The organism is Nostoc sp. MS1 (assembly GCF_019976755.1).
GTDB lineage: Bacteria > Cyanobacteriota > Cyanobacteriia > Cyanobacteriales > Nostocaceae > Trichormus.
The window spans coordinates 6,471,218-6,528,888 of record NZ_AP023441.1; the positions used below are offsets into that span (position 1 = coordinate 6,471,218).

The window sequence follows — 57,671 nt, forward strand, 5'->3', positions numbered from 1 at the left end:
TGGAAACACTGGTTTAATCGCAAAAATTTGCGATCGCTCCAATCTGTTTGGGAGCAAGGACAATGGTTGCTGCGGTTGTAGTTGACAGTTGACAGTTGTCAATAGTCCATAGTCCACAGTCAATAGTTATTCTCCCACCCTGCGGGAAGCAAGCTACATCTCCCTCATCTCCCTCATCTCCCCCCACTCCCTACTCCCTACTCCCCACTCCCTGAGTTAGATGCTGCGGTCTAGTGTAGTGGCTCAGATGGGCAGGTACTTCGATATGTGGATGTAACTGTGAATCATTTATCGGTGTAGTTGCAGTTAATTTTAAGGGTATTTGTCCTGCCCACACTGGTATTTGATAATCAGCTTCATCATCGATAGGCCCGCCAGTACGAACCTTTGCAGAAGCTTCTGTTAGGGGTAGGGATAGTACTATGGTTCCAGCTAATTCGTTACGACTTGGCGATCGCACTTCTTCCCATCTCCCCAAAATAACGTGTTCTGTAAATGCTTTTAAGGCTGCTAGTTTTTGCTCTGTATCTTCTACCAGTGTGGCTTTACCAAACACTACCACTGAGCGATAGTTCATGGAGTGGTGGAACGCCGATCGCGCCAATACTAAGCCATCGATTAAAGTTAAGGTAACGCAGACATCTAGACCTTGTTGCAATGTCTTCAGCATTCGACTAGCTGGGGAGCCGTGAATGTATAGGGTATCATCCACTCGTCCGTAGGCTGTGGGAATGACGAAAGGTTGTCCGTCAACAACAAAGCCTATGTGACAGACTAATCCTTCATCGAGAATTTGATAAATGGTTTCAGTTTCATAATTGGCTCTTTGGGGTACACGTTTAACGGTAGTTCTTTGACTAGGGGCTTTTTGTTGAGACATGACTGGAAATTTCTACTCTATATCGTTAGAGTAATCAAGTAAGTGGTAAGAGACAAGAGCCACTTTTCGATAAAATGACCAGTCCACTTTTGTAATTGAGCATGGATTTTGCAATTAATATCAACCCAAACGCACCTTTACCTCTGCATCGTCAGGTTTATGAGGAATTACGCCAAGGGATTCTTTCGGGGAGATTAAGACCGGGGGAAAGGCTACCATCGACGCGATCGCTTGCTCAATTACTTGAGGTTTCCCGCGCTACTATCACCCAAAGTTATGACCTACTGTTGAGTGAGGGTTATTTAGAAACTATTGTAGGTTCGGGAACGTTTGTTTGTCGTCAACTTCCTGATGATTTACTTACTCCTGCGCCGATACCGTCAAAATTACCACCTACTAATTCATCTGTATCCTTATCAGCTTATGGTGCAAGTTTGAGTGATAAAGCATTTTTACGTCCATCAAAATCAGAAGTGGAAATTAGTTTCACCTATGGAAGACCAGCTTTTGATCAGTTCCCTATAGATTTATGGCGGAAGTTACTATCCCGTCATTGTCTTTCACACCCCAATGTGCTTGACTATACTTATGATTCTCAAGGATATCAACCATTACGGGAAGCGATCGCCTCTTATATTTCGCGTTCCAGAGCGGTGAAGTGTCATGCAGAGCAAATCATTATTGTGGGTGGTTCCCAGCAAGGAATTGACTTAATCACACGCCTGCTAATTAACCGTGGAGATTGGATTGCAGTAGAAGAACCAGGTTATCTAGGCGCTAGACGCGCTTTTTTAGCTCAGGGAGCTAGTTTATACCCTGTATCTGTAGATCAGTCTGGCTTAGTGGTCAGTGAGTTGACCAAAAATATTATTCCTCCCATCAAACTTGTCTATGTCACTCCATCCCATCAATTCCCCACAGGTGCGGTTTTATCCCTTCCTCGGAGGCTAGAGTTGTTAGCTTGGGCGCAGAAAACAGGGGTAATGATTATCGAGGATGACTATGATAGCGAGTATCGTTATGGTGAGCGTCCCATCCCAGCTTTACAGGGATTAGATCAAGGTGGCTCTGTTATTTATGTAGGGACATTTTCTAAAGTTCTCTTTCCAGCTTTGCGCCTTGGGTATTTGGTGTTACCAGAAAATTTAGTATATGTATTTGCACGGGCGAAATGGCTAGCAGATAGACAATGTAGTTTGCTGGAACAGTACGCCCTAAATGATTTTATTACAGAAGGTCATTTAGAACGACATATAAGAAGGATGCGATCGCTCTACGACCAACGTAGGCAAACCTTGGTACATTCTTTATTTTCTCATTTTGGCGACAGAGTGAAAATCTTGGGTGAAAATGCGGGAATGCACTTGATGGTGAAAATAGATACTCACCTTAGCGATGACGAAACAGTCCAGCGTGCTGCCTTTGCTGGTGTAGGTATCCAAGCCGCATACCCTCAATATTTAAAAGATAGTCCTGGTCATGAATTTATTTTAGGATATGCCGAACTCAACGAACAGCAAATCCAAGAAGGAGTAAAACGGCTCTCAAAAGCACTAATATAACAATAGAGTTCAGATAAGAATAATTAACCGCCGATAAATAGGATAAACGCCGATGAATTTTGAATTAATTAAGGGTCGGTCATTACACCACCAAGTTAATTAATTTTTCGTCAGAATGTAATGTAGTAGTGCAACACATTACTTTATTGTCAATCTAAATGTAGAGGCTAAATATGTTTCCTTATTGGGGTAATCCCTTTTGTGGTAGCGAACCTGTTTCTCGTAAGTCTCATTTAGAACGTAAATTAAAATTCTTGACTTGGATGCGAGATGATTTAGAGTCTAGATTGGCAGGTATTAATGCTGCTATTGATACTATTCGCCGACAATTAGACCGTGAAGATACAGCAGCTTAAAACTATAGTAGGGTGAATTTCTAACGAATACACCCTACTACTTTGACTAGTGGTAATCTGTGAGGTTGGTAACAGATAATCGGTAATAGGTAGTCGGAGAAAACAATTACCCATTACCCATTACCCATTACCAAACCCCACTATATGATAAGTGTTTAATCTGACAAAGATTAGTCGTATCCTCCACACATAAATAGAGAAATATCTTGGTCGGTGGAGTTCATCAATGCGTGAAGGTTTCCGCCTTTGAGCATGGCAAAATGTCCTGCATGGAGGGTACGAATTTCAAAACACCGTTCCCGTTGATCCATTTTGCACCAGTCGCCTATGACCATAAAGCCTTGACCGTCCATCATGAGAAACATCTCTTGGTTATCTCTGTGGCGGTGTAAACCAATACCACACCCTGGCTTGAGCAGATGTAAATCCATGTAATCAACTGCAAAGAATGGTTCGTACCCATTACCGTGGAATTTGGTACTAAAGGCGCTGAGATTCCAAGCATTTAACCCGCGTCCTAGCTCATTTTTCTGGGATTTGCCGCCGTAGTTAGACATGAGGTTGCGATATTCTAGAAAGCCTACGCCACCATGAGGGTTAGCGCTAATACCTGTTTCTAAGTAGTTTTCCCACCCCCGTACAATCATATTGAACTCATAGTGGTAATTAGCTCCGTTTTGCGAATCCCAAATCTTTTCGCTAAAGTCTGCCCAGGCTAATTCTATGTGTAAAGGCAATACAGGGTGCATGGTACTGTTAGAGTCAATGTCTTCTATACGCTTGCCATTGAGTCCTTCACGATTGAATGCTGATACATTGCCGCGAACTAAGTCTGTACGTACTTGTAGTTCTAAACGGTCGATGGCTTTGCGTCCCTTGGTGTCGAGTTGATTTTGCAAGTCACCGTTAGGATAACCCCATAGCTCCACTTCATAGCGATCGCTCACGGGATTATAAGGTACGCTAATTAAGGAAGGGGTCGCCACATTTCCCACTTTCACCCATAATTTGATTTTTTCACCAAGTTTATGGTTAGCGGCGACTGACAGCTTGGAGTCAGGCCCACCACGGTAGGAAATCCGCAAAAATGGCCCTATCCAGTCTCCCACTCTCACCAAACCACGAATCAAATAGGTGTCTGTACTGCGGAAGTCTTTAATATTTTGCTTTTGAAAGTCGAGTTTGTTATCCTGCCGTTCGGGTTCAAGAATGTCTGCATCGTTACCAGCCGGGCCGTATAAACTCAGCCACTCATAGGGAAATAAATATTGGGTTTGTCCCATCAAATAGTATTCCCTCTCAGCTGCGAGTTGCGCTTTCTCCATTAAATTGAGCAGCTTGAGTAATGGGTTGGACTGGTTATAGTTGGGGGTAGTGCCAGGATTGACCTTAACAACACTATCGGAGTGAACAATAAACATGATTTACCCTGCAATATATTATACGGTGTGATATAAGAAAGCCACAAACTTCAGAGGTTGGCTGTTTGGGTTACGAATCCCGTGCATCCCGCCACTTTTAGTAAAAATTACGCTCCCTGGTTTGACTGGTAATTCCTTGAATTGGCGTTTACCTAAACCCATGACTTCCCGTTCGACTGTGGGGTAATTATCTGTGGCTGGGTCATCACCAACGCGCATATATGCAATGCCTTCACCTTCAGTAATGAAGTAGAGTTCTTCGGAACCGATGTGTTGGTGAGTACCTTCTACTTTACCAGGGGGGATAGTAACTTCATGGAAGAACACCATCGAACCGCCTAGTTCTCTTTGGACTATCCAACGCATATCGATGACGTTATCATCACGCCTATCTGGGTTGTTATTGTCCATCATGGCGTTACGATAGCGCACTGGTTGGATATCTTGGGTTTGTAAGAACCAACCTCGTTGGAAATTAATTAGGTAGTTTTGATCCTCAATGGTGTTTTGACTAGAACTTGGTTCTGGGGTGCGGGGTTCTTGGTGCGATCGCAAATAAGCATTGTCCCAGCAGGCATTGTTATCGCTAATTTGGTATCCTGTCGGTAGATTGCGATCGCTTTCTCTAAAAGCTAATTCCAACCGCCGCAAGGATTTGATATCGCGCAAAGCTGGGTTAAATTGCCGTAGTCTGGTAATGGGTCGGTTATAGCCCATCTGGTCGAGAACTTGGAAATCATGGTAACTATTTTCTGGTGGTTCCAGGGTTTCCCAAATCTCCGCTTGAAAAGCATCAGTCCAAGGACAATAAGTTAACTTAACTCGCCCTTCTGCAATATTATTGGCATCGTCTGGTAACACCCGAATCCAAGCAATTAATTCATCCTTAATTAACCGCTTCCTTTCCCGCGTTTGTTCTACCAACCGACTACTTTTATACTCCACCCGTAAGAAGTTACTTAAAAACTGACCATCTAAGTAAACTTCGCCTTTGAGAACGATAAAATCCAGGTAAGAGCGGACTTCTTGGACATTGTAGCGGTAGCGGGGGCTACGAGTTGCATTTAAGTATTGAGAGTGATAAATTCTGTCGGGAAAGAAAACGACCTTGAAAATCTCGTTTTCTACACTCGTCGCAATTTCGTTAAATTTAGGGTCCATATAACTTACAGCCTCTTGAGTAATTCGTCAGCAACGCGGAAGGAATTGGCTTGGATGGTCAAGGTGGGGTTAGCACCGCCAGAGGTTGGCATAAAAGAACCATCTGTGATGTAGAGATTGTCAAAATCCCAAGCGCGGCAATTGGGGTCTAAAACTGAGTCGTTGCGGTCTGTACCAAAGCGTGCGCCGCCGAGAATATGGTTGGCAATTCGCGCAATTCCATTAGGAGCCTGATGTACTCCCCCTTGTCCCTCGATCGCAAAACTACCGTTTGCCGGGTCAACACCACGTCTCAAGACATCACCACAACATTGTGCCAATGTCGTCATTAAGTATTGGTCATGGGGATGCCATACCTTTCTAATAAAGGCTACAGGTAAACCCCATTTATCCTTGACTGTGGGATGCAGTTCAATCCGGTTACGCTTCAAAGGCAACTGATTAGCCATGAAACTTACCGATAAGCCTTTACCGAAGGTGTTGTCTAAAAATTGAGCTAAACTATCACCGACTAAATTCGTATCTTCAATAAACCCTTTCCATAGGGTGTCTAGGTCGGTACTACGATGATTACGTCCTATAGATATGGGTAAGGCACGGTCTGAGGTGTTGTTATAAATAGCACCACCAGCCCAAAGTCCTTTACTTTTGAGAAACTCCTCCGTAGCACAACAATCAATTGCCCAGTCGGCATCAAGAGCTATAGATTTATCACTACGGTTAGGCACAATTGCACTGGCTCCACCAAAGCAGTGAGTTAGGAAATATTTGCCCAGAAGGTCGTTTTGGTTGATGCGGCGACCAAATTCTGCATCAGCCAAACCAGATATTTTCAATAGGCGAATTGACTCAATAGCAGAACAAGCTACTACGACCAACTTGCCTTCCACAGAGCGTTCTTGGCCACTGGGGTCAAGATAAACTACTCGACTAACTCTAGCGCCTTGAGTTTCTAAGCGAGTAACAAAACAGTTAGTGCGAATCTCAAAATTGGGGCTGTTGGCGATAGGACTGAGCAATGACACCCAAGTATTAGATTTTAACCCCAAAGGACAGCCGTAGCGGTTGACATAGCTAGTTTTAATGGTTTCAGGGTCGCTAGGAACTTTCCGTCCGCTTGGTTCATGGTCACGGGTAATGACTGCTAATGGTGTGCGGTAGGGGAGTACAGGCTGACGATTATTAGTATTTTTCCCCAACCATTCCAGACCTGTTTTCGCATAGCCGCTAATTGGATTTGGTTCTAGAGGTGGCTGATATTTATCACCACTAAAAGGCTTGAGTTGGTTGGTAACGGTTCCGTTAATACCTACCAAAAATTCTGTTTTGGTATAGTAAGGCTCTAAATCTTCATAACTAATAGGCCAGTCTCTGGCTTCTGTCTGGACATCACCATTGGGGTCATTCTTAATATCTGTCCGTCCAGCATTGAAGCTCTGCAAACGGAAATCTAGAGGTGAAAATCGCAAAGACACAGCACCATAGAGTTGTGTCCCACCACCAACTACGTGAGCCGTATAGCCTTCGATAGTCGCCAGAGTTCTACCATCGGCTTCTTCGTATATGTGCGGTTCGTCGTTAATATCTGGCTCTACATGGCTAGAGTAAAAAGCTTCTCCTTTGTTACTCACACCAGGAACATTAATACGTTTTTCTGGCCCATCGGCGAAAAGTTCATCACGCTTGAAATCACTTAATTTATCAGGATTCTGATATTGGGGTTTTAACATCGGCCCCTTTTCCAGAATTAGCACTGACTTACCAGCTTTAACTAAAGTGTGAGCAATAGGCGCACCACCAGCACCACTACCTATAATCACTACATCAAATTTTGTTTCCATGCTCTTTCCTAGTAGATTTAACCGTGATAATCGCTATTGACACCCAAGGGTTTTTCTATGGCTTTGCGCCAGTTAAAGAGGGTTTTGCCTTGCTCGTTTGTTAATCTTTCTGCTAGATAAGCCCATCCAGCCGCGCCTATATTACCGCCATATTTAGGATGAGAAAATGCGCCTGTATAGGTGTGACGACGTAACAATTGCAGGAAGAACAAAGGACTACCATATTTGCTGTAGTCCCAGCCATTTACTTTGTCTAGAGTCATTTCATTGTACAAATCGACATACATTTCTCTTGACATTTCTCTTGGTTCTATAAAAGGATTACGCTGTCTGAGAATGCGGTCTATTTGTTCTAGACAAATTTTGTAGTCAATCAAATGGTGGTTTTCTTCTCGTGCCAAAATATTATCAATAAAATTGGCAGCGCCTACAGATTCATCTAAACGATAGGCGTAGGGGTATTGATTGTCTTTTGATTGTCGGTCTATGTTGCTGAAATAACGGTTAACAAAGTTTTGCCCTTCTTGGGTACGGAAGGGCAAAATATGGTCAACTAATCGTTGTAAAATGACGTACTCCCAATCATCGAAGTTGAGAGGCTGAGTGCAGTAATTAGTAAAAAAGCGTGACCAGATTTGAGCATTATCAAGGACGGCTCTTTGAGGATTAATGGGGTCAGGAATAAATTGACCATCAACAACAAATTTATAAGTGTGTACTTCAGCTTTAGGTACTAAAACTGTTAGTGCATAATAACTTGTAGCTTCACCCAAAAATTTGACATTTTTTAAAGGGATTGGTTCAAAAAGGTTAGAAAATGTACCAATCACAGAAATGTTTTTGGGGGCTGTTGTTCCTGAAATTTGGTAGACAAATGTTACACGATTCAAGTCATAATTTTTGACAGAATCGCTGCCATCGCTGTAGGTATCAATAATAGGAAAGCGCCAGGATTCAGCAACCTGAGAACGAATATCATTATCAGTAAATTGCCCAAAATTATTCCGAGGTTCTGGGTTTTTTCTTGCAAGATATTTAGTGCAGTAGTTGAGTACGTACTGGTCATTTAATTCCAGAATTTGTACAGCCATATCTTCCCTGAGACAGTTGTGGGTATTTTTCTGTTCCGATTGTAATTATCATTTTTAGTATTGGCAGCTAATTAACGAAAATATACTGATCCCCGTAATGAATAATTACAATTGATTCTGTAAAAGCCGCCCAGTAAATAGTTCGCCATACATAAAGTTTTGTAAATAGACTTTATGAATTTGTGCGAACCCTGTATTAACTGGTAAGTTCATGGTTGAAACGCGGCTAGTATCAACTGTGTAGAACTACAACTTGCCCTCTGTCATTTTCCAGATTTTCTTTATAAAGAAAAGATTAAGCTTCAACTTTCTTGTAAAACTCCAGGACTTACACACCAAGATTATCTGTGTAGACTATGTGTAAGGATTCAAAACAATTTATAGTTATTTTTTATACTTAAAACTAAATTGTGAAGCGGTTACAGAATTAATACTGAATTTATCAGTATTAAAATACACGGGTTTATTTTGGCGATCGTCCACGTAGAGTTTAGCCCATCACTAAACACAATTTTAGTTGGAAACAACTAAATTAATGTGTCTTCAGATAGAAGGAAAAAATACATTTAAACATTTAGGATGCCTATGGGTTTAAGATAAGACATTTTACCTACAAAGAAAGTCATTTTTCAGGAATATACAAGGAGTTTAAAATGAAAAACATTGTTTTATATTTGAAGCAAATATTGAGGACAACTTTTTCAATTATATTGTTTCTAACTTTTATTATGGCTGGTATATCTATAGGTATTCAGCAACCTAGTTATGCAACCACTCTAGAAGAATTAAAACTTATACCCCCAGAATATAAGCCTAATTCTGAAGAAAAAATTAATCGTGCTAATGAATTTGATCCAGGTGTTGGGCTTCTAGAAGAAGATAGACAGAAAGCTTACGAACAAGCAATTAATGATTCAGAAAATCTGAATACTTTAGAAAAGGCTTATGAAAGAAATTTGAAAGAGGAAAGAGGACAAAACCAAGAAAGTTTAGTAGATAAAGCATCAGAACTTATTGACAAGGTAACTGGTAAATAAAAATTCTCAAGTAAGAGATATCTGGTTGAGCTTGGTATCTCTTACCTTATCAAAAAAGGCGGTTAGAAAATACGTCTACTTACATGTTTATCTGAAGCTAAATATGTATTAATACTGTAGATGATGTATAAAAATATTGTTAACTTGGCATAGAAGCTTATAGGTGCTTTTATGCCAAGTCTGCCTTTTCAGTGCCACAGTTTAAAAGAACAAGTAGAATCTATATTACAACTTTTACAACAAGAACCATCTTTACGTTCCCAAGACGTAACACCTGTACAAACTTCTCTTGGTAAAGCCATTTCCCCCAGGTTTGAGATTATATTTGCAGGTGCGTTTAGTGCGGGTAAGTCGATGCTAATTAATGCACTGTTGGAACGGGAATTATTGTACAGTGCAGAAGGACACGCCACGGGTACAGAGTGCAAAATTGAGTATGCACAAGCAGATGAGGAACGGGTAGTTTTAACATTTTTAAGTAAGGTAGAAATTATTCAACAAGCAACCTCTCTGTGTCAACAATTGGGTTTTACCACAGCCGTTGATATTAATCAAGCTGAAGTTATTGGCTTATTACATCAAGGGTGTGAAGCAATTATTCAGCGAGAGGGTGGTGAGAGTAAGTCAGAACGCGCGAAACAAGCGAAAGCATTAATACTATTATTGCAAGGATATGAGACAAATGAGCAACATATTCACCCGGTAAATAATGCTACATATTCGATGGAACAGTTTAACTTTTCCAACCTGAAGGAAGCGGCTGGATATGCGCGTCGTGGTAGCAACAGTGCAGTATTAAAGCAGATTGAATATTATTGCAACCATCCCCTTTTAGAAGATGGGAATGTGATTATCGATACGCCAGGAATTGATGCGCCAGTAGAGAAGGATGCACAACTAACCTACGCCAAAATACAGCATCCTGATACTTCGGCGGTAGTGTGTGTGCTAAAACCTGCGTCTGCGGGTGATATGACGAAGGAGGAAACGGAACTTTTAGAGAAGATGCGACAAAATGCAGGAATACGCGATCGCGTCTTTTATGTGTTCAACCGCATTGATGAAACTTGGTATAATACCCAGTTAAGGCAAAGACTAGATGATTTAGTTAATGGACAGTTTCGAGATACCAGCCGGGTTTATAAGACAAGTGGGTTACTCGGTTTTTATGGAAGCCAAATTAAACAGACGAGTATCCGCGATAGATTTGGTTTAGATTCTGTATTTGTAGAAAGTAGCAAAGGTGTGGATGGGAAGGAAGAAACACCACAATTTGTTTACGCTTTTAATAATTATTGCGTTAGTTCAGGAAAGTTAGCTTCTAGTAATTTTCGGATTTCTCTTAATGGTTATGAAACACCAAACCAGAATTATGTGCGAATTTTAGCTGAACAGGGAACGCCGTTAATTCATCAGTCAATTCAAGATAGTGGAATAGAAGAATTTCGCACGGCTATTACTCGTTATTTAACAGAAGAAAAACGTCCGCAGCTTTTCAAGAATTTAGCTGATGACTTGGAAGATATTTGTATTAAGCTGAAAAAGAATTATCAGACTTTGCATCATGATTTAGATAGTCAGCCGCGTGAAATTGAGATGATGAAGGCGCAAGAATTACAACGTCTCAATCAGCAATTACAACAAGTAGGTAGAGATTTTAATCAACATATCACTGAAGAAGTCAACGATGTCATTAATAGCGCTTGTGATGCCTTTGAGGCGGATTTTCGGCTATTACAATCTCGGATGATCCGCCGTTTAGATGAGTTGTTGGATACATTTTCTGTGGCTGATGCTTATCGTCATGCAACTCTTAGTCATCCACGGAATGCTACTGCGCCATTATTAGCAATTTTAGTAGAAGCGTTTTATTATTTAGCAAATGAGTTAGAAGATATATTAATAGATTCCTCCCAAGAGATAGTGGCGAATCTTTTCCAAAGATTAATGGTAAAAATTCGCAAGTCAGAATATTATCGCCAGTTGTATCGCTTGCTGGGCAATGATGCTGGGATTGAACAAGAACTCAAATCTTTAGAAAAACAGGTGACTCAATCTTTAGTAGATGCGGCTAGTGTAGAGTGCGATCGCTTTGTCCGAGAAAGTCCTAAATTTTATGATGAAGACACTTTTTCTATCTATCAATTCCGGCAAACTTTGCTGCAAACTTCCCAAAGTTATGACAGTGAAAGTATGGTAGAAGCAGAGACAGCAATTAGGCAGTTATTGAAGTTAGATTTTGAGCCAAAGGTTTCTCATACTATTCGCAAAACATTCCGTCAAACTATTAACCAAATTCTCAAAACTCAATTGTTACCAATGGCTGAGAAGCAAGGTGATGAGATTTTACAACAATATCCACAAGCGCGGGTTTATTTAGAGAAAACGTTGCAACAAGAAGCAGAGGAGAAGATTGCTAACAATAACCGTCTACTTGGTGTTATTAAAAGTAAAGTTGAGGTTTATAATTCTGCGGTTACTAATATTAATGGGTGTTTACAAGCTATGCAATTATATGATCATCTTTTACCTATGATTAATATTGGTGAGTTGGATGATTTAGTGCAGGGTTAGGATATTATGCGCTGTGTGAGATAATTTTTATCGTCTCACGCAAAGGCGCATTCGCGCAGCGTCTGTCTACGACACGCTACGCGAACGTAGAGAAGGCGCAAAGAGGAAAGGAAGATTTTAAAGTAGAGGTTAATATGGAAGAGAAATTTAAGCCGATAAGCTGCAATGGTGATGATGTTTTAGAAGTTGGAGAGAATATTTACAAAATTTCTAAATTACTGCAAACATTAAATCAAGCCAGTAATTCCAGTTTAGCTTATAAATTACAGCAAGAACTAAGCAGTCAAGGAGTAAATATACAGCAGTCACATTCTGAAATTTGGTTTAGTGAAGGTTTAGATTGTAAAATCCTCAATCTTGGTTCGTCAAGCTGGAAGCAAGGAAAATTAAAATTTAATATTAGTGTAGAGTTCTATGTTGAGCAGGAATCAGTAACAACTAATAATATACACTTAGAAATTAGTCAACCTGAATCTCCTCTCGATGATCTTCGCCGTCTGATTAAAGAGGATAATTCATAAAAAAGTTTCTGTGTATTAATTGATATAATATAAAATCAGAAATTAGCCTACTCTAGCTAGAATACAATAATTATCTAAATATATTACTATCCTGTGATGGAAGAAAATTTTAAACTTAGTAATTGTAATGATGATGATGTTTTATCAGTCAAAGATAAAGTTTTTAAGTTCATTCAAGTAAAACAAGCGATTAAAAAGGCTTTTACTAATAAATTATCGGAAGAGTTATATAATCTATTAAATTCTTATGGAATATCTTTAGATCCAGGTGGTTATTTAGTGGGTGGTAAATTTTACCGACAGGCTAATAGATGGTTTGATGAAGGAATAGATTGTGAAGTACTCAAGCCTGGGACTAAAGGTTGGCAGAAAGGACAATTAAAACTCAAAGTAACATTAGAATTTATCCCAGATGAACCTAACGTTAATGAACCCGATTCACCCCTTGATGATTTACGCCGTATGATTAATGAGGAAGTATCGTGAAGAAAACTGCTCGTATTTCCATACCGCCGGAAGTGAGACAATATATATTCCAACGTGACAAATTTCAATGTCAAAGTTGCGGTAAAACTGGTTTAGAAACTGACTTAACTATTGACCATATCATTCCTCTGGCTCGTGGTGGGAAGAATGATATGAGCAATTTACATACTTTATGTTTTAGCTGCAATCGTAGAAAATCTGATAAACTTGATTCGCGCTTCCGGCGACATTTTGAAATTTAAGCTAACATGGAAGCTTGGATGAAGTGTCAGTTGTAGACTTATGCCTCAAAATCGTAACAACAACTCTCGTAAATTCCACAAGTTAAAAACTAATATTTTTTACAGTTTTGTTTTCATAGCTGCTTTCATTGCAGTTTTTCCTTGGTTATATGAAATTAAAACTAAAGCTGGCATAAATATATCTAAGAGTCGTCATGCTGGTACTTTCTTTGAGAAGCACACTGGCGGTCTATTTAAGTGTGAATGGCTGTATCCTTATCATTGCGAAGAACACGAAAAGCTTAATTAAGTCCTAATTCATAATTAAAAATTACAAACCACAAATTAGTCCGCAAGTATGTCATAAGTAAAAAAGGCTGTTAAATGCAAACTAACTTATGACCGTTGCTGTAAACAATGCTCCAGGCGTAGCTTCCCGCTTGGTGAATGGAATACTGGCAATTAAGCCATTAGCGAACCTCGCCAAGCACCAAGCTCGGCAAATGATGATTAAACGTGCTGAGAGAATTGGTGTACCTTGGCGAAATGAAGTTAAGACACTACAGGCGCGTGACTGGACACAAGACTTTGCTCAAGTAGAAAATCCCCAAATTATCTATCCTGATTACTACCTGACTTCATTCCACGGCTATGATGAGGGAGATTTAAGTTGGCAAGCTGCTTTTGAACTAGAAGTTGCTGCACGTACTGTCCATGCGGGAATTTGGCAGGATGCGGGAGCGCAAGGTGATGCAAAACTACGTCAAAGTTTCCACGATATCCTCAAAGTTAAACTTCCCCAACCACCAAAATCTATCCTTGATGTGGGTTGTAGTGTAGGTTTAAGCACTTTTGCTCTACAAGAAATCTATCCCCAAGCTAATGTTACAGGGTTAGACTTGTCTCCCTATTTCCTGGCTGTGGCGAAATATCGATCGCAACAAAGTCAGGCTAATATCAATTGGGTTCACGCCTCGGCTGAGGCTACAGGATTACCTGACGGGACTTTTGATTTAGTTTCTCTGTTCTTGATTTGTCACGAATTACCCCAGTCAGCAACTAGAGATATTTTTGCAGAGGTGCGGCGTTTATTGCGTCCTGGTGGACACATATCTATCATGGACATGAATCCCCAATCGGAAGCATACAGGAAAATGCCGCCTTACATTTTGACTTTGCTCAAAAGCACGGAACCCTATCTAGATCAATATTTCACTTTGGATATTGGACAAGCTTTGGTAGAAGCAGGTTTCCAAACTCCCACAATTACACCAAATAGTCCCCGTCATCGCACCATCATTGCTCAAGTGCGTGGATGATTTTGTACTTATTTTGTGGGCAACAATCCCACCACTGATATTTTTGGGGTACTACTATTATCGTGTACCCCTTGCCCCGCCTTTACATTTGGTCTTGTGGTTATTTCTGGCTGGGGCAATATCTGGTTTCCTGGCTTTAGGTTTAGAATATGTTTTTGATACAGTAGCCAACTGGGTTGTCAACTGGCAAAGAATACAGCGATCGCTTTTTGGTATCGCTCTACGTCAACTTGTAGCCATCGGCCCAATTGAGGAAGGTTGCAAGTTATTAGCAGTCATTACCGCCAACGCTTATTTTCAACGTCGTTACCGTCTACCTCCCAACAGCGTTTTTCTCTTCACCATCGCGGCTGCTTTAGGTTTCACCGCAGAGGAAAATTGGATTTATCTCTATCACGGTACAGCCACAATTCTTGATAGGAGTATCGGTACACCAGTACACGCCATGTTCTCCGCTCCTTGGGGATATGCGCTAGGCAGATATCTGTGTACCACTGAGCGATTAAATCACTACAAAAATTTGTTTATCCGTGCGGGAATCAATTCTATAATTTTCCATGCTCTTGTGAATATACTTTCTAGTGCTTGGCGCTACTCACCACCTCTACGTTTCCTCAGCTATGGTTTATTTCCCTTGTTTGTATGGATGTTTTGGCGCATGGAACAGTTGTTGCGTCAAGTTAAAGGCCAGCATCCTCTGAATTTAATCTCTGGTAATACTCGTCAACATCGTTACTGGCAAAGGGGTTTGGTATTCTTTGCACTTATGCTGGGCGGTAATGCTATTTTTGGACTGTTTCTTTTAGCCAGACTTATTAGTCCTTTGACTCCATTACAAGTCTTCTCACCTAATTTTTTCTGGTTAATTATGAGCAGAGTTTTAATTAACTTGGGTTATGGTAGTTTGGCTTGGTTCATATATTTATATTTAAGATTTAGAGTTGGCGATCGCTAAATAAAGTAGGGACAATCTGTACGTCCCTAACAATATTTTTTAATTGATATTATTTATTCCCTTGCCAAACGATTTCCTTGACGTTAATTTGTTTGGGAATCAGTTTGATTTGATAAAAAGTATCAGCAACTGCTTGTTGTTTGGCAATTATTTCATCAGTGATTGGTAGCACATCATAAGTGCGACGCTTTTCGGCTATTTCTAACACACCAACATCTATCCCCAATTCAGGGGAAAGAAACTTAGCAACTTCTGTAGGATTATTCTTTGCCCAGTCACTAACTTTTTTGACGTTATCCAAAACCACTTTCAAAGCATTGGGATTAGAATCAACAAAAGATTTAGCAGCTAAGTAATAACCAAGATTACCTGCTAGTCCGGTTGCATCTGTTAATTGACGTGCGCCTGTTGCTTGTTCGGCTGCGGCTAAGTATGGGTCCCAAATTGCCCAAGCATCAACGTTTTTACCTTCAAAAGCTGCACGCGCATCAGCAGGCGGGAGAGAAGTCGGTTTGATGTCGGTGTATTTTAATCCTGCTTTTTCTAATGCTTTGACTATTAAATAATTAGTGTTAGAACCTTTGGCGAAAGCAACTTTTTTACCCTTCAAATCTGCTACGGTTTTAATAGCTGAATCTTTGTGAACAAGAATAGCTTCCGCTTTGGTACTCCAAGGATCATAAGCTACATACTGCAAAGGAATACCTGCGGCTTGAGCAAAAATTGGTGGTGCTTCTCCGGTATAGCCAAAGTCGATGCTACCAGCGTTCAAAGCTTCTAACATTGGCGGCCCAGCAGGAAATTCCGCCCAAGTAACCGAAGTCCCAGCAGATGCAAAAGCTTTTTCTAATTCTCCTCTGGCTTTTAAGGCATTCAAAACAGTCGCAGCTTTTTGGTAGCCAATGCGAACGGTGGTAGCACTGGTAGTTGTAGCTATTGTTTGTGGTGTCTGTGCAGTCTGGGTGCTTCCATTGTCGGTGGTACTAGGAGAACAAGCAGACACAGCAATACTCAAACCCAATCCTACAGCAAATAGTAGGAATAAGGTAGGAATTTTTGGTTGTTTCAACTTGTGAAAGAAGGCGATCGCAATATTTAATAGTTTGTTGATGGCTTTGGTCGGCATATGTACTCAATCGTTGACAGTCAATCATCCAGACATATAATACAGTAAGTCAATCGACTTACTGTATTATACGATGATAGAAATATCACATACACCGGGTAAAAAAGCAAGGGCATCCGCTTAAGCAAAAACTACTTTTCATACTTGCGATCGCAGAGATTGGTATTTTCAAAAAGATTATTTTTTGTCTAAATAAGAAGACCACTGTAAATATATTGATTTTTTTGGAAATGAAACTAATGCAAATTACTTGAATACACTTTGTATCTTATTTGCCAAGCATCAATTATTTTTGCTCTGGTTGAATACCCCATGCCTGAATAAGAAATTTTAAGTTATCAAAAGCTACTGACAATTGCTTACTGACTACTGATAGAAAAAAGAGTTACCTTGTGGAAATAATTTTGTATCAATTGAATATTTTTCAACTACAATTAATCAGCTTTAATTATGAAGCGAACACAGTCAATATTATAGCTACCTCACATCCCAGTTGGAATGCAAATTATTAAGGTACTTACCAGAGTTTATTTGAATCCTACAGAATTAGATGATGCGATCGTATTTTATGAAAACCTTTTTACAGAAAATTGTTGGTTGTGGTTTCAATACTCGGAAACGGGGTTAGAACTGGCTGGTGTGGGTTCTATGCTTTTAATCGCTGGTTCAGCTGAAGCACTCACCCCATATAAAAATACTCAAGCTACTTTTTTAGTTGACTCGCTGCATGACTTTCGAGAATTACTCACCCAACAAGGTGCGGTAATTTTAGCAGAACCGAAGCCAGTACCCACAGGAGTCAATATGCGGGTATTACATCCCGATGGCACAATTTTTGAATATGTTGAGTTTATGTGATGAATGTGCAGTATACAAAGGTAGCAATCAGACTAGCTCAGGAAGATGATGCTTTATCGATGCTGGCAATTTATGCACCAATTGTCCGCGAAACTCCAATTTCTTTTGAAATAGAACCACCAACTGAAGCAGAATTTAAACAGCGTATGCACAACTACCAAAAACAGATGCCTTGGCTAGTGTGTGAAATCGACGGCGAACTTGTAGGTTATGCCTATGCTACACCCTATCGTACCCGCGCCGCTTACCAATGGTCTGTAGAATCCTCTGTATACGTGAGTGCGAAACATCGTCAAATAGGAGTGGCAACAGCTTTATATACTTCTCTGTTCCAACTATTAAAACTCCAAGGATTCTATAACGTTTTTGCGGCGATAACTATCCCAAATCCAAGTAGTATAGCTGCACATGAGTCGATGGGGTTTTCTCCTGTGGGTGTGTTTAAGCAAGTTGGATATAAGTTGGGTACATGGCATGATATCGGTTGGTGGCAATTATCCTTGCAAGAAAAACCAGATTTAATTGAACCACCCCAGTCTTTTGTAGAAGTACAAAAATATCCTATGTGGAATGTAGCGATCGCTAGTGGTCTATCCCTAGTCCGTGTTTAAATTTTGGCAATCTCATAAATAGCATTAATCGCAACATCTATATCAGCCAGCGAAACATCTAAATGTGTGACGGCTCGAATCGAATTACCCACGGCTCCCATTTTGACACCACGCTCTTGTAATAAAACCAGAAATTTACCTTTGTCAATTCCGAGTCCAGATACATCAAAGAAAACAATATTTGTCTCTGGTTGAGGATTTTGGACTGTAATTCCAGTAATTTCACTCAATTTCTTAGCCAAGTGAGTTGCATTGTCGTGGTCTTCTTGTAAACGTTCAATATGATGGTCTAGTGCATACAGACAACCTGCTGCTACAATCCCAGCTTGACGCATTGCACCGCCAAAAATATGTTTATATCGGCGTGCTTGGGCGATAAATTCTTTGGTTCCCGCCAACACTGCACCGATGGGTGCGCCTAGTCCTTTAGTAAAATCAATCCACACAGAATCAACACAAGCAGCAAAGTCTTTGGCTGGAGTTTGCGATGCAATCACAGCATTTAATAATCTTGCTCCATCCATGTGGGTAGCTAAACCCTTTTGTCGAGAAAAATCACACACTGCACGTAGTTCATCAAGTTGCCAAACTGAACCGCCGCCAAAATTGTGGGTTTGCTCAACACACAATAAGCGAGGATTTGCACAGTAAAGGTAAGGTGCAGTCGCTACTCTTGCCAATGCTTGTGCCACAGCATCGACTGTAAAAATTCCCCTCTCGCTGGTAATTGCTTCCATTAATACACCAGAAGTCATAGCTGCACCACCCGATTCGGCGCGGATAATATGTGCCATCTGTTCTACTAGCACTACATCCGCAGGGCGAGTGTGAGTTTTAATGGAGACAAAGTTGCAAATGGTTCCACAGGCAAAAAACAAAGCAGCTTCTTTGCCGAGTAAATCTGCAACTCGTTCTAGTAATAAATTAACAGTCGGATCTTCCCCTTTCTGCTCGTCTCCCACCTCAGCGTTAGCGATCGCCTTTCGCATCGCCTGTGTTGGCTTTGTTTCAGTATCGCTTGTTAATAAAATCATCAGCACTCCTAGAGCAGAAATATATTAGTTTAATTGTATAAATTTAAAACTGTTATCAATAAAAATAAGACTGCCTTGATATTAATTACATCAAAAGGCAGTCTGGCTTCAGTGGTTATTTTGTTCTAATTGCATCTATCACTTTAGCTGAGGTGTTTCCTACAAAAGTATTATTTAACATTGTATGGGAGTCATCCGTTGGGCCAACATCAGAATCTGGATGATAAATAATAATTCTTAAGGAATCATTAATTGCCGAGAAGCTATGTAACTTGTTTTCTGGCAAACAGAAGACTGTTCCTGGTTCCATTTTGAAAGTTCCTTCATCTACCTGACAAGTTCCATTACCTTCAGCTACAAGTCCAATTCGTAATGAAGGATGAGTATGGGGAGTTTGCGACACACCAGGGGGAACATATAAGAAATTCAAACAGGGTTCACCACGTCTTAAAGGATTAATTAACACCGTTGAAGAGCAACCATCAATATAATTTAATCTTCCTAATGGTTCAATTGGCCCGCCAATTGTAAAAAGTCCAGTGTAATTAAGTCTTGTTGCAACTAATACTTTTCCTGAACCATCTAAAGAAAAGTTTCCTGGCACTGCGGCAAAAGCGTTTTTCCGCAATAAAAACTCTCCATTACAGCTTTTGAGAGTAACTTCGCCTTCAGAAACAAATAAGTAGTGTGTATCTTGTTCACTTTCATTAACTTCAATAGAATTAATCACCCAATAAGCACGCGATGGATGATTTGCTATTGTATAGTCCAGTTTTCTCGCTTCTAGGAATTGCTGACAGTAAAACTTTTGCTCTTCCTGCATAGAAATGCTGAATATTTCTGACTCAAGCCCAAAATTTGAGACTTTTTCTTGTAGCGTTGTTATGGTTATTTGTTGCATAATCTATTGATGGTGTTTTTGCTTGGCTTAGAACAAAATTTCAGAACCCAGTATTGAAATAGATTCTTTGCTTGGTGTTAAAAATTTAATAGTGGCTTAAGTGAAATATGCTTTTTCACTAATAAAAAGCATTAAGAACTGACACAGAATTATTGAATGTAATTCTGTGATTTTGCCTTGAGCAGAAAACAGTAGTAAAACTACTGATGTACACAAAATCATCATAGTACATTTACTTAAGTCCTTTTCTGAAGATTACATAAAGAATCAGTAGAAATATTTTTAGTTATTCTGTGGATTTTATGTTATTCTTTTTAAAATCCCGTTGTATATAAAGTTTTAATAATCGTGAAAGCAAGTTGCAACAAGCAACAGAGGCTATTATTTGAATTGCATTTATTTCAGAGCATATTCAAATTCAAAAACCAGATGCTATCAGACTTGCGTAGCCTATGATACTACATTGGTAAATATTATACAAAAGTTATAAAGTTTAACTAAAAATGATCTTGTTAGCTAAAAGTGCTGTTGCTGCTTCGCTGCTGAGGGGTTTAGAGAATAGATATCCTTGACCGAATTTGCAGCCAAGGTGTTGCAGTAGTTCTAATTGTTGTTGAGTTTCTATCCCTTCTGCAATCACATCAAGCCCTAAATGGTTACTAAGCGCCACAATAATTTCTACAATCTGATGATTTTTTCTACCTGGTTGAATTTGATTGACAAAGGAACGGTCAACTTTCAGATTATCTACAGGTAAACGGTAGAGATAGTTTAACGATGAATATCCTGTGCCAAAATCATCAATGCTAATATGAATCCCGCGCTGTTTTATCTGTCCCAGTAAACTAATCGTAGACTCAATATCTTCAATCAACATACTCTCAGTAATTTCTAATGTCAAACAATGACCATCTAATTGTGTTTGCGCGAGGACTTGATCAATTTCTTCTAGCAAATCAGAGCGTCGTAAATCTTGTGCCGAAAGATTGACACTTACCCTCATGGCAGAAAGCTCAGGGAAATAAGTTTGCCATGCAGCCAGTTGCTCGCAAGCTGTAAGCATTGCCCAATAATCTAAAGATGAAATGATTCCTATTTCTTCCGCTACAGTGATCATTTCTTTAGGAAATTTCAATCCTTGGGTTGGGTGTTGCCAGCGAATCAAAGCTTCAAAGCCAACAATATTTCCTGTCTCTAAAAAAATAATAGGTTGATAGTGTAAGATAAACTCTTGAGACTTGATTGCTCGGCGTAAATCGTTTTCTAAATGCAGTCGATTCAAGGCTTGAGTGTGCATTTGGGTATCAAAGATTTCATACCTGGCTTTGCCATTGTTTTTGGCTCGATACATAGCAATATCGGCATCTCGCAACAAGTGAGAGGCTTGAACGTAATCTTTTGTACCTAGCACAATCCCAACACTAACATTGGTATATACTTCACGTCCTTCAATTATCACAGATGTTTGTAAGTCTGCACAAATCCTTTCTGCGATGCGAACCACTTCTTGAATATCTTTAACTTCTTCGAGAAGAATGACAAATTCATCACCACCCAAGCGAGCTGCAAGATCGATTGTCCGCAGAGATGCTTGGAGTTTTTGAGCAATGACAATGAGTAATTGATCTCCTACTAAATGCCCCAAGCTATCGTTGATCACTTTGAATCGGTCAAGATCAAGGAATAAGACAGCAAAATGATAATTGTCGTTGCGGTTGGCGCGTTGAATGGCTAATTCCAAGCGTTCCATCAAAAAATGGCGATTGGGCAACCCTGTTAGCCCATCATGGAGGGCATCATGTTGCAATTGGTTTTGTACTTGGATGCGTTCAGTGACATCACGGGAAGTGGTTTGCAATTGCACAATTTGACCTGTGGCATTGACAATGGGCTTAGTCAAAGTTTCAAACCAAATGTAGTTACCAACTTTTTGCAGCATCCGATAGGTAATGGGTGTACCTTTTTCGCCGCTTACTGCTAAATTTATCTCTTGATAGATGCGATCGCGATCGTCGGGATGAATTAAACTATAAAGGTCTTGCTTAAGCATTTCCTCATGGCCATAGCCCAGGAGAAATTCACAAGAGGGGCTAACGTAGAGATATCGACCATCCAAGTCATGAAGACAGACGAGATCGTTGGTATTTTCGGCTAACAAGCGATACCGGGCTTCACTTTCTCGCATTGCGTCTTCGGCTTGTTGGCGTTCATGCAGCGCGGCTTGTTTTTCGCTCACATCTAAAATCAGACCATCCCAGATAATATCGCCATTAGCTTGGCGCTGGGGTCGTGCCGAGGCTTGCAACCATTTTTGCTGACCTGATGGCGTGGTAATTCGCCATTGCCAATTCCACGGTTGTAGGGTTTCGGCTGAAACTACCACCGACTCTTGCATAGCGGGCAAATCTTCGGGATGCACCATCCGCCAGGTTGCTGCCACATCCCGTTCAATCTCCTGGGGTTCTAGTTCCCAAAGATTTCTACAACCAGGACTAACATAGAGCATCTCATCTTTGCCATCGGTATGTAGCACATACTGATAAATTACCCCTGGTGTATTGGTAGCTAGGGTTTGGAAGCGGTATTCAGCTTTTTTGCGATCAGTTACATCTAAAATTAATGTATGCCAAATAATGTCACCATTAGCTTCCCTGGTTGGTCTACCAGCCGCTTCTAACCATTTTTCCCGCCCCGATGGTGTGATAATTCGCCACGACCAAAACCAAGGCTGTAATGTATTTGCCGATTCCATCACCGAAGCGTGCATCCCTGGCAAGTCTTCTGGATGAACCATTTGCCAAAGGACTGTACCATCTGCAACAACATCCTGAGCAGCTACTTCCCAAAGAAGATAACAGCCAGGACTCATGTATTCCACACCATCAGTACCATCGGCGCGAAGTAAGTAACGAAAAATCGCGCCCGGTACATTTGCCGCCATATTGTGGAATCTAGCTTCGCTCTCTCTCAGAGCCGTTTCCACTCGGCGGCGTTCTGTTAATTCCAGTTGTACCTTTTGGTAAAGATTAGCCTGCTGAATCGCAATTTCTAATTGCTCGGCAACAGATTGAGCTAGTTCGATTTGGTCATCGTTCCAAGTAAATGGTTGTTGGGTTCCTATGATTGTGAAACTTCCCCACAGACTACCTTCAATCACTAGGGGAATCAGTAACCAGGCTCCGGGTATAATTTGGGCAAGTTCTTGGTTAATCTCATCGTTTAAATTTGCCGTGTTATCCACCCGCACAACTTGCAATTGCTTGAGTTGAGATGCAAAGGGATTACCTATATCGGGAATCTCTAGACCAATGGTTGGTACACTGTCTGGATGGTGGCGAAATTCGGCGATATGTTGCCAAACATTCTGTTCTGGTAGATATTGCACCACAAAACAATCTAGGGTCTTCAAAAGTTGTGCTGTTTCTGTTGTTGCTGTGGTAAAAATGGTTTGTAAATCAAGGGATTTGCGGATGGACTGGAACACTCGATTGAGAGCTTGTTCGCATTGAATCTGCTCTTGCAAGTCGGTGATGTCTCGCCCCACCGATTGAATTTCCAGCAAATTTCCCCGCTCATCAAAAATTCCTAAGTTAATCCACTGCGTCCAACCAATCTGGTTGTTGGAGCGGTAGTCTTGATTAATGTTTTCAAAGATGGGATTTTCTGGGGTGAGTGCGGCAATTTTACGATACAGCTCGTCTAATTCTTCCTCTGGGACAAAGTTACACCATTGCCAACCAATCACATCTTCTATAGAGCGTCCCAGAGCTATACAGAGAGATTCATTGGCAAAAGTAATGGTAGTGTCGGGTAGCGATCGCAAAATTAAGTCCGTTTGTACCTGAATTAAGTGGCGGTAGCGGCGTTCACTTTTACGTAAGGTATTTTCGACAATTTTCCGTTCTAATTCCCGACGTTTGCGATCGCTAATATCTTGAAACACAACAATGGCAAATGTTACCTGACCTTGCTCACCAAAAATGGGGGTTGCCCATACCTCTAGAGAAATCACCTGATCGCCACGATGAACTTCTAGATCATCGGCCCAAACCTTTTCTCCAGCTAACGCCCGATTACTAGGTAAGTCTTCCCAAGAATAAAGCGTCTTAGTGATTTCATTGTAGATACAGAAGGCTTGTGAGAGTTGCTCCGGGTTCAGTTCTGATGTGTGATCAACGCCTAAGAGCGATCGTCCAATATAATTGATGTAAATAAGTTGCCCTGTAGAGTTGTGGACAGCAATGCCAATGGGTGTAGCATCTAGAAGTTCAATTAGACGGCTTTCACTTTCTGATAAACGTGCATTTGCTAGTAATGACTCTACCAGACGCTTCACGTTCTCTGGAGTATTTTCCCATTCCTCTGAAGAAATCTGCTCAAGGGACAAAGATTGCTGTTCTTCCATAAATTCAGGATTGGCAACCTAGTAAAACGTGAGTTCGATATGTTTTAAAAAGCACATACTAGTGCAATTGTAAACCGTACAGTCTTTTTTAGTTCTTTCTGGATATCTATATTTGGAATAGATTGCTTCTATGCTATGAACTAATGTATTTACGTGTCACAGTTACTACAAACGAGATAACTGAATATTAACAGGTAATTATATAATATGGTCAAGTCCTCAGTACGAGCATGATCAGCTAAATTCAACCTATTTTGTGCTTTTAGTTATAGGTTAAGTTAGCCAAGTAACAGTTCCTCTAGAAATTAGCGTATAGGGGTAATTTAAACCTATACCCATAGACCCTGCCTCCATAGATAACCTCGCTGCGTAAGCTCTAAACTCCTACCTCAAACCTGTAACCTTGTACTTCAGGCAACAGAAAACTGCTGTAATATGATGGGCGTGCATCAAGTCCCCAACCATGAGTAAACAGATCGTCCTCAATCTAGGTAAAGGAAACTTACAACAAGGTTTTCCTACGGTCATTGCTCAACTTTGGCACATGGATACTCCTACTCCTATGCAGTTTACGGGAGGATTGCCGCCTGCACCACAAATAGAGCAGCTTTATCAACGTTGGCAACAAATGTATACAGCTTTATACGCACATTTGGGGTGGCGTAATCTTGCTGACTTTGAAATTGACGAGGACGATGTAACTCATATTTCCCAAGAGGAGTTTGACAACCTCTGCCAAGAATTACAACACAGTCTGAATACATGGCTCAATAGTTCCCTGTTTGTGAATATTGAGCGCAAGTTACGTACTCAACTCTCACCTACAGAGGAAATTCGCTGTATTATTACGGCAGAATCTCCCCAGGTTCTCAAGCTTCCTTGGTGTCTTTGGCATTTTTTTCACGATTACCCACAAGCAGAACTAGCCCTCAGTCCGCCAGAGTATACCCGTTCTGTGAAAACAAATACTGATAAAGTTAAGGGTAAGGTCAGGATTTTAGCTATTTTAGGCGATCGCCTAAATCTTGACATCGAAAAAGACCAAACTTTACTTCAGCAATTACCCTACACCGAACTGAAATTTTTAGTTGAACCCAACCGTTCCCAACTCACAGAACAATTATGGGAATCTGGCTGGGATATACTCTTTTTTGCTGGACATAGTTCTAGCCAAGGTAAAGGGCGAATGCTGCTCAATTCTGGTGAGACTTTGACTATTGAGCAATTAAAGTATGGCTTACAAAAGGCGATCGCACAAGGGTTACAGTTAGCAATTTTTAACTCCTGTGATGGTTTGGGACTAGCGCAGGATTTAGCCGATTTACATTTACCCCAAGTCATTGTTATGCGCGAACCTGTTCCCGACCGGGTAGCGCAGGAATTTTTAAAGCACTTCCTAGCGTTGTTTTCTCAGGGTAAAAGTTTATATGCAGCCGTCAGGGAAGCCAGAGAAAGATTACAATCCCTAGAAAACGATTTTCCCTGTGCTACTTGGCTACCAATTATTTGTCAAAACCCAGCAGAAACTTCACCTACTTGGGAGGATTTATCAGGTTACAAGCCAACTTTACAGCGATCGCATCCAAATCTGCGTCAACTTCCTGTAGTAGTTGGTTGTAGTTTAATTGTAACTGTGATTATCGGATTAATTCGCTTATGGGGTGGACTCCAACCATTAGAGTTAGCTGTATTCGACCAGTTAATGCGACTGCGACCCCAAGAACAACCAGACTCAAGGCTATTAATAGTGACTGTTACCGACCAAGATATTCAAGCACAGGGAAGCGAACCCCGACAAGGTTCACTTGCAGATAAATATCTCAATTTATTACTAGCGAAATTAGAACAATATCAACCAGCCGCCATCGGTTTAGATATATACAGAGATTTTCCTGTAAGTGCTAACCAACCGGAATTAGCTAGGAAGATGCAAAAAAGCGATCGCCTGATTGCTATTTGTAAACGTACTGACCCAGAATATGATCCTACAGGAATTGCCCCGCCACCAGAAATTCCTGAAGCTAGGCTAGGTTTTAGCGATTTCGTTGAAGATGACGACGGTGTACTGCGCCGCCATTTGTTGGCGATGACTCCTAACCCCATTTCCTCAACTTGTACCCCAGCTTACGCCTTCAGTACCAGATTAGCGTTTCTCTATTTGCAAGCACGGGGAATTACAGCTAAATTTACCCCAGATTGGGATTTACAACTGGGGAATAAAACCTATCATCAGTTACAAAAAGGCAGAGGCGGCTATCAAGCAATAGATACCCAAGGTAGCCAGATATTACTAAATTATAGGTCTACACCCACCGTACAAGCAATAGCTCCACAAGTCACCCTGACACAAATCCTCAACGGACAAATTAACCCCAATGCCATCAAAGACCGAATCATTTTGATTGGTGTCACCAGTAATAGTAGTAGTGATTATTGGTCTACACCTTACGGAAAAAGTCCTGCCCAAGTTATTCCAGGTATTAGCATTCAAGCACAAATGGTCAGTCAACTCCTCAGCGCGGCTATGGATAATCGACCCCTATTATGGGTTTGGCCTCTATGGGGTGAAATACTCTGGATAGGTAGTTGGTCATTAACTGGTGGTGTACTTACTTGGTTATTTTCTGACAAGAAATATCTCAGTATAACCATGTGTACAGCAGTCATCATGTTATCAGGAATTTGTTATGTAGTTATTATTCAAGGCGGCTGGATACCTATAGTACCATCTGCGATCGCCTTAGTAATTACTAGCATCCAAGTTGCCTATCTTCAGCCAAAAATTACAGAAATTATAGGCAAAGGAAGTGTATAAAAAATAAATACATAAAGCCTTAAATTATTCATACTGATCTAATGAAAAAGGTACTTTGGTTTTCTACCGCCACTTTAATCTCTGCAATTACCGTAAATATTTTTAACTTTCCTGGAAATTGGCAAACCGTACAGGCTCAAACCTTGAGCAAAACAATACAGTATGCACCACCTGCAAACCAAGAAAAGCCAGGAGAACCCAGAGGAAGACGCAGAGGCGGAGGTAGCCGAGGTTCCTGTAAGGGGTATGAAACCCTCACCGCGTTAGTACCCATCACTAACATAGGAAACAAAGATATAGTTTGGGGACAGTCCACATCTCAAAACCCAACATTTTGGTTTTTCGTCCCAGATAAATTAACACCCAAAGTTCCTGTAGAATTAGTCCTTCAAGATGAAGCTGATAATATTGTTTATCAAACAAAATTCAATCCACAAGAAACACAAGTCGGCATCATCAGTATAACGGCACAGCCGCAAACACCCCTAGTAGCAGGCAAATCATATAATTGGACTTTTTCAATTTCTTGTGACCCAGAAAAACCTTCCGCATCGGTTTATGTGCGCGGTACAATCACACATGTTGCCCTCAACCCAACACTAGAAAAGCAACTACAATTAGCGAAAAACCCTCTAGAACAAGCAGCGATTTTTGCTAAAAACGGTATTTGGTATGATGCTCTCACAACATTAGGCGAACAAATACAAAACAGCAAAGGTAAAGATTCAGAAATTACATCAGCTTGGAATGAATTACTCCAACAAGTTAATCTAAACAACACTGTTTCTACACCTATTGTCAGCTGTTGCACAGCTAAATAATCAATAATATTCAGTTCTGTTCAGATACCCGACTTTTTTTTAAAGTAGGGTATCTATTTGGTTAAATACCGACTAAATTTGTGCATTAGTTAAAAATCTATCATCTGCTTACCCTACGGAAAGACTGCGGCAACATCTGCGTTCATCTGCGTCCATCTGCGTTCAATTTTTTCTAAAACTATAGCCAGGAATTACTAATAATTCCTGGCTATAGTTTTTTAAATATAAACTGAGTTAGACTAACTTAGCTAAACAAGCTGGATATCTGTAGCAACTGCAAAACCAGAAGGTCTATTATCAATAGTGGCAAATTGAGTTCCTTGGAAGAACAAACCACCAGTAGCATCGTTGAAGCTGAAACCGCTTACATCAGTCACACCAAACCCAACTTTAGAAACTTGAATCCTGTCACCTTCATTTCTATCAAAGTAGACAATGGTGTCTAATCCTTCTAACTTGGAGTTAAAGACAAATTTATCTGCTCCAACACCACCATTAAGAATATCGTTACCAGCACCGCCTACTAAAGTATCATTACCATCTCTACCTGCTAAAGTATCATTACCAGCACCACCAATCAAGGTATCATTACTAGCTGAACCAGTCAGACTATCATTGCCGTTTCCACCATACATGTAAGACCAAGCGTTTGATGCAGTTAGCACATCATCACCAGTAGTACCTGTGACAACTGCATAAGTGTTTCCTGACCCAAATCTGACAAATTCTACACCTCTAAGTATGTCAGTACCATCATTACCATCAGCAGTATTGTTATCAACAACCTGTAAATCGCCATTGCTTGAGAAAGAAAGAGCATAATCATTAGAAGATCCACCATAAACAACGGTGTCATAACCAAGACCACCTTCTAAAGTATCATTACCGCCTAAACCACGAAGTTCATCATTACCTGCTCCACCTTTGAGGATGTCATTGCCTGCGCCGCCTTGGAGGACATCATCATATTTTGTACCTGTAATCTCAAACTTCTCTACATTGGTGTATCCCAGTATGCCATTACCACTCAAGCGGCTAAATATTTGAGATTGTCCTAAATAACCAACATGAACACCAGCACCATTATCATACTGTGTATAGTCAGCCCTGAGAGTATCAGTCCCAGCACCACCATCGATACTACCTTCTGTATCAATTAAAATATCATCACCATCTCCACCGTTGAGGATATCATAACCTGTGCCACCATCAAGAGTATCGTTACCACCTAAACCATTCAGTTGATCATTACCTGCTCCGCCTTTGAGGATGTCATTGTTAGCACCACCTTGGAGGATGTCATCATATTTTGTGCCTGTAATCTCAAACTTCTCCACATTGGTATATCCCAGTATGCCAGTACCAGTAAAGCGACTGAATATTTGAGATTGTCCTAAATAACCAACATGAACACCAGCGCCATTATTAAAGTTGCTATAATCTGCCCTGAGAGTGTCAGTCCCAGCACCACCATCAACAGTACCTTCTGTATCGATTAAAATATCATCGCCGTCTCCACCGTTGAGGATATCATTACCTGCACCACCAGTAATGGTATCGTTACCAATTCCCCCATCTAAAATATCATCACCAATTCCACCATCTAAAGTATCGTTGCCAGCACCACCACTGATGACATCATTACCGCCTCCACCTTTGAGGATGTCATTATTCGCACCCCCTCGTAATTTATCGGCATATTGTGTACCTGTAATTTCAAACTTCTCAATATTGCTATATCTCAACAAGGCGAAAGGTTGATATCCCAAAGCACTACCAGAAGGTTGACTATTGTCATTACTATAGATGGCACTTTCTCCGTTGTACTGTACCTCAATCCCAACACCATTATTAAACTGACTATAGTCTGCCCTAAGAGTGTCAATACCAGCACCACCATCAACAGTACCTTGTATATCAATTAAAATATCATCACCATTACCACCATAGATGGTATCGTAACCAGCCCCACCATTGATAGTATCATTACCATCACCGCCATCAATGTAGTCATCTAGAAATGAACCAGTGAGGATATCATTGCCACCGTTGCCTAAAATTGTCCAGGGAGAACCACTGTTACTAGGTGCTGTAAAGTTATCGTTATTATTAGTGCCATCGTATCTAAACATTGTCATTTCTCCTGTAATTTTTTCCGTAAACTGTTTGTGTAGGTGAGGTGATAAACCTCGATTTCAATGTGTAGTGGAGTTTGGCGTTAGCTTTTTAACTCCTTGCTGAGTTACACGTTGAGGTTTTTGGGTTTATGCAGCAGTTGGGAAAATAAAACAGAAAAATTTTTCTGCGTGTTTGATGGGGCAGGCAAGATGCCTACCCCACAAGAATCAACTCTTAATTGAGATGCTGATTTTTCGTACTTGACTACAGCCAATTTCCTAACAAGACGTAGGATGCCCAATAGATGGGATGGCGATAATCAGGATCTTTTAATAGTGAGAGTTGGGCTTGTCGCAGTGCTTCGGCTTTTGTCACTTGCTTAGTTGCGAGTTCTTTGTAAAATTGACTCACTAGACGCGCCCCCGATTCATCATCTAAACTCCACAGAGAAGCCAAGGTACTACGTGCGCCTGCTTGAATTGCTATACCCGCTAGTCCTAAAGCTGCGCGTTTGTCGCCTGCGGCGGTTTCACAAGCACTAAGCACAAGTAATTCTATCGGCTCGGATGTAGTTTGATTTCTATTACGCAACAGTTCTTTCAATTCATTGACTTTAACTGGTTTATCCCAAGCCAAGACGAAGGTTTCCTCTACATTAGAGCTAAATTGACCGTGAGTCGCTAAATGGACGATAGAAAAGGGTAGAGATTCAATCTGTTTTTGTAAGGCTGAACTGGTAAATGTTTGATTAAGAAGAACTTGAGTAGGTACTTGTGACTCAACAGCTTTCAATTCTTCACCAACATTTGGCAGAGAATTAAATCCGTGTCTTGCTTCTGTCAGTCCTGCAACTAAGGTTTTCAGTTCACTTTGACGCAGAGGTCGAGGCCCTAGTAATTCTAATCCTGGGGTGAGGGCAATACTATATTTTTCAACTAAATATTGTTGACCATCATATAAGGCTGCCATTGGCACATTCCGCAAACTACCATCCAAGACGAAAACTAATGTTTGTACTTGAGTTTGCGATAGTTGCGTTTCTACAGGACGAATCAACCAATCATAAACTTTGGCCGATAAAGTTTTGCCTTCAGGCGTGGTGTAAGGTTTTTCTAAATTTTGTCTTAGTTGCTCAATGGTTTGTTCAACTTCGTTTTGGGATATGTTGGTGGCGTAATGGCGTAATGTTTGCTGAGGTAGGCTTAGAATAACTTCTAGTCTATCTGGGAGAATAATTGGATAGATGAGCGCGGCGGCTGACTGTTGAATTTCCTCAACTGGGACTATCTGTCCTTGCAGACAAGCGGAGCGAAAAAAGTTATCTAGTTCTGCTAATTGTAATGATTCGATGACTTGTCTGGCTAGTTTTAGTTGCTGTTGGGTGGGTTCTAAGTTTATACCTGGATTTAAAAGTAATTCTACATATTCACGATATACAGGCTCTACAGTCTCACGGAAAGAAAATTGAATGTCGCTGTTAATGGCGACTAAATCACTACGTAAAGATTTTAATGTGGTGAAAGCTACTTCATAAGCTGCTGTTGCTGGTTTGATGGCTCCTTGGGCTTTGAAGATACGCCCTAATTGCCATTGCCACTGATAGGCGATTTCTGGGGCATTAATTGCTTGTGCTAGTTGCAAAGCTTGTTGGGTTAATTGTTGAGCATTAGACCATTGTTGTGTTTGTTCATACATGCCGCCTAGATAACCTAATGCGTAAGATTCAGCTTGGCGATCGCCTAAACTACTCGCTTGTCTAACGGCTGTGGCTAGTAGTTTAGCAGATTGCTCTGGTTGCTTTGTTACCTGCATCAAACTTTTGGCTAGATTAATGCTGGCGTAAATTGTTGTCCGGCTAGGAGATAGCTTAGTTAAGTTCTGTTGGACTTGTGTTGCTAAACTTACTGCTTTTTGTCTTTGTTCAGTAGCTATTAATAAGTTGAGTTGGTTAATTTGGGCTTGAACCTGCGTGATGGGAATAGTTGCAGTAGCCGCCGCTTGTTCGTAGTATTTTAGTGCAGTTTCTTTATTACCTTGGGCATAAGCTGTATTACCCAGGCTAATTAGAGTTTGACTCAATTCATGTTTTGAGATACCACTGGCAATATTCAAACCACGCTGTAAAATTCTTTGAGAATCATCTAACGCCCCTAATAATCTTAGTGTATTTCCTAAACTACGCAGACCTGTAGTTTGTAATTGTTTATCTGGTTGCTGTTCTAATACTTCTTCTATCTGTAATAGAGTTTTCCGTGCTTGCAGATAAAGCCCCAAAGCTTGTTGAGCTTGAGCTTGATTAATCAAACTGCCAATTCTACCCTGCACATTACCTGCTGTAGTGTAGATAGCTGTTGCTTGCTGCCAAGTGTTCAGTGCTTCTTGAGCTTTACCTTGAGCTAATTGCAAACTTCCTTGAGTGTTGAGTGCTTGCGCCAAGATAAGTTTTGCTGGCTTTGTCTGGGTTGATTTTCTAATTAAATCTAGGCTGGAGTTAATTGTCTGGTTTGCCTGTTGCCATTGTCCTAACTCTTGGTAAGCCAAAGACAGATAATTCAACACCATTGCCTGAGAAAGCACATCGGTTTCTGCCTTTAATGCAGCTTGCCAAATATTTACCGCTTCGATATAGCGTTGCTCTTGGTATAATTCCTTACCTTGTTGAATTAGTTGGGAGTGGGGAGTAGGGGAAGCTTGAACTACATGCCATTGCAGTATGAGAGTTAGACTCACACTGAGTAAAATAGAAAGTAAAAAAACACCAATTCGACGTATAAATTTGGACTTTTTTCTTGCCATATATAGCTGTAGTCACATAGTTAAGACGTTGAGTAATGAGTGCTGAGTAATGAGTGATGAGTTTTAAGTGTTAGTAACTGTCAACTACCTCCTACCTCAGTTTTGAGCAACCGGACAACTAACAGGAGATAAAGAGGAATTATGAGGGGTTGTCATAGGAGCCTGTGCTACTAGGGTAATCTGACCATTAGCACCAGTTACCCATCCTTGAGCTTCCACAATGGGGTCTGGTAGTTGAGCGACAGAACTTGTTTGTTGTGAGATATGACTTGACTCATTCAACAAAACGTAGGCTTGTAAATCTTGCCAAATCGCATCACTACTCAACAATTCACGAGGATTTGATGGCAAACCACCCCGTCCAGTGACAACAAATTCACTCTGTTTGCTGGCTGTTCCTTGCCTACTACTTTGACAATTTTGGGCAATAAGTTGAGACGCATCTACAACATTGGCTGGTAATGCTACAAGTCCGCTACCTGGATCTACATCAGGTCTATTGATGAGTATCTGACCGTTTAAGGATGGGTTGGCTTGAGAAATGGCGGTGATATCATTAGTAGGAAGCGATCGCGGATCTAATTGCTTGGGGTCTTTAGTTGCTAGTAGTTGTTCTAAGTCTGCACGGGTGCGGGTTCTCAAGCCAAAGATAGTTTTTGTTGTAATATTTACACGCCCACCATTGCCAGTAAAAGCGTTGGCTGTAATATCGTTATTTTCTAGTGGGGCAGAAAAAATAAATGGGCTTTTAATATTAATGTTGCCGCCGTCGCCCCCTGCTTGGGTAGTTCCCGCACTAGTGGAAATGACGCTACCGCGTCTTAATGATAGCCAGTCTTGTAGTTCAAGGTTAATATTACCCCCGGTATTACTGGCTGTTTCCCCAGAGATGACAGCTTGATTATTGAGGATTAATTGACCTGCTTGAATATCAATATTGCCGCCGATGCCGCTACCTTGGTTATCAACAGCGATTTTTGCACCGTCACGAATAATCATGACTTTGGGGTCGATGAAAATATTACCGCTATTGCCACCTGCGTTAGCAAATGTATTGGCAAAAATTCCTGTGTCACTATCTGCTAAGGTGATGCGATCGCGTACTCTTAAACTAATATCCCCAGCGTTGTTGTTAGTATTGGTAGAGGATAGGAGTCTGCCACCACTAGCAGCAGTAAAAGTATCGGCTACTACTTCGATATTACCAGCATTGCCCAGCCCTTCCGTACTACTACTAATGAAAGCGCCATTAGTTACTGACATGGTTGGAGTGGTTAGCTTAATTGTACCGCCATTACCAATCGCCCCTGTATTCACCGCACTAACAATACTACTTCGATTACCATCCTGCCTAAAGCCATCAATTAAGATGGAATTTTTAGCATTGATAGCGATATTACCTGCGTCACCTTGTCCAGATGTAGAACTACTGAGTTCTGCACCATTGGTAATAGCCAGCTTTCCTGTATTGATGGTGAAGTTGCCACCTTTGCCTACTGCCCCAGCCACTACTGAAGTAAATACACCACTAGGCACATATTCAACAATACCATTAGCTAAATTTTCTTTTGCGATCGCCCCATCAAAAATTGCACTATCCCTAGCGTAGATAATAATATTAGCTGCGTTACCTTGCCCAACAGTCCCAGCACTGATTTGAGCGCCATTATTAACCAGCAGTGTTTGGGATGTAATGGAGATATTACCACTTTGTCCTTCCCCAAATGTTGAAGCATCAATTTGGGCAAGATTTTGTAAAGACAAAGAATCAGCAGTGATATTAATTTCTCCTCCTTTACCAATAGCCCCAGGTTCTACGCGGCTAAATGCACCAGTATCTAAATTCCTGATACCTCCACTATCAAACTTGACATCTTTAGCGATTATTTCCATATTCCCTGCATTCCCATTACCAGCAGTGACAGTAAGTATCTGCCCTCCATCAGTCACAAGCAGGGATTTAGTAGAAATGCTGAGTTTTCCTGCATCGCCTTGTCCATCTGTGCCTACTATGCTTCCTAATATACTTATCCCACTCAAAGATACAGAATCTTTAGCAACAATCGTTACGTCTCCAAGATTGCCTGTTCCCACTGTCAAGTTACCCATTTGTGCGCCATTAGTCAGTGAGAGTTTATCTGTAACTAATATCAAGTCACCACTATTACCTTGTCCCAAGGCTTGACTTGCTATACCTGTAACATAGTCGCTATCGAAACCTAGACCGTCAAGAGATACTGAATCAAGTGCATGAATATAGATGTTACCTCCTTTCTTCTGACCAGCCGTTACCGTATATATCTGAGCGCCATTCACCAAAGTTAAAGAGGAGGTATTAATTATGAGATTAGCGCCTGTACCCCCCTCTAGCGATGTAACTAAGCTGCCAATAGCGCTAGATGTGCCATTTAAAAGTATTGAGTTAGTAGCGTTAATTAATATATTTCCTTGAGCGTCTGCGGAACTGTCATTCAGGGCATTTAACTGAGAATCTTCTAAAATCTGCAAGTTTCTTGCATTAATATTAATACTACCCCAGCTAACAGTGTCGGCATTGACATTTGCCCTGTTAACAAGAGATACATCAGCACGCTCTACATCAGGAAATTGTAATTGCAGGTGATTGTTGGATAAATCTAGCCCTACTGTTCCTGAATTTAATAGCCCACCTAATTCAATCCGACCTCCCAAGGACAGCAAAGATGTTCCATCTAAGCTGACATTACCACCAACAAAGGCCAAAGTTTTATCGTCAGTGACAGAAAGACTAGCCCCATGCAATTTAATATCCCCAGGCTGGCTACCAAATTGTAAACCCAATGGTACATTGACTGATAACAGGGGGTTGGCTTGCGGACTCTTGGCGCTGAATACCAAACCATTACTAAATGATATGCTGTCTGCGGTAGATGCCACAAATGAACCAGCTATATCTAACTGTGCATTTTGTCCGAATACAATACCGTTGGGATTGATTAAAAATAAGTTGGCTTTACCTAAAACTCCTAATATGCCTAAAATCTCAGAACGATTATTGCCTGTAACTCTAGTGATGATATTTTCTATGCCGGTGGGGTTGGAAAAATAGACGCTTCGCCCTTCTTCGATGCTAAAATCGCTAAAGCTGTGGAATAAGTTAATTCCCCTAACTGCACCACCTTGGATAATATCAACCCCTGGTATCAATACTGAAGATTCGCTGCCTAAGCTCGTATCGGGTTGAATTTGTGCCAGTACTTTTTGTCTACCGCCAATTCCAGAAACAAGCTCGAAGAATGTTAATCCTAACATTAGGGTAATGTGTACCCCTAAACTCCAAACTCTGGCGGTGTACTGCATACTGAGTTGTATATGTTCTGTTCTTGTAACAATTACTATAAATCTTCTTTAAAGAAAAATAAAGTTGATTTAAGTAATTTCCGTTAAATAATTGTTAAAGATATGATGTTTCCTCAGTATATCGATGGTTCATTTGGTTGAAGCTGCGATATGTGTAAACATGTTTTGGCTCAGTTTCAGCTAGAATTTAGATAGGTAGCAGTTAATCATTTGTAATGAATCCCTACAATATTTTTAGTCAGAGCAAGCTTGAGCGTGTTAGTGATGGCATAACACTACCCTTACTAGAAAACTGTGAGAATGCCGCACATATTCTGATTTTAGTCTGGCCGCAGCTTGGGGATTTCGATAGTCTTGAATATGCGTGGTGGTTACAGCGCGAATCTAGAAAGTTTTCAGAGGAAAAACTTGCTATTCGGGCAGTGGGAATTGGCGATCGCCCTTCTGGAACAAGATTTTGTGAATATACAGGATTTCCCAGCGAAAATTTATTTGTTGAACCCAATGCACAACTACATCACCAACTCCAGCTTTATTCAGGTTTGAATTTTTCTCTCCCAGGACTTTCTGTATCTGGGAAAGCTTGGCTAAATCTCATGTTGATGTGTGCAGGGTTGGGAAGCCCTGGAACCCTTAAGGAAGTTTTTCGGGGGTACAGAGGCGATCGCCAAGCCCCTCAACTAATAGAAGATGATGAAATTATTCAAGGTACGCCTCTACCTGCTTTTAAAGGCTCATTTTTCCGATTAGCTGGCGGTAGTGGGTTTCAACGCCCCTTTGAGTTAGCTACTCTCCGCCTCCGAAACATGGTGGAAGTATTAAGCAATTGGAACACTTACGTACCAAATCCTGCCTACTTAACTCAACGTGGTGGAACCTTTCTCTTTGATAATAAAGGTCAGTTGATTTACGAACATCGAGATCCAGGGATTCTAGGCTTTGCTGCTAATATGAGTCAGCCCTTATCTTTTTTATCGTTGCTGGAAACAGATAGCTTAACTTCAACGTCTAACAATCCTGTATGATGCTGCTAATTATTTTATCAACAGGGAAATAATTTTTATTAAGAATTTCTGTGTATTTTGTTCTTAAAAAAAGCTAAGAAATCGAAAAAATCATCTACTAAAAATTCAAGGCAACACTTCAATTAGTCAACAACGCCAAGATTTACAACAACGCCTCCAGCAAACCCAAGCACTGACTCCTGTTTTTCAACGCAGGATGGAAATTCGTAGACAATTATTCCAAAAAGATGGGGCGATTTCAGGCGATGAAGCACTCAAAGCACAACAGGAATATTTACAAAACTTGGAAAGAATTGCTGATTTTAAATCCCAGTTAAAAGGACTAAATACTACAGAAAATCAACAAGCACAAAATTATAGTCAGAACTTAACAGTTATTTCTGACCTGCAAGGACAACTGCAACAATTAGTTAGTCAGCAAGTTGCGATCGCACAACAAGAAGTAGAAAGCGAAGCTATCCGTAAAAAGCAAATTCAAGACATTCAGCGTGAGATTATCAGGCTGGAAATGCAATTAAGCACGAATAATCAAATTGTTAGTCAACATAATGGACGCATTTTAGAAGTGAATGCCACACCAGGGCAAGTTTTGACTCCTGGCACTCGTTTAGCGACGATAGAAGCAGAAAATCCCCAAAGTAAACTGGTTGGCGTTACCTATTTTCCTGTGGGAAAAGCTAAAAAAATTCATCCAGGAATGTCAGTTCAGATTATACCCGAAGCTGTCAAACAAAACTTTGGGGGAATTGTTGGTACTGTTACTAATATTTCTAATTTACCCATTACCAAAGCTGCGGCTGTAAATAAAGTAGGTAATCCAGAAGTTGTTGAGGCATTGGTTGGGCAACAACAGACAGGATTAATTCAAGTAGTGTCCGAATTAAATTTAGATCCAAATACACCAAGTGGTTACAAATGGTCTTCTTCCCAAGGGCCTGATTTGCAAATTGCTTCAGGAAATACTACTGTTGTACGAGCCAAGGTGGAAGAACGCGCACCGATTTCTTTTGTTTTGCCTATTTTAAGGTCTGATATTGAGTAAAATAGCGTAGTTTACACTTCTACTTGTTTTATTTGTGTATCCGTTGGTTGGTCTATTTCTATGAACTTTGGCCCAGCGATAAGAACTGTCACCATCATTAATATACTTGTGACCATAATGATACTTACCACGCTGGGATCTGCAAAATTGCTTGTAGCTACTAATAATGCTGCGGCAAAGTTGCGCTGGGCTGTTCCCACTCCTAAAACTCTTTGAGTATCAATAGCAGGCCCGCCTAAAAGATAACCAATGCTAAATGAGAAGATAATAAAAACGGCACAAACAAAGATTGCCCCTGTTTGTAATAAGCTGAGAATATCGTTGGTGTGAATTATCAGTCTGACTACTAAACCTAAAAGTAATCCAGTACTAGATAATTTGAATAATATAGGCTGAATAATAGGAGCGATCGCCCCAAATTTGGCTTTGATAAATAGTCCAATTACTAATGGGCTAACCATCATCAATAATAAGGGTTTAGCAATATCCCAAGAGTTGATTTGTACACCTTCTACTACTAAAGGTAGTACAGTTGGCATATAGAAAATTGTGCCAAGCATCAGCAACATCATTAAACCTACAGAAAAAGCTACATTGCCTTTAACTATCTGAGCAAGTTTAGGTAAAGCTGGTGGGCCTGATGCTAACGCCATAATTAATAAACCATCTCTAAGCGGTTCACTTAGATGTACTACTTGCAACAGCAGATAGACAAAAAGTGGTACTAATACAAAATTCGTCAGCAGAGAAAATATAACGAGCCTGGGACTACGCAGTGGTTCCCAAATTTGTTGTAGCGTTAGACCTAAACCTGCACCCAACATAGTGCAAACAATGAATGTGAATAGTGCAAGTTTGTCGATTACTGCCAAGATGTCATACATGATTAATTAGGTAAAAAGGGAAGAAAGGGAAAGCCTGAAATCTTTCCTCTTTCTATGGACTGTGGACTATTGACTATGGACTAATTACTCCAACTCCAAACTGACTTGCTGTAAGTTCCCAGTAAAAGCAAAGGGTACTTGGTAGGAGTCAACGACGGGAGTACCTGTATCTCTGCCAACATCAAAGGTTTCGTCTAGGGCTAGACGGTAGGCGATGGTTTTATCAACGCGACCTTCGGCTACTTGTTGGTCATTGATGAACAGTTTGCCGATACCACCTGCACCTACACCGCCGTCATAATCAAAGTTAAACTGGATTGTAGATTGACCTGTGGGTAATTTTTCCGGGGATTGGATGGTGTAACGGGCTGTATTGGCGTAGTTGTAGACGTAAGTAGGTTTACCATCTTCCAGGAAGAAACTCCAACCAGCAAAGCGTCCGCCTTGGGTTAAGAGGACACCTTCAGCCCCATTTTTAGGAATTTCTACATTAGCTGTGATGCTGAAGGAGCGATTTTTCAGATTTGGGGCGCTACCTTCTGGAATGCCAACTGTACCAGGATAGTAGGTAAAAGTTGTGCGTCCTCTGGTGAGGCTGGGGCGAATCTTGACATCAAACCTTTCAGCAATGCGATCGTCTAATGGTAAAACTTGATGCTTTTGTGCTTCCTTCAAAAACAACTTTTGCAGTTTTTCTAGTTTCTCTGGGTTTTGCTTTGCTAGGTTGTTCGCTTCGCTGAAATCTTCGGCAATGTTGTACAGTTCCCACTCATCTGTATCAAAATTACCTTTAACAGCCCGTTCCCAAGGTAAGCGACCATGACGCGCCGCAGCTACCCAACCTTGGTTGTAAATAGCCCGGTTGCCCAGCATCTCGAAATACTGTGTTTTCCTATGCGAAGGTGCATCAGGTTGGTCGAAAGTATAAGCGAGGCTAGTACCTTCGATTGGTTGTTGCTTGACACCATTCACTTCTTTAGGGGCAGCAATTCCCGTAACTTCTAAAATTGTGGGTGCAATATCAATTACATGATGAAACTGACTGCGGATGCTACCTGGGTCTGGAATATTTTTGCCCCAGGAAATTACCAAGGGGTTACGAGTACCGCCAAAGTGAGAGGCGATTTGCTTTGTCCATTGGAAGGGAGTGTTAACTGCCCATGCCCAAGCTGCGGGAAAATGGTTGAATGTTTTGGGGCTACCCAAATCATCATAAGCAGCTAGGAGTTGTTGGAGATTTTCCGGTACACCGTTGAAGACTTGGAGTTCGTTGACGCTGCCTGTTAAACCGCCCTCTGCACTAGCACCGTTATCTCCGACGATGTAGATTACTAGGGTGTTATCCAGTTCACCTAGTTGGTCTACAGCATTAATTAGTCTGCCTACTTCATAATCTGTATGCCCCAAAAATCCAGCAAATACTTCAGCCATGTGGGCATAGAGTTTTTGCTGTTCGGCTGAGAGAGAATCCCATGCAGGTAGTTCTTGGGGGCGGGGGGTGAGTTGGGTATTGGCAGGAATTACACCCAGTTGTTTTTGCCGCGCAAAGCTTTCTTCGCGTAATTTATCCCAGCCTTGGTCAAATTTGCCTTTGTACTTATCAATCCACTCTTTGGGGGCGTGGTGGGGTGCGTGGGTGGCTCCAGTGGCGAGATAGGCGAAAAAGGGTTTTTCTGGTGCAATGGATTGTTGATTGCGAATCCAGGCGATCGCATGGTCTACTAAGTCAGGAGTTAGGTGATAATCTGGCTTGTTGGGTTTGTCTATTCGCTTAGTGTTTTCTATCAAAGCCGGACTCCACTGATTAGTATCGCCACCCAAAAAACCGTAAAAATACTCAAACCCTAACCCTGTAGGCCAGCGATCAAAAGGCCCGGCTGCACTGGTTTCAAAATCTGGTGTGTTGTGCCATTTACCAAAAGCTGCTGTATTGTAGCCATTTTGCCGCAGTATTTCGGCAACGGTGGCAGCACTCTTGGGCAAAATCGTAGTGTAGCCAGGATAACCTGTAGCTAATTCCTCAACTACCCCTGTATTAACTGAATGGTGATTGCGTCCAGTTAATAAAGCTGCCCTAGTAGGAGAACACAAGGCTGTGGTGTGAAATTGGTTGTAGCGTAATCCTGTTTCGGCGAGGCGGGTTAAGTTAGGAGTTTCCACCGGGCCGCCAAAGGTGCTGGCTTGTCCAAAACCCACATCATCTAAGATTACTAACAAGACGTTGGGTGCTTTAGCTGGGGCGGTAATGGGTTGGGGAAAGTCTGGTTGTGATTCTTTGTAGGTGAGTCCGATTTTACCTTTGAACTCTGGTGAGGGAACTGGTAAAACCTCGGATGTATCTGCTAGGGCGGGGCTATTGACCATCAACAAAGTGATGAGCAAAAATAATGCGATCGCCTTGGTAATTTCTGGAAATCTCCAGTGCTTGGATTCAAACTTCATTGTTCATCCTTTCTGTAGTCAGGTTCTTCACTAAGCGAAACCCGATGTGGGATGTTCCCGTATCGGGGGCTTGAGATTCTCGCGCGGCTGGACGGAAGCGGCTGCAATAGTTGGGCGCACACAAATAAGAGCCACCTTTGATTACGTGTAGAGCTTTTTCGGTGGGTTTGTTGGGGTCATAACTCTGCTCTGGGCCTGTGGGATTGAGACTGTGGGTTTTATGGTTGTGTCCTGGTTGAAACCAATCAGATGTCAATTCCCAGACATTACCTGTCATGTCATACAGACCATATCCGTTAGGTGCAAAGGAACCAACAGGGGCAATACCTGCGTAACCGTCGCTTTTGGTATTGAAAAAGGGAAAAATTCCTTGCCAAGTGTTGGCTTTTTTCTCAGAGTATTGATCCCCCCAAGCGTAAGTTGCCCCATCTAACCCACCACGAGCAGCATATTCCCATTGGGCTTCGGTCGGTAATGATTTTCCTACCCATTGGGCATAAGCTAAAGCATCTTCATAGGCAATATGCAGCACTGGATAGTTATCTTGATTGGCAATCACACTTTCCAGTCCAAAGGGATGTCGCCAATTCGCTCCAGTCTGCCAATGCCACCAACTCAGCCGTTTTGCTCCTGGTTGTGCTATTTCAAAAACTAGGGAACCAGGTAATCTCTGCTCATCTGCTAAGTCGGGAAACTGTTCCTTGGGTAAAGGACGCTCTGCAACTGTCACATAGCTTGTTGCTTTGACAAATGCTGCAAACTGTGCGTTTGTTACTTCATATTTATCGATACAAAAGGAACTAACTGTGACTTCTTGAGCAGAGAGTTCTTCTATGAAACCAGAATTATCTGATCCCATTGTGAATTTTCCGCCGGGAATCATCACCATTTCTGATGGACAGGGATTTACACTAGTAGCAAAGGCTGGAGAAATGATGAGTGAGAATGCTATTCCTGTAACTAACATCAGTATTAAAAAAAAGTTCCTGAACAAAGTAGTATTTACCATTAATAAACAGAAGTTAAAATTTTGACTAAATAATTGCTGCAATATTTAGTCTGTAAAGGTTATAGACAGTAATACACTGAGTTAAACAGAAAAAATATGGCAATTTTCAATCAAAATCTACTATTGGTTTGACCTGTACAGAAAACTTTAGTTTATTTGTATTAGTTTATTTATACTTTAACTCGATAGAATTACCGTATTTAACATTCTGTATTGATAAAGTACCTCTTAAGCAAAAATAAGTCAAGAACCTTCTTGAGTGTCATAACCGATAATTCAGGACGCACAAGTAACTGTATTAGTGTCAACTTAAGCCTGAGCGACGTTGACTATTCCTGATGTCTAATTAAAAATGCTATAATGCTGGTTACAAACTATACAGGTTTATGTAAAATTATTAGAACAAATGTTTCATTAATTATTAATTTTTACTCCGCAAAAGTAAAAAATTAACCAAGATATTTCCATAATTCATTCCCAGCAAAAGCTTTATGGCAATTAAATGCTGAGGTATATTCGCGGATAGAGGTAAGCTGGAAAGACGATGATTTTTTAAGGGAGGTAAAGTAGCAAAAATGTCTAAAGGTACTCAAACTAATGAATCTATAGATAATTATGATGATAATTCCAACAACAATGATATTGTTCAAGAATTTTACTTAGAAAGATATAAATACATTCTTCAAGAGATTCGTGCATTGAATGAGAACATTCATAAATATCTCTCTTTGTTTCAAACACTAGCTACTGCTATTTCTACTGCCGGAGTTGCACTCTTTGTAGGACGGCAGCAACTTAATTTGACTGCTGACATCACTAGGACAGCACTTCAAGGTTTGCTAGGGTTGCTAGTAATTTTAGCTGCATTTGTTATATTTTCAATTATTGCAGGTATATTTTCTTGGTTAGATTATAGAGCGGACGAAGTGGATCTGTTAAATAAAGTTGTTGGTGTTGGTTTTCGTAAGTTACCCAAAAAAACCAATTTTTGGCGTTGGCAGGAAACTTACGTTATTCTTTTTATTTTAATTGTCGTGGTAGCAATTATTATTTATGTACAAAGTAAAATTATTCCCCTAATCAAATAAAGTAACCATGATTGAAGGAGTTGATTACATCGGGGTTGGAGTAGGATCTATCATAGTTAATGATGAAGGATTTTTGTTTCTGGCAAAACGAGGTTATGCTGCAAGGAATGAACGGGGAATGTGGGAGTTTCCTGGTGGAAGTGTGCAGTTTGGTGAAACGCTTATCGAAGCAATTAAACGAGAAATATTTGAAGAATATGGGTTAGAAATAGAGATAAAAAAATTATTAGGAGTGTTTGACCATATCTTGCCAGAAGAAAATGAACATTGGGTTTCTATTACATATATAGCTTCTCTTATTAGTGGAGAAGCAAAAATTTGTGAGCCAGAAAAATGTGAAGCTATTGGATGGTTTTCTAGAGAAAGTTTGCCACAACCACTTTCAAAAATTACTCAGTTAAATTTATATAAATTCAACTCGGACGTTTGATATATACAGCGTATTGCAGGTAAATGAAGTACACCCACCCGCGTTGTCGCGCGGGTGGGGTGTTTTTGTACCTCACAAACTTGAAATCTGCTGTAAATTAATAATTTATAAAGAGCTTTAATTTTATGTGAATAATCAATTAGTTTCTCTATGCTTACTAGAGAAACTACTTCTTATTATGTAATTGTGTGTTTATTTATTAATTTTTACTCAGGAATATTTCTACTGTAATTTAATATTTCACTTACGCATTTACTATTAGTAAAATAAATAGATTAGTTTTTATACAAGCAAGACAAAAGGAATGAGATGAGGATTCCAACTCGGCTGGATGAGAAGATTAGAGAACTGTATGAAGTACAGGCTTGGGTAAGTGGTGCGATCGCAGATTTTGAACCTTGGCTAAAAGATAGTAAATGTGTCTTTTTTCCAGACTATACAGACCACGGAAATGATCATGTAGAACAAATTCTCATCACAGCTTCTTCAATCATTCGTGATGAAGCTTGGGAAGTCATGACTCCTGAAGATGCAGGAATCCTTGTCATTGCTACCTTCTTACATGATTGTGCAATGCACTTAACCGAAGAAGGTTTTCTGCGCTTAATTAAAGGTGAAACTCATCAAGAACCAATAGAAGGTTTCAAAGATGCTTCATGGAAAGACCTTTGGAAGCAATTTTTCGCTTCAGCGAAACGCTACGACGACAAGCAATTGCAAGCCATTTTTGGCAATACTGAACCTGTTGAAGACCCAGCAGTAAAAAATCCAGATAATATGACTAGGCGAGATAGAAAGCTAATTGGAGAGTTTCTTCGTCGCTATCATCCCCGGCTAGCGCATGAAATTGCCTTACTTGGTGTCCCTAGTCCCGACGAGCTAAAGCCAGGAGAAGAACCCCTACAACTACCAAAAAAATTAGGTCGTGATTTTGCCGATATTGCGGGTTTAGTAGCACGAAGTCATGGTATGCCCTTGAGAGCTACATTTGAATATCTTAAGCGATACGATTTACGTGAGTATGGGAAAGTTCATGCTGTATTTTTGATGGCTGTACTGCGAATTGCTGACTATCTGCAAATTCAAGCAGAACGCGCACCCCGTCAAACCTTACGTGTTAAAGATATTCGCAGTTCGATTTCCCGCCGAGAATGGGATGTACATCAATCAATTCGCGGTATCCGCAGCATTGGCGATGACCCTGAAGCAATTTTTATTCAGACTGAACTTGGCAAACCAGATAACGTCAACACTTACCTGCGACTGAAAGAATGGTTGAACGGTATTCAAGGTGAGTTAGATGCTTGTTGGGCGGTATTTGGTGAAGTTTATGCTAGAACAAACCTCCAACCTTTAGGTTTAATGCTTCGTCGTGTACGTTCTAATCTTGATAATGAAGAGCAATTTTTCAAAAGTGTGCAGTATGTTCCAAAAAAAGTAAGATTTGAGGTTGCTAGAAATGAAGTTTTGCAACGCCTGGTTGGGCCATTGTATGAAAATAAAGTAGAAGTTGGCATTCGAGAATTAATACAAAACTCGGTTGATGCAGTACGGGAATTGGAAGATAACTTAAGGGATGATAAGAGCAAACTCCAAGAAATTAAAGCTATTAAATTAATAGAAAATTTAAAGATAATTGGATTGTTAAATGTAGAAATCAATAATGATGATAAAGAGATTAAAAATGAGGAAGAAAAAGAAGACGAATATAAAAAAAGAATTAAGAGTTTTACTGAAATTGAAGATGCAGATGTTCTTGTTTTAGTCCAGGAACCAGAGGATGAAGATAAGAATGGCAAACTCATAAGTAAGTCGGTGGGAAAAAACAAAGCTAAGTTAAGAAAGGTAAACAAGGCTATAACCCTCTTCCCTCCTGCCTCCTGCCTTCTGCCTCCTGCCTTGCCATAGCGATAATTTTTAACACTGAGCTACTTAGTTTGCGATCGCGGTTCTGGAATGACAGAACAAATCATTACAAACTATTTTCTCAAAGTTGGTGCTTCTCTCCGAAATAGTGATACTTGGGCAGAGCAACATGAAGAAGAGCCAAAAAACGAAAATGCAGAGAGCAAATCTAGAGTTGCACGTTCTGGTTACTTTGGTGTTGGTGCTTTAGCCGCTTATTTATTAGGAGATAAAATCAAAGTTTATACAAGACATTTTACGCAACTCAGAGGTATAGAGTTTGAAGCTAGATTAGGCGATGAAGCTATAGAGTTACGTTATTTTCAAGGAGAAGTACCAATTGGGACGATTATAGAAATTGACATAACACAAGAAACTTTATACAAATTAGGACTAAAGAATAATTTTTATTATAGTGGAGAAATAAATAAATGGGACTGGTATTGTTTAGATGAACCAAAAGTCATTCGATTATTTATAGATAGGAATAGAAAATATTATTGCTTAAACCAAGATATAATTATAACATTAAAAGATAGTATGAATATGATAAAGCAAGGATGGCATGAAATAAAAGATACAAAATTTAAAAATATTTATTTTAATACTCTAACTCCTTATATTTTATCACTGGATGACAAAATAATATGCAATGGTATTAGGGTAAAATATTCATTATTTAGTGAACGTTTTAATAATCTCAGTATAGTATATATACGACCAGCAATATTAATTTTAGATACAGACAAACAATTAAAGTTTGATCTAACTAGGAACAATGCAAAATTAGGAGAAGAATTAGAAAGGAAAATCATAAATAAATTATTCAAATATTTTTTACTATTAATATTTTTATATTCACCTAATTTAAAAGCTTCTTACAATTCTGTATTAAAAAAATTTGATAAATCTAACTCTTATTTAGTTTTGTATCCCTCGCTAGGAGAAATAAATAGTAGTGAAACTTATTCATTGTCGGAAGTTTCAAGGAAAATTAGGATGTTTATCCAGTCACGAAATGATCAAAGTTTAATTTTCTATACATCAAAAGGAATATTAATAAATGATATTCCATTGCTAATGAAGGTTAAAATAAAAAAAATATTAGTAGTTTATTTACCAAATTTAAGATTAAATAGTTTTAAAAGTAATCAAATTTTTAATAGAAATAAGCATGGAAATTATTTTGACAAAAAATGTGGAAACTTATCTTCAGAAGTTTTTTTTAAAATCAACTATTTCGATTTATTGGAAATATCAAAACTCAAGATAGGAAACGATTCACTAGCAGTTGATGTTATATCAACATATCCAAGTAATTTTACTTCTTTAAAGGGTATACAAATATGGATTTATCAAATAATTTTAAGCTATAAAAAACTTTATAAAGATGCTATACAAAGTATAATTTTTATTATTTCAACTGATACTAAAATATTAACAAAAATCAAAAGCTATAATCAAAAAGAAAAGACAAAAATATCATTTCTGAATTTTTTAGATTCTAGGTTGAATAAAACTACCAAGAATATGAATGAAGAAGAAAGGCTAAATTCAGATGAAATAAAAGCAATTAAGTGGGTTAGGGAAGAAATAAGCAAATATAATTTTTCAATAGAAATAGAGCAAGAGCTAGTTATATTTACTATTGGCAAAAACGAAAATACTAACTATGATATTTTTAGAGCATTACACACAAAAATTAAGGAAGTTTCAGAACATTCTATCAATTGTACCAAAAGTGACTATGAAATAGATTTTTTTAAGAAAAATTTGATTAAGGATAATTTAACAGAACAAGATAAAAGTCAAGACATAATTACTGTTGAAATTTCTTTTAATGAAAGTATAACTATACCTGAAACCCATGATGAAAGTATTGTTAATTTCTGGCTTGATATTTTTGGAGAAGAGGTAATTCCATACCAGGATACACCAGAATACCAATCAAAAAGAAATAGTGACAAGCTTACCGTACTGCAAGAATATATAGACGAATTGGAAAATATAAATTTTTTAGAGATAGACGAATTGGAAAATATAAATTCTTTAGAGGATGATTAGCTATAGTAAGCAATATCTTCCTGAGAATGATTATTAATGCAAACAAATAGAGATCGCTGCTATATCTGTCCCTCTCAAGGCTACACGTAAAAATTATTGTGTAAGATACGGTTAACTGGTCGATTTATAGTACTATTTGCTGATGTATTGAGCGTGGTTATAAAGCTCATCCCTCTCATCGCCCCTTCCAATTCAAAAGCTTATGGATATCAACACTCAACGGATAAAAACTGATGTGCTTGTCATTGGTGGAGGGACGGCGGGAACAATGGCGGGTATCAAGGCGAAACAGGCAAACCCTGATGCAGAGGTGCTGATTTTAGAAAAGGCTAACATACGTCGTAGTGGTGCGATAAACGTTTGCCTAGCGTCTCACAGACAAGCTTAAGGCTTCGGCGACCCTATGGCATGGATGGGGTGAACACAGCCGTCATCCCTGGACATTCCACCCCAGAAAAATACGTCCGAGAAGTCACCCTAGCCAACGATCGCATTCTCAACTAGAAAGCCGTATATCAAACAATATCTTTGACTAAAATTAAAACCTCTAATAATTTGGGCAAGGTATAGCTAAAGCATAAAGAAAATTTGCAAAACAGGTATTACGTCATAATGAATGCTAAACCTGATCAAGTTTTTTACTAACTACTTCAATGGCTAAAGTATTCGACCACATAACCAAAGAACTACAAGAGTTTATTGCAGATCAACATATGTTCTTTGTCGCCTCTGCCCCTCTGAGTGCTGATGGTCACGTTAATATGTCTCCTAAAGGATTAGACTGTTTTCGCATCCTCTCTCCTCATCAAGTAGCTTATCTAGACTTAACAGGTAGCGGTAACGAAACTTCCGCGCACCTCCAAGAAAACGGCCGCATCACCTTAATGTTCTGCGCTTTTGCAGAACCACCACTCATCCTGCGCCTCTACGGAAAAGGGCAAACTATTTTACCTAATTCTCCAGATTGGGACTCTTTATACTCACTATTTCCCCAATTTCCTGGAGTACGCCAAATTATTGTCGCAGATATTGAGCGTGTGCAAACTTCCTGTGGTTTTGGTGTTCCACTTTATGAATATCAAGGTCAAAGAAGGACTCTCATCGATTGGGCTAAGAAAAAAGGAGAGCAGGGAATTAAAGATTACCAACAGCAGAAGAATGTTGTTAGTATTGATGGTTTATCGACTCCACTCAAAGAATTAGATCAGGAGAATCTTCATTTAGGGAAGGTTTAATACAATTTACCAAAATGTTTGTAACACATGAATTGGCTGTAGGGGCGCATAGATGTGCGCCCCTATCCATGTGTATGTATCAGGCTACCCCCACTTATAGGGAGCGTGCAATTATATTTGTTCTTATCACAAATTATAAATTACGCTTAACTTTAACTATTGGCATTTCCAATGGTAAGCAAAAATAAACTTTCCTAATCAATACCTTTAGAAATTGGCATTTTACCAAATAGGAATCTCAAGCCAATATAAGAAGAAGAATATTTAATTCCACATAACAAGCTTTTAGGTAAAACCAATGGTCGCACTCACAGAATCTCCCCAACCTATTCCCAATATAGGACGTTTAACAGTACAAACTATCGAAATTGCTGCGGAAACAACTGCCATTCGCTGTCTTGATTGGGATAGAGAGCGTTTTGATATTGAATTTGGTTTACGTAATGGTACGACCTATAACTCTTTCTTGATCCAAGGTGAAAAAATTGCTTTAGTTGATACCTCACACCGCAAATTTGAGGAACTATATCTTGAGATAGTGTCTGGATTAATTGATCCAAATAAAATAGATTATTTGGTTATTAGTCACACAGAACCAGACCATAGTGGCTTAGTCAGCAATATCTTACAACTTGCTCCTTCTATTACTGTTGTTGGTGCAAAGGTAGCAATTCAATTTTTAGAAAATCTAATTCACCAACCTTTTAAATCTTTGCAAGTCAAAAGTGGTGAAACCTTAGATTTAGGTAATGGTCACAAATTAGAATTTGTATCTGCACCTAACTTACACTGGCCAGACACAATTCTTACCTATGACCACAAAACAGGTATTCTCTTTACCTGTGATGTGTTTGGTATGCACTATTGCGATGATGATACTTATGATGAAAATTTCTCAATTATTGAAGAAGATTTTAAATATTACTACGATTGTTTGATGGGGCCGAATGCAAGGTCAGTCTTAGCTGCTTTAAAACGGATTGAAAATTTAAGTATAAATACAGTCGCTACAGGACACGGGCCTCTACTGAAAAATCATATTTCCGAATGGTTAGGACGTTATCAAAACTGGAGTTTAGAACAAACCAAAACAGAGACATTTGCGGCTTTGTTCTATGCTGAAGATTATGGCTTTAGTGAGCATTTAGTACACACTCTCGGACATGGGTGTAGCAAAATTGGTGTAGCGGTAGAATTAATAGATTTAAACACTGCTGAACCGCAAGAAGTAAGAGAAATAGCTTCTCAAGCTTCCGGTATAGTAATTGCTATGCCTTCTCAATCTTCACAGACAGCACAAGCTGCATTAAGTACAATTTTGGCGGCTGTACACCAAAAACAGGCAATAGGTTTACTAGAGTCTGGTGGCGGAGAAGATGAGCCAGTTTTTCCATTACGAAATAAGTTTCAAGAATTAGGATTAGTTGAAGCTTTTCCACCAATATTAATTAAAGAAGCTCCCACACAAACAATCGAGCAATTGTGTGAAGAAGCTGGTACAGATTTGGGACAATGGTTAACACGCGATCGCACCATCAAACAAATCAAATCCATCAACACTGACTTAGAAAAAGCTTTAGGCAGAATTAGCACTGGCTTATATATCATCACCACCAAAAAAGGCGAAATTCAAAGCGCCATGTTCGCCTCTTGGGTAACGCAAGCAAGCCTGAATCCTTTGGGAGTCGCCATTGCAGTTTCTAAAGAACGCGCGATTGAATCTTTAATGCAATTAGGCGATCGCTTTGTCTTAAACGTCCTAGCAGAAGACAACTATCAGGGATTGATGCGGCATTTCCTCAAACGCTTTCCCCCCGGTGCAGACCGCTTTGCAGGCATCAAAACCTATCCCGCCAGCAATGGTTCTCCCATCCTTGCAGAATCCTTAGCATACATAGAATGCGAAATCACCAGCCGCATGGACTGCGGCGACCATTGGATCATCTACAGCACAGTGCATATAGGTAGAGTCGCAAACGTCAACGCACTAACAGCCGTTCACCATCGCAAGGTCGGAAATCATTATTAGTCAGTTGACAGTTGTTATTCTCCCTCATCTCCCTCATCTCCCTCATCCCCCTCATCTCTCTCATCTCCCTCATCTCTCTCATCTCCCTCATCTCCCCCACTCCCTACTCCCCACTCCCCACGCATATGTACAAACCTGTAGAAGACAACCCAATTTCTGTTTACGAAATTAATCGGGGTCGCATTGTCCGCACCTTGGAATTTATTCAAGATGTGATTGTAATTTCCTTGTGTATCGGCTTATTTTGCTTCATGGCACTTCAGGTGTGGGATATGTTTCTTTCCCTGCTTCCACCTCTAGATTTCCATGTAGTAACTGCTGATATCTTGTTCTTGCTCATCTTAGTTGAATTATTCCGACTGTTGATTATTTATTTGCAAGAACAACGCATATCTATAGGTGTAGCTGTAGAAGTTTCCATTGTCTCAGCCTTGCGAGAAGTTATTGTCAAAGGTGTACTAGAAACTAATTGGAGTCAAGTTTTAGCCACTTGTGCCTTCTTATTAGTTTTAGGAGTTTTATTGATTTTGCGAGTTTGGCTACCTCCTACCTTTGAAGGTATTGACCCAGAACAACAAATATATAAACGCTATCACAAGCTGCACAAGTCGGAATTAGAAACGAATGGCTGGGGAATAGGGAATAGAGACTAATCAATTCAAAATTGCATCGCTTCATTTCCAATACTTACAGGGGAATAATATGACTATTGCTACTTCCAGTCGTCCTAGAGATGTACAGGTTGCCAATGTTGGCGAACATACCTTAATTTTGCGATCGCGCACTTGGGAACGTCTGAAATTTGAAGTTGAGTATTCCCGCCAACGGGGAACTACAGCTAATTCCTATCTCATCCAAGCTGATAAAACAGCTTTAATTGACCCCCCTGGTGAATCTTTTACGGAAATATTTTTAGAAGAATTAGCCAGACATATTAACCTCAACACCCTTGATTACATTATTCTCGGTCACGTTAACCCTAACCGCCGAGTTACTTTAGAAAAGTTACTCACTCAAGCACCACAAGCTACCCTGATTTGCTCCCGTCCTGCGGCTAATGCGCTCAAAACTGCTTTTCCTGAGTGGGAATCACGCATTCAAGCTGTACGTTTTGAAGATACTCTCGACTTGGGACAAGGACATCAACTGATATTTATCACTGTGCCTACTCCCCGTTGGCCTGATGGGTTGTTTACTTACGACCCAAATACCAAAATTCTCTACACAGATAAGTTTTTTGGCGCTCATATCTGCGAAGATACCTTATTTGATGAGGATTGGAAAAAACTAGACGCAGAACGCCGTTATTACTTTGACTGTCTCCATGCACCCCAAGCCAAACAAGTAGAAGCGGCTTTAGATAAGGTGGCGATATTAGGAGCTAGATGTTACGCTCCTGGTCATGGCCCGGTTGTGCGTTATAGCCTCAGCCGTTTTACCTACGATTACCGCCAATGGTGTCAAGGACAGAAATCTCTCGATTTGAACGTGGCGCTACTTTATACCTCTGCTTATGGTAACACGGGGATTTTAGCGAATGCGATCGCTCGTGGATTGACTGAAAATGGTGTTAATGTTGAGTCGCTTAACTGTGAACTCGCAGAACCAGCAGAAATTGCCCGTATTCTTGAAGCTAGTGACGGCATAATTATCGGTTCCCCCACTTTAGGCGGTCATGCACCAACACAAATTCAAACAGCTTTAGGTATAGTTCTTTCCACAGCCGCGAAAACTAAGTTAGCCGGGGTGTTTGGTTCTTACGGCTGGAGTGGCGAAGCTATAGATTTAATTGAAAATAAGCTCAAGGATGCCAATTACCGTTTAGGTTTTGAAACAATTCGCGTCCGCTTTAGTCCTACGCAGGAAACCCTCCAGCAATGTCAAGCCGCAGGTGCGACTTTTGCCCAAACCTTAAAGAAAACTAAGAAACTGCGGACACCCCGCCAAGTAATTGCAGAAGCCAATACAGACCGTACCGAACAAGCAGTAGGAAGGATTATTGGTTCCTTGTGTGTAGTTACCACCCGCGACCAAGAAAACCACAAAGGTATTTTAACTTCTTGGATATCTCAGGCGACTTTTAACCCACCAGGAATTATGATTGCGATCGCCCAAGAGCAAAACGTAGATTTGATGAGTCATATTGGCGATCAATTTGTCTTAAATATCCTCAAAGAAGGTAGAAACATCCGCCGCTATTTCTCCCGCCAAAGTACATTAGGCGATAATCCTTTTGCCAATCTAGAAACTAAAATCGCTGACAATGGTTGTTTAATTCTTACTGAAGCATTAGCTTATTTAGAATGTACCGTAACCAACCAGCTTGAATGCGGTGATAGAAGGCTAATTTATGCTGTAGTCAATAAAGGCGAAGTTTTAGAAAGTAATGGTGTTACTGCTGTTGAGCATCGTAAATCAGGCAGCCATTACTAATTTGATTTGTCCAGAAGTAAAAGTAACAGAGGCGCATAGCGTCTCTTTTTTTATGTGTTTATCGGTAGTGTTTCGTAAGTATGAAATACTTAGCAAGTAATTTTCCTGATATTTTGTATTTTCAAAAGTTCGGCTAGCTAAGAAATTTTCTAATACGAAAGTTTACAACAGACATTTTGGGCAAACTAACCTAGTGGCTAGATAGTTATACATCGCTAGGATAAAACCATAATGTACGAGTCCATCAATCTTGAGCAAAAAAGATATCAATCTGTTCAACATTATGTAAGAACACCCTTTCAGCATCAAATTGAGGCATTTGCCGCCCTCAGCAAAACATTTAAAATTGGCGGTGAAAAACCAGGTAGTGGAATTTTAGTGCTGCCAACAGGTGCAGGCAAGACATTTACTGCTGTTAGATGGTTATCTGAGCATGTAATTCCTAAAAATATTAAAATTCTTTGGTTAGCTCCTTCATTCTATCTGTTAGATCAAGCATTCGATACTTTTAGAAAAGGTGCTGTAGACATTCCAGAGCCTAAGAAAAAATTAAATATGCGGTGTGTGTCTAGCAGTCCTTCTCATGCTAAAGCAGCCTCAATCAAATTAACTGATGATATTGTAATTATGACAATACAAACAGCAATCAAGAATTTACATAATGATGCTCTAGACGGTTCTGGTAAGAAAGTTACAACAGCTTTTAGAAAATTTATTGACTTTTCTAATAAAACAGGACTTTTTGTAGTAGTTGATGAGGCTCATCATGCACCAGCCTATGGTTGTAGAAATTTATTGATTGGTGAAAAAGATTCCGCGTTAGGTTTGCGTGGTTTAGTTCGAGAATTACACCTACTTGGACTAACAGCTACACCAACCCATAATGATAAATCAATAAGTGGTTGGCTTTGGAAAATATTTCAAGATGGCATTATTCATGAAGCTAAAAAAGATACACTAACGCTACAAGGTATTTTAGCTAAACCTAAATATATTGAAGTATCGACTGGTCAAAAAAAGGCAGTTGATAATGCACTATATAATCGACTGGTTAAGCAACATCAAGACCTTCCAGAATATATTATTGAGGAACTAGCAAATAATAAGGATCGAAACAATTTCATAATCCAAACTTACATAGCAAATAAAGATGTTTATGGCAAGACTATTATTTTTGCTGACCGTTGGTATCAGTGTGAATATATAAAAAATAAGCTTTTAGAACAAAATATTAAAGCTGATGCAATTTATTCACATATAGAAGCTGATCCTGGTTCGGTGGAGGCGAGGAATAAAAAAACTCAAAGCGATAACGAAAGAATTATGGAGGAATTTAGAAATGGTGCGCTTGATGTTTTAATTAATGTACGAATGCTAACAGAAGGTGCTGATGTTCCTAATGTTAAAACTGTATTTCTTACTCGCCAGACCACAAGTTCTATTTTAATGACTCAAATGATAGGTAGAGCATTACGTGGCGAAAAAGTAGGAGGAAATAGTGAAGCAAATATAGTTCTATTCTTCGATGAATGGGAACGTTTAATTGATTGGGTTAATCCGAAAGATGGTAAAGCAATAGATACTGAGCCTAAATCTAGAGAAACTTATCCACTGGAATATATATCAATTTGTCTAATAAAGGAATTAACAAAGTCAATAGTTGGTGGAGGAGGATATACAATAGATTACAAAAAAATCTGCCCTGTTGGTTGGTATAAAACCGAAATTGTATATCCTAACTCCGAAAATAACGATGATTCTATGGAAACATTTACAGAATTTATCATGGTGTATGAACATACAAAAGACAAATTTGAATCATTTATCAAATTTATCCTTTCTACAAAAATATCAGATGAATGGACTAAAAAAGATTTTGATGATAAGTGGATACATTCTCATTCCGAACAATGGATAGATAAATACTTTAATCTCGAATCAGATGATATTGGGCAAAAGCTTCACTCAGATTTAATTAAGATTGTACGTCACATTGCCCAAAGTTCAAATCAATCTGCACCTTCTTATCATCCATTTGAAGAAAGAGAACTTTATGACTTAGATAAGATTGCAGAAGCAATAATAAACTCGAAGCTAGATATAACGCAAAAACATCAGTATTTAAGTAAGGAATTTTCTAAACCTAACTCATTGCTAAAAACCTTTTACAAAACATTATTTAATTTTGAAACAGCAGTAGATGGAGCAATTAGAAAAATTATTTATGATCCTACTGATCCACCTATCATTCCTCCACCTGTAATTCCTCCAGTAAAAATAGAACCAACAGAAGAAGAAAAAGCACAAATTAAAGAACGAGACGGCTATACTTGCCTGTGCTGTGGAGTCAATAGCAAATTAGGTAAATTACAAATTGATCATATTCAACCAGTTTCTATGGGTGGTATAACAGCTTTAGATAATTTACAAACTCTATGTGATGTTTGTAATAGAAGTAAAAGGCAACACGAAATTGATTTTAGGTGTAATAACACTAAATTAGTTAAACCAAAAAAGCTGGACTTATCATTTCCATATCAAAATCAGACGACAACAAGAATTATCACAAGGATAGTTAATTCGTTTTATCATTGCAAAGCAGTTTACTCAGTTAATTGGGAGGTATTAACTTACACCTACAACATACATTTATATCCAGGTAATAATCCAGAATGGTTGCTTCAACATAAAACGGCAATTCTCCACTTTATTAAGTATAAGGTTCGTCGCCATGCTGAAAATATTCAAGTTACCGTAACTGACAAAAAGTAACTTTGGGTTTTTTAATGAAGCGATCTAAATTGTTTGGTAAGTGTTAAAGGATTAGCGATCGCTCTCCCTGATATGGGACTCATACTTGATTTTTGAAGTACACGTAGCCCACCAAAACCATGATATGGTGGGCAATGCCCACCCTACAAATACTATTTCCGAGAGAAACAAGAATTTATATCGTTGTAATCTTCCACAGCGCACGATTGTAGTAATTAGCATCAGCACCAACAACATTTGGGCTGGCAAAGCCGCTTGATGCTAACCAGCCACCTTCATCGCTTCGATTTCCTTTGATTGGTTCTCCATCAGAAAATACATACCGTTTTGTTTCTTGATTCTCAATGAGAAAACTATCGCCATTGGGAATAATCTTCCACAGCGCACGGTTGTAATAATTGGCATCAGCACCAACAACGTTAGGGCTGGCAAAGCCGCTTGATCCTAACCAACCGCCTTCATCACCTCGATTTCCTTTGATTGGCTCTCCATCAGAAAACAAATACCGTTTTGTTTCTTGATTTTCAATCAGAAAACTATCGCCATTGGGGATAATCTTCCATATAGCACGGTTGTAATAATTAGCATCAGCACCAACAACGTTAGGACTAGCAAAGCCGCTTGATGCTAGCCAACCGCCTTCATCACCTCGATTTCCTTTGATTGGCTCGCCATCAGAAAATAAATACCGCTTTGTTTCTTGATTTTCAATAAAAACAGATTTGTTGATTAAATCATTGATATTTACGCCAGTACTTTGAGCCGGAATTTCGGCAACCTTGTCTTCAGTTGGTGTTTTTCCGTTGGTACTGGTTGTTTTGTTGAAACTGCCTTTGCTGTCATAAGCTAAACCAGATACCACATTTCCTTGAGCGTCTAATAGTCTGCCTTCATCACCTGAGTCTTTCCAAAGGGATACACCAATACCGCAACTAAAACCGCCTGACTCTGGATGTACCTCATTAGTGTAAACTCGCACACTCTGACCAGGGGCTAATTTTGTCCCTTGGGGAAAAGTGAACGCTTTATTACGTCCTACCCCGGAAGCAATTTGCCAACCAGAT

The 57,671-nt window shown here is 39.9% G+C and carries 41 protein-coding genes and 2 pseudogenes (2 of these 43 running past the window's edge); 27 read left to right on the plus strand and 16 right to left on the minus strand.

Going from position 1 to position 57,671, the window contains the following annotated elements:
• Positions 1 to 81, plus strand: the 3' end of a protein-coding gene (locus tag NSMS1_RS28030) for a radical SAM protein (RefSeq protein WP_224087901.1). The gene continues 1,032 nt to the left of window position 1, outside the view; the window shows 81 of its 1,113 coding nt (coding positions 1,033-1,113); the start codon falls outside the window, past its left edge; its stop codon occupies positions 79 to 81.
• Positions 82 to 190: 109 nt separating this feature from the next.
• Here the strand turns inward: NSMS1_RS28030 and NSMS1_RS28035 are convergent, their stop codons facing one another.
• Positions 191 to 880, minus strand: a complete 690-nt coding sequence (locus tag NSMS1_RS28035) for a pyridoxamine 5'-phosphate oxidase family protein (RefSeq protein ID WP_224087902.1) — start codon at positions 878 to 880, stop codon at positions 191 to 193.
• 101 nt (positions 881 to 981) lie between these two features.
• Between NSMS1_RS28035 and NSMS1_RS28040 the strand changes: the two genes are divergently transcribed.
• Positions 982 to 2,442: a PLP-dependent aminotransferase family protein gene (locus NSMS1_RS28040; RefSeq protein WP_224087903.1), complete on the plus strand. Its 1,461-nt coding sequence runs from the start codon at positions 982 to 984 to the stop codon at positions 2,440 to 2,442.
• 173 nt (positions 2,443 to 2,615) lie between these two features.
• The gene (locus NSMS1_RS28045; protein ID WP_224087904.1) at positions 2,616 to 2,798 is read left to right on the plus strand and encodes a hypothetical protein; all 183 of its coding nucleotides are present in this window, start codon (positions 2,616 to 2,618) and stop codon (positions 2,796 to 2,798) included.
• A 170-nt stretch (positions 2,799 to 2,968) separates the two neighbouring features.
• Here the strand turns inward: NSMS1_RS28045 and NSMS1_RS28050 are convergent, their stop codons facing one another.
• From NSMS1_RS28050 to NSMS1_RS28065, 4 genes are read right to left on the minus strand one after another with little or no spacing between them, the layout of a single operon-like run.
• Positions 2,969 to 4,219 (minus strand): cupin domain-containing protein, encoded by a 1,251-nt coding sequence (locus tag NSMS1_RS28050; protein WP_224087905.1) that lies wholly within the window; start codon positions 4,217 to 4,219, stop codon positions 2,969 to 2,971.
• 18 nt (positions 4,220 to 4,237) lie between these two features.
• On the minus strand, positions 4,238 to 5,380 hold the full coding sequence (locus NSMS1_RS28055; protein ID WP_224087906.1) for a cupin domain-containing protein: 1,143 nt from the start codon (positions 5,378 to 5,380) through the stop codon (positions 4,238 to 4,240).
• 5 nt (positions 5,381 to 5,385) lie between these two features.
• Positions 5,386 to 7,221 carry a GMC family oxidoreductase gene (locus NSMS1_RS28060; RefSeq protein WP_224087907.1) on the minus strand — a complete coding sequence of 612 codons (1,836 nt, stop codon included), beginning with the start codon at positions 7,219 to 7,221 and terminating at the stop codon, positions 5,386 to 5,388.
• Positions 7,222 to 7,238: 17 nt separating this feature from the next.
• Positions 7,239 to 8,312 carry a gluconate 2-dehydrogenase subunit 3 family protein gene (locus NSMS1_RS28065; RefSeq protein WP_224087908.1) on the minus strand — a complete coding sequence of 358 codons (1,074 nt, stop codon included), beginning with the start codon at positions 8,310 to 8,312 and terminating at the stop codon, positions 7,239 to 7,241.
• Between the two features lie 653 nt (positions 8,313 to 8,965).
• Between NSMS1_RS28065 and NSMS1_RS28070 the strand changes: the two genes are divergently transcribed.
• The 8 genes from NSMS1_RS28070 (at position 8,966) to NSMS1_RS28105 (ending at position 15,425) form a co-directional block, all read left to right on the plus strand.
• Positions 8,966 to 9,349, plus strand: coding sequence for a hypothetical protein (locus tag NSMS1_RS28070; RefSeq protein ID WP_224087909.1), 384 nt, complete (start codon positions 8,966 to 8,968; stop codon positions 9,347 to 9,349).
• 171 nt (positions 9,350 to 9,520) lie between these two features.
• Complete coding sequence (locus NSMS1_RS28075) at positions 9,521 to 11,923, plus strand: dynamin-like GTPase family protein (RefSeq protein WP_224087910.1); 2,403 nt, start codon at positions 9,521 to 9,523, stop codon at positions 11,921 to 11,923.
• A gap of 134 nt (positions 11,924 to 12,057) precedes the next feature.
• Positions 12,058 to 12,444, plus strand: a complete 387-nt coding sequence (locus NSMS1_RS28080; RefSeq protein WP_224087911.1) for a KGK domain-containing protein — start codon at positions 12,058 to 12,060, stop codon at positions 12,442 to 12,444.
• Between the two features lie 96 nt (positions 12,445 to 12,540).
• Positions 12,541 to 12,930, plus strand: a complete 390-nt coding sequence (locus NSMS1_RS28085) for a KGK domain-containing protein (protein ID WP_224087912.1) — start codon at positions 12,541 to 12,543, stop codon at positions 12,928 to 12,930.
• Complete coding sequence (locus NSMS1_RS28090; RefSeq protein ID WP_224087913.1) at positions 12,927 to 13,172, plus strand: HNH endonuclease; 246 nt, start codon at positions 12,927 to 12,929, stop codon at positions 13,170 to 13,172. Before NSMS1_RS28085 ends, NSMS1_RS28090 begins: the two co-directional genes overlap by 4 nt.
• Before the next feature lie 40 nt (positions 13,173 to 13,212).
• The gene (locus tag NSMS1_RS28095; RefSeq protein WP_224087914.1) at positions 13,213 to 13,461 is read left to right on the plus strand and encodes a hypothetical protein; all 249 of its coding nucleotides are present in this window, start codon (positions 13,213 to 13,215) and stop codon (positions 13,459 to 13,461) included.
• An 88-nt stretch (positions 13,462 to 13,549) separates the two neighbouring features.
• Entirely contained in the window at positions 13,550 to 14,470 is a 921-nt protein-coding gene (locus NSMS1_RS28100; RefSeq protein WP_224087915.1) for a class I SAM-dependent methyltransferase, read from the plus strand.
• The gene (locus tag NSMS1_RS28105) at positions 14,463 to 15,425 is read left to right on the plus strand and encodes a PrsW family intramembrane metalloprotease (RefSeq protein ID WP_224087916.1); all 963 of its coding nucleotides are present in this window, start codon (positions 14,463 to 14,465) and stop codon (positions 15,423 to 15,425) included. Before NSMS1_RS28100 ends, NSMS1_RS28105 begins: the two co-directional genes overlap by 8 nt.
• A gap of 49 nt (positions 15,426 to 15,474) precedes the next feature.
• Here the strand turns inward: NSMS1_RS28105 and NSMS1_RS28110 are convergent, their stop codons facing one another.
• Positions 15,475 to 16,551 (minus strand): sulfonate ABC transporter substrate-binding protein, encoded by a 1,077-nt coding sequence (locus tag NSMS1_RS28110; RefSeq protein WP_224087917.1) that lies wholly within the window; start codon positions 16,549 to 16,551, stop codon positions 15,475 to 15,477.
• A gap of 498 nt (positions 16,552 to 17,049) precedes the next feature.
• On the opposite strand from NSMS1_RS28110, the gene NSMS1_RS28115 reads away from it, so the two are divergent.
• Positions 17,050 to 17,409: a VOC family protein gene (locus NSMS1_RS28115; protein ID WP_224087918.1), complete on the plus strand. Its 360-nt coding sequence runs from the start codon at positions 17,050 to 17,052 to the stop codon at positions 17,407 to 17,409.
• On the plus strand, positions 17,409 to 18,020 hold the full coding sequence (locus NSMS1_RS28120) for an arsinothricin resistance N-acetyltransferase ArsN1 family B (RefSeq protein WP_224087919.1): 612 nt from the start codon (positions 17,409 to 17,411) through the stop codon (positions 18,018 to 18,020). The genes NSMS1_RS28115 and NSMS1_RS28120 overlap by 1 nt, the downstream gene beginning before the upstream one ends.
• On the opposite strand, the gene NSMS1_RS28125 is transcribed toward NSMS1_RS28120, so the two are convergent.
• From NSMS1_RS28125 to NSMS1_RS28135, 3 genes are all read right to left on the minus strand, one after another.
• The gene (locus NSMS1_RS28125) at positions 18,017 to 19,054 is read right to left on the minus strand and encodes a threonine aldolase family protein (RefSeq protein ID WP_224087920.1); all 1,038 of its coding nucleotides are present in this window, start codon (positions 19,052 to 19,054) and stop codon (positions 18,017 to 18,019) included. The two genes, NSMS1_RS28120 and NSMS1_RS28125, sit on opposite strands and share 4 nt — an antisense overlap.
• A 115-nt stretch (positions 19,055 to 19,169) precedes the next feature.
• Positions 19,170 to 19,955 (minus strand): cupin domain-containing protein, encoded by a 786-nt coding sequence (locus NSMS1_RS28130; protein WP_224087921.1) that lies wholly within the window; start codon positions 19,953 to 19,955, stop codon positions 19,170 to 19,172.
• 493 nt (positions 19,956 to 20,448) lie between these two features.
• Positions 20,449 to 24,360 (minus strand): EAL domain-containing protein, encoded by a 3,912-nt coding sequence (locus NSMS1_RS28135; RefSeq protein WP_224087922.1) that lies wholly within the window; start codon positions 24,358 to 24,360, stop codon positions 20,449 to 20,451.
• Between the two features lie 463 nt (positions 24,361 to 24,823).
• On the opposite strand from NSMS1_RS28135, the gene NSMS1_RS28140 reads away from it, so the two are divergent.
• Positions 24,824 to 27,175 (plus strand): CHASE2 domain-containing protein, encoded by a 2,352-nt coding sequence (locus tag NSMS1_RS28140; protein WP_224087923.1) that lies wholly within the window; start codon positions 24,824 to 24,826, stop codon positions 27,173 to 27,175.
• Positions 27,176 to 27,216: 41 nt separating this feature from the next.
• On the plus strand, positions 27,217 to 27,996 hold the full coding sequence (locus NSMS1_RS28145) for a DUF928 domain-containing protein (protein WP_224087924.1): 780 nt from the start codon (positions 27,217 to 27,219) through the stop codon (positions 27,994 to 27,996).
• A gap of 248 nt (positions 27,997 to 28,244) precedes the next feature.
• On the opposite strand, the gene NSMS1_RS35195 is transcribed toward NSMS1_RS28145, so the two are convergent.
• From NSMS1_RS35195 to NSMS1_RS28170, 3 genes are all read right to left on the minus strand, one after another.
• Complete coding sequence (locus tag NSMS1_RS35195) at positions 28,245 to 30,128, minus strand: calcium-binding protein (RefSeq protein WP_263432544.1); 1,884 nt, start codon at positions 30,126 to 30,128, stop codon at positions 28,245 to 28,247.
• 250 nt (positions 30,129 to 30,378) lie between these two features.
• Positions 30,379 to 32,910 carry a CHAT domain-containing protein gene (locus tag NSMS1_RS28165; protein WP_224087925.1) on the minus strand — a complete coding sequence of 844 codons (2,532 nt, stop codon included), beginning with the start codon at positions 32,908 to 32,910 and terminating at the stop codon, positions 30,379 to 30,381.
• Positions 32,911 to 33,006: 96 nt separating this feature from the next.
• Entirely contained in the window at positions 33,007 to 36,249 is a 3,243-nt protein-coding gene (locus NSMS1_RS28170) for a filamentous hemagglutinin N-terminal domain-containing protein (protein ID WP_224087926.1), read from the minus strand.
• A 215-nt stretch (positions 36,250 to 36,464) separates the two neighbouring features.
• Here NSMS1_RS28170 and NSMS1_RS28175 point away from each other — a divergent pair, with 215 nt between their 5' ends.
• Both NSMS1_RS28175 and NSMS1_RS28180 read left to right on the plus strand, forming a co-directional pair.
• On the plus strand, positions 36,465 to 37,274 hold the full coding sequence (locus NSMS1_RS28175) for a peroxiredoxin-like family protein (protein ID WP_224087927.1): 810 nt from the start codon (positions 36,465 to 36,467) through the stop codon (positions 37,272 to 37,274).
• Positions 37,275 to 37,356: 82 nt separating this feature from the next.
• Positions 37,357 to 38,316: pseudogene (locus NSMS1_RS28180) on the plus strand (NHLP bacteriocin system secretion protein); the annotation flags it as partial.
• An 11-nt stretch (positions 38,317 to 38,327) separates the two neighbouring features.
• Here NSMS1_RS28180 and NSMS1_RS28185 read toward each other — a convergent pair.
• From NSMS1_RS28185 to NSMS1_RS28195, 3 genes are all read right to left on the minus strand, one after another.
• The gene (locus NSMS1_RS28185; protein ID WP_224087928.1) at positions 38,328 to 39,200 is read right to left on the minus strand and encodes a bile acid:sodium symporter family protein; all 873 of its coding nucleotides are present in this window, start codon (positions 39,198 to 39,200) and stop codon (positions 38,328 to 38,330) included.
• 84 nt (positions 39,201 to 39,284) lie between these two features.
• Positions 39,285 to 41,642 (minus strand): arylsulfatase, encoded by a 2,358-nt coding sequence (locus NSMS1_RS28190; protein ID WP_224087929.1) that lies wholly within the window; start codon positions 41,640 to 41,642, stop codon positions 39,285 to 39,287.
• A complete protein-coding gene (locus NSMS1_RS28195; protein ID WP_224087930.1) occupies positions 41,632 to 42,609 on the minus strand; it encodes a formylglycine-generating enzyme family protein in 978 nt (325 codons plus the stop codon). Before NSMS1_RS28195 ends, NSMS1_RS28190 begins: the two co-directional genes overlap by 11 nt.
• A 617-nt stretch (positions 42,610 to 43,226) precedes the next feature.
• Between NSMS1_RS28195 and NSMS1_RS28200 the strand changes: the two genes are divergently transcribed.
• From NSMS1_RS28200 to NSMS1_RS28245, 10 genes and pseudogenes are all read left to right on the plus strand, one after another.
• Complete coding sequence (locus NSMS1_RS28200; protein WP_224087931.1) at positions 43,227 to 43,739, plus strand: hypothetical protein; 513 nt, start codon at positions 43,227 to 43,229, stop codon at positions 43,737 to 43,739.
• A 7-nt stretch (positions 43,740 to 43,746) separates the two neighbouring features.
• Positions 43,747 to 44,169: an NUDIX domain-containing protein gene (locus NSMS1_RS28205; RefSeq protein ID WP_224087932.1), complete on the plus strand. Its 423-nt coding sequence runs from the start codon at positions 43,747 to 43,749 to the stop codon at positions 44,167 to 44,169.
• 309 nt (positions 44,170 to 44,478) lie between these two features.
• Entirely contained in the window at positions 44,479 to 46,077 is a 1,599-nt protein-coding gene (locus NSMS1_RS28210) for a hypothetical protein (RefSeq protein ID WP_224087933.1), read from the plus strand.
• Between the two features lie 48 nt (positions 46,078 to 46,125).
• Positions 46,126 to 48,138: a hypothetical protein gene (locus tag NSMS1_RS28215; protein ID WP_224087934.1), complete on the plus strand. Its 2,013-nt coding sequence runs from the start codon at positions 46,126 to 46,128 to the stop codon at positions 48,136 to 48,138.
• A gap of 202 nt (positions 48,139 to 48,340) precedes the next feature.
• Positions 48,341 to 48,639: pseudogene (locus NSMS1_RS35365) on the plus strand (FAD-binding protein); the annotation flags it as partial.
• A 152-nt stretch (positions 48,640 to 48,791) separates the two neighbouring features.
• Positions 48,792 to 49,373: a pyridoxamine 5'-phosphate oxidase family protein gene (locus NSMS1_RS28225; RefSeq protein ID WP_224087936.1), complete on the plus strand. Its 582-nt coding sequence runs from the start codon at positions 48,792 to 48,794 to the stop codon at positions 49,371 to 49,373.
• A 298-nt stretch (positions 49,374 to 49,671) separates the two neighbouring features.
• Positions 49,672 to 51,402, plus strand: a complete 1,731-nt coding sequence (locus tag NSMS1_RS28230) for a diflavin flavoprotein (protein WP_224087937.1) — start codon at positions 49,672 to 49,674, stop codon at positions 51,400 to 51,402.
• 125 nt (positions 51,403 to 51,527) lie between these two features.
• Positions 51,528 to 52,055 (plus strand): phosphate-starvation-inducible PsiE family protein, encoded by a 528-nt coding sequence (locus NSMS1_RS28235; protein WP_224087938.1) that lies wholly within the window; start codon positions 51,528 to 51,530, stop codon positions 52,053 to 52,055.
• 49 nt (positions 52,056 to 52,104) lie between these two features.
• Positions 52,105 to 53,835 (plus strand): diflavin flavoprotein, encoded by a 1,731-nt coding sequence (locus NSMS1_RS28240; RefSeq protein WP_224087939.1) that lies wholly within the window; start codon positions 52,105 to 52,107, stop codon positions 53,833 to 53,835.
• Between the two features lie 231 nt (positions 53,836 to 54,066).
• Positions 54,067 to 56,607, plus strand: a complete 2,541-nt coding sequence (locus NSMS1_RS28245; RefSeq protein ID WP_224087940.1) for a DEAD/DEAH box helicase family protein — start codon at positions 54,067 to 54,069, stop codon at positions 56,605 to 56,607.
• 175 nt (positions 56,608 to 56,782) lie between these two features.
• Here the strand turns inward: NSMS1_RS28245 and NSMS1_RS28250 are convergent, their stop codons facing one another.
• Positions 56,783 to 57,671, minus strand: the 3' portion of a protein-coding gene (locus NSMS1_RS28250; protein ID WP_224087941.1) for a lamin tail domain-containing protein. It continues 122 nt past the right edge of the window; 889 of the gene's 1,011 nt are visible here — the last part of the coding sequence; its start codon lies beyond the right edge, outside the window; it ends in the stop codon at positions 56,783 to 56,785.

Bases quoted from the DNA above. Each gene is read 5' to 3' on its own strand.
- NSMS1_RS28045 (WP_224087904.1), top strand. From the start codon at position 2,616: ATGTTTCCTTATTGGGGTAATCCCTTTTGTGGTAGCGAACCTGTTTCT.
- NSMS1_RS28135 (WP_224087922.1), bottom strand. From the start codon at position 24,360: ATGGAAGAACAGCAATCTTTGTCCCTTGAGCAGATTTCTTCAGAGGAA.
- NSMS1_RS28055 (WP_224087906.1), bottom strand. From the start codon at position 5,380: ATGGACCCTAAATTTAACGAAATTGCGACGAGTGTAGAAAACGAGATT.
- NSMS1_RS28130 (WP_224087921.1), bottom strand. From the start codon at position 19,955: ATGCAACAAATAACCATAACAACGCTACAAGAAAAAGTCTCAAATTTT.
- NSMS1_RS28070 (WP_224087909.1), top strand. From the start codon at position 8,966: ATGAAAAACATTGTTTTATATTTGAAGCAAATATTGAGGACAACTTTT.
- NSMS1_RS28125 (WP_224087920.1), bottom strand. From the start codon at position 19,054: ATGATTTTATTAACAAGCGATACTGAAACAAAGCCAACACAGGCGATG.
- NSMS1_RS28225 (WP_224087936.1), top strand. From the start codon at position 48,792: ATGGCTAAAGTATTCGACCACATAACCAAAGAACTACAAGAGTTTATT.
- NSMS1_RS28185 (WP_224087928.1), bottom strand. From the start codon at position 39,200: ATGTATGACATCTTGGCAGTAATCGACAAACTTGCACTATTCACATTC.
- NSMS1_RS28205 (WP_224087932.1), top strand. From the start codon at position 43,747: ATGATTGAAGGAGTTGATTACATCGGGGTTGGAGTAGGATCTATCATA.
- NSMS1_RS28075 (WP_224087910.1), top strand. From the start codon at position 9,521: ATGCCAAGTCTGCCTTTTCAGTGCCACAGTTTAAAAGAACAAGTAGAA.
- NSMS1_RS28110 (WP_224087917.1), bottom strand. From the start codon at position 16,551: ATGCCGACCAAAGCCATCAACAAACTATTAAATATTGCGATCGCCTTC.
- NSMS1_RS28215 (WP_224087934.1), top strand. From the start codon at position 46,126: ATGACAGAACAAATCATTACAAACTATTTTCTCAAAGTTGGTGCTTCT.
- NSMS1_RS28245 (WP_224087940.1), top strand. From the start codon at position 54,067: ATGTACGAGTCCATCAATCTTGAGCAAAAAAGATATCAATCTGTTCAA.
- NSMS1_RS28200 (WP_224087931.1), top strand. From the start codon at position 43,227: ATGTCTAAAGGTACTCAAACTAATGAATCTATAGATAATTATGATGAT.
- NSMS1_RS28240 (WP_224087939.1), top strand. From the start codon at position 52,105: ATGACTATTGCTACTTCCAGTCGTCCTAGAGATGTACAGGTTGCCAAT.
- NSMS1_RS35195 (WP_263432544.1), bottom strand. From the start codon at position 30,128: ATGTTTAGATACGATGGCACTAATAATAACGATAACTTTACAGCACCT.
- NSMS1_RS28050 (WP_224087905.1), bottom strand. From the start codon at position 4,219: ATGTTTATTGTTCACTCCGATAGTGTTGTTAAGGTCAATCCTGGCACT.
- NSMS1_RS28035 (WP_224087902.1), bottom strand. From the start codon at position 880: ATGTCTCAACAAAAAGCCCCTAGTCAAAGAACTACCGTTAAACGTGTA.
- NSMS1_RS28060 (WP_224087907.1), bottom strand. From the start codon at position 7,221: ATGGAAACAAAATTTGATGTAGTGATTATAGGTAGTGGTGCTGGTGGT.
- NSMS1_RS28165 (WP_224087925.1), bottom strand. From the start codon at position 32,910: ATGGCAAGAAAAAAGTCCAAATTTATACGTCGAATTGGTGTTTTTTTA.
- NSMS1_RS28100 (WP_224087915.1), top strand. From the start codon at position 13,550: ATGACCGTTGCTGTAAACAATGCTCCAGGCGTAGCTTCCCGCTTGGTG.
- NSMS1_RS28190 (WP_224087929.1), bottom strand. From the start codon at position 41,642: ATGAAGTTTGAATCCAAGCACTGGAGATTTCCAGAAATTACCAAGGCG.
- NSMS1_RS28115 (WP_224087918.1), top strand. From the start codon at position 17,050: ATGCAAATTATTAAGGTACTTACCAGAGTTTATTTGAATCCTACAGAA.
- NSMS1_RS28210 (WP_224087933.1), top strand. From the start codon at position 44,479: ATGAGGATTCCAACTCGGCTGGATGAGAAGATTAGAGAACTGTATGAA.
- NSMS1_RS28170 (WP_224087926.1), bottom strand. From the start codon at position 36,249: ATGCAGTACACCGCCAGAGTTTGGAGTTTAGGGGTACACATTACCCTA.
- NSMS1_RS28120 (WP_224087919.1), top strand. From the start codon at position 17,409: ATGAATGTGCAGTATACAAAGGTAGCAATCAGACTAGCTCAGGAAGAT.
- NSMS1_RS28230 (WP_224087937.1), top strand. From the start codon at position 49,672: ATGGTCGCACTCACAGAATCTCCCCAACCTATTCCCAATATAGGACGT.
- NSMS1_RS28175 (WP_224087927.1), top strand. From the start codon at position 36,465: ATGAATCCCTACAATATTTTTAGTCAGAGCAAGCTTGAGCGTGTTAGT.
- NSMS1_RS28235 (WP_224087938.1), top strand. From the start codon at position 51,528: ATGTACAAACCTGTAGAAGACAACCCAATTTCTGTTTACGAAATTAAT.
- NSMS1_RS28140 (WP_224087923.1), top strand. From the start codon at position 24,824: ATGAGTAAACAGATCGTCCTCAATCTAGGTAAAGGAAACTTACAACAA.
- NSMS1_RS28145 (WP_224087924.1), top strand. From the start codon at position 27,217: ATGAAAAAGGTACTTTGGTTTTCTACCGCCACTTTAATCTCTGCAATT.
- NSMS1_RS28040 (WP_224087903.1), top strand. From the start codon at position 982: ATGGATTTTGCAATTAATATCAACCCAAACGCACCTTTACCTCTGCAT.
- NSMS1_RS28085 (WP_224087912.1), top strand. From the start codon at position 12,541: ATGGAAGAAAATTTTAAACTTAGTAATTGTAATGATGATGATGTTTTA.
- NSMS1_RS28195 (WP_224087930.1), bottom strand. From the start codon at position 42,609: ATGTTAGTTACAGGAATAGCATTCTCACTCATCATTTCTCCAGCCTTT.
- NSMS1_RS28095 (WP_224087914.1), top strand. From the start codon at position 13,213: ATGCCTCAAAATCGTAACAACAACTCTCGTAAATTCCACAAGTTAAAA.
- NSMS1_RS28080 (WP_224087911.1), top strand. From the start codon at position 12,058: ATGGAAGAGAAATTTAAGCCGATAAGCTGCAATGGTGATGATGTTTTA.
- NSMS1_RS28065 (WP_224087908.1), bottom strand. From the start codon at position 8,312: ATGGCTGTACAAATTCTGGAATTAAATGACCAGTACGTACTCAACTAC.